Source organism: Chryseobacterium sp. B21-037 (assembly GCF_028570785.1).
In the GTDB taxonomy this organism is placed as follows: Bacteria; Bacteroidota; Bacteroidia; order Flavobacteriales; family Weeksellaceae; genus Chryseobacterium; species Chryseobacterium proteolyticum.
Genome location: NZ_JALGCB010000001.1, coordinates 288,358 through 346,028 on the forward strand (window position 1 = coordinate 288,358; position 57,671 = coordinate 346,028).

Below are 57,671 nucleotides of genomic sequence, written 5' to 3' on the forward strand. Positions count from 1 at the left end.
CGCTGATTGTATTTTATATACGGAATTGAAGTTATGAAAAAATTGTTATGTTTACAGAATTCCTGACTATTATATCTTAAAAAAGAAGAATTACATGATTTGCAATACAATTTAATACGAAAGGCTGCTCAAATTCTGAAACAGCCTTTTTATTTTGTATCTAGATGTTATAAATTGAGTTTTTTCAACTATTCATAATTGATTATTTACCGTCCTGAGCTCCAAAAACTTTTTGTAAAATACTGGTAGTTCTCATGGCTGGAGTATTTCTGATCCCGTTTTCTTTATCTGCAACCATTTTGAAAACGCCATTAATTGTTTCTGTAGTCACATATTCATTCAAATCAGTAGTTACAGATTGTCCTGTAAAAGTATTGTACTTTGAAATAAGGCTTTTCCAAAGGGTGTCAGCTCCCACTTTTCCCAATGAAGCCTGTACCTTTGGCTGGAACGCTGTAAAGAGCTGGTTCTGGGTTTTAGTTTGAAGATAATTAGTCGCAGCATGATTTGAGCCCAATAAAATATTTTTGGCATCAGTAATTGTCATTGATGTAATGGCATTGGTGAAAATAGGAGCAGCTTCTGTTACGGCATCTTCAGCAGCTCTGTTTAATAATTTCACTCCCTCATCAGCGAGTTTTCCCATTCCCAAAGAACGCAAGGTCGTGTCTACCTTTCTTAGTTTTTCGGGCATTAAAATTTTTACGGCTTCATTTTTGAAAAAACCATCAGTTAAAGCAAGCTTCTTCACACCATCATTCACTCCCATACTTAAGGCTTCCTTTAATCCGGACGAAATTTGGGTAGAAGTAAGATTATTCAGATTAACTGAAGAGGCTCTGTTGGGTGATGGAGTTGTGGTTACAGTTGTTCCTGTAGAAGTGTTCTTTATTTTTCCTGTATTGTTAAGGTCAACCCCTGTTTTTTCCTTAACTGTAGATTTTATAATATCTAAAAGTTGTGCTTTTGCTGAAACTGAAAACACCAGACTTGCCGCTAAAAAAATTGTTTTTCTCATTGTATATTTTTGCAAAATTAGATCTTTTATATCATAATAGGTTAAATAATTCACTGACTTTTTTCAGAAATTAATTATATTCGCTTAAATCTAAATTACACAAAATAATGCGTTTATTATTGGTCTTTTCCCTTATGATTTCCAATCTGTTTTTTTCGCAAACTAAACCAAGTTTAATTCCTTACCCGCAAAGTTTAACGATTCAGGAAGGTAAATTTGTGATCCCTAAAACATTGATACTGAATGATAAACTTCCAAAAGAGGAAACGCAATATTTCAAAAAGCATCTTGGTGCTCGCGTTACATTTCAATCCTCAGGAAGTACGGAAAATGTTCATATAATGCATATGCTGATTCCACAACCCAAAATGCCGATCGATCCGCAGGGTGATAAAGAAAGATATTCTATTGATATTTCTCCCAAAAGGATTTTTATAAGTTCTTACACTAAACAAGGTTATTTTCTTGCTATTCAAACCTTGATCCAGTTGTTTGATGAGTATCAGGAAAAAGGAGAGATTCCCGCTATGGAAATTAAAGATAATCCAAAATTTGCATGGAGAGGAATGCATCTGGATGTTTGCCGTCATTTCTTTACGGTAGATGAAGTAAAGCAGTATATTGATTATCTGGCCATGTATAAGCTAAATACCTTTCACTGGCATTTAACCGATGATCAGGGATGGAGAATTGAAATCAAGAAATATCCGAAGCTGACTGAAATTGGCTCCAGGAGAAAAGAATCAATGATTGGAGCCTATGTAGATAATACCTTTGACGGAAAACCATATGGCCCTTATTTTTATACTCAGGAACAGATTAAGGATGTGGTTAAGTATGCAGAGCAACGTCATATTACAATTGTACCTGAAATTGAAATGCCTGGGCATGCTTTAGCAGCACTTTCAGCCTATCCTGAGCTGGCGTGTACGAAAGGACCTTTTGAACCTGCCACAAAGTGGGGCGTCTTTGATGATGTTTTTTGTCCTAAAAAAGAAACATTTACATTTTTAGAAAATGTCCTGGATGAGGTGATAAAGTTATTTCCTTCTCAGTATATCCATATTGGTGGTGATGAATGTCCTAAGACACGATGGAAAGAGTGCCCGCATTGTCAGGAGTTGATCAAAAAGAACAATCTGAAAGATGAGCATGGATTACAAAGCTATTTTATCCAGACTATAGAAAAATATGTAAATAGCAAAGGGCGGAAAATAATCGGATGGGATGAGATTCTGGAAGGAGGTCTGGCACCAAACGCTGCGGTAATGAGCTGGACAGGTGTCAATGGAGGAATTGAAGCTGCAAAATCAAAACATTTTGCTGTAATGACTCCCGGAGCTTTCTGTTATTTTGACCATTATCAGGGGGATCCCCAGTCCGAACCTAATGCTTTTGGAGGATTTACTCCTTTAGATAAAGTATATTCTTACGATCCGGTTCCTTCAGAGCTTACTGCTGAGGAAGCTAAATACATTTTAGGTGTTCAGGCTAACTTATGGACCGAATATATATTGGATTTTAAGCATGTCCAGTATATGATTTTTCCAAGAATAATGGCACTTTCAGAAGTAGCATGGGGAACTTCTGATCCTAAGAATTATAAAGAATTTGAAAACAGGGTTATCCGGCAGTTTAAGGTTTTAGATAAAATGAAGATCAACTATGCGAAAAGCATTTATAATATTTCAGGAAAAGTAACACCTTCTGCCAAAGGTGTTGCATATGAATTATCAACTTCTCAAAATTCCCAGGGAATAAAATATACAACCGATGGTACAGATCCAACGGTAAATTCACCATCTTATAAGGAGCCTGTCCCTGTTTCAAGAGCCATGACCATAAAGTCTGCCTATTTCGAAGATGGACAGATAAAAAGTGCGGTTTCTTCCCAATCATTTATTCCTTCCAAAACAACGGGAAAGAAGATCACTCTGGAACAACAGCCCAGCGAAAATTATTCTTTTGGCGGAGCGTTTACTTTGGTGGACGGAATTTTGGGTAATCAAAAACAGCTGGGAAAAACATGGTTAGGCTTTCAGGGAAAAGATGTTGTAGCAGTTATTGACTTAGGAGTAAAAACTCAGTTTTCAGAAGTTTATTTTAATACCCTTGAAAATAAAGGAAGCTGGATTCATTTAGCCAAAGGAGCACAGATCTTTATTTCTGATGATAATGTAAATTTTAAAATGATCAAAGAAATTGGAAAAGATGAAATTCAGAATGTAAAAGGAAAAGTAAAACTCAATGTTGGTAATCAGAACGCGGCATATATTAAAGTTAAAATTGAAAATGCAGGAATTATTCCTGCCGGAAATCCGGGAGCTGATTCTAAAGCCTGGCTTTTTGTAGATGAGATTGGGATGAATTAATCAATATCAGAAAGCATTAGGAGACCAGGGAGTAAGATCTATTGAAATTATATCATATTGGATTATAATAGTGAATGGATTACTTACTTTCGTTTCTGTATCGACTTTTTCTCAGTTTCCAGAAATTGATACACCGGAAAGGCATCTCCCTGATTCGTCAAAGCAATAATACAGGTATTGTTGCTCAGGTCTCTCCAGATAATACTTCTGAATCCATTGATTCCACCGGTATGCATAGCGGTATCGTCAGAAATGTACCATCCGAATGCATAATCACTCGTTTTTCCATTTTTTAAAACGGGCAGTTCATATATAATTTTTGTGTTTTCCTTATTCAGTAACTGATGCTTTCTTAAAGCCTGGTCGAATTTATATAGATCCCATGTCGTAGAATAGATCCCTCCATCCCCCAATGTTAAAAGAAAATAATCATCCGGTTTTTTATCTATATCATACGCTTTGGCAATATCGGAAGTCGGTACCGTTTGAGCATCAAAAACAAATGAATGCTGCATATTCAAAGGAGCAAAAATTCTATTTTGAATAAAATCTTTATATGACTCTCCGGATACAGCCTCTATAATTTGTCCAAGTATGATATATCCACTATTACAATATTCGAATTGACTGCCGGAAGGAAATGTTAATCCGGGTTGCTTTTTTAGAAAGGCCAGGACATCTTCATTGGTGATCCTGTTATCTGAGATCAAAACATTCTCATAATCCTTTAACCCTGAAGTGTGGTTAAGCAATTGTCTGATACTGATATTTTGTGCATATTCCGGAAGGTCCATTAGATATTGGCTTGCTTTATCATCAAACGACAACTTGTGCTCCTGCTGTAAAAGCATAATCGCTGTTGCAGTAAAAGGTTTGGTTACAGACGCAATACAGAACGGCGTATCCTTGGTCATAAGTTTTTTGTCTTCAAAATTTTTATATCCCAATGCTGTATCACATATTATTTTTCCTTTTTCAACTATGAGAACGGTACCATTAAATTTTCCTTTCTTGTAAAAATTTATAAGAATATCTTTTTCTGATTTTTTGTTGCAGGAAAATAAAATGAATAAAACACAACTTAAAATAACTGAAATTCTGATCATGGTTGAAAAAGTTTAACATACAATAAGTCAGTAATGTAAATGAAAAGTTACAGGGGTGAATTTTCCATCTTGCTGATATGAATTCCGAAATATTCCGATCAATGATATGAAGATTGTTTTTAAGACTTTTTGTAATGAGGATTGCTAAACGTGATGAAATAGGATCTGTTGTTTTTTTACTTTTGTACCAGCAGGAAAATTGCTAATTTGTAAGCCTAATAAACCTGATATGCAAAGCAGACGAAACTTTATCAAAAAGACAGCAGTTGCTTCTTTGGCTCTTGCCGTAAATCCGCTAGATCTAATGGCTGGTCCATTACCTGAAAGTCATAAAACCATAAACAAACCGATCGTCCTGTCAACCTGGAATTTTGGTTTAAAGGCCAATGAGGAAGCATGGACGATTCTTGGCAAAAACGGAAGAGCGCTAGATGCTGTTGAAAAAGGAGTACGTTTGGTGGAGTTGGATCCCACGGAAAGAAGCGTGGGATATGGCGGACGCCCGGATAGAGATGGAAGAGTAACACTTGATGCCTGTATCATGGATGAAAACTACAACATCGGATCGGTTGCCTGCATTGAAAATATTAAAAATCCAATTTCTGTAGCCAGAGCAGTGATGGAAAAGACTCCGCACGTTATGCTGGTAGGAGATGGTGCTTTTCAGTTTGCCCTTTCTCAGGGATTTAAAAAGGAAAACCTATTAACGCCCGAATCTGAAAAAGAATGGAAGGAATGGCTTAAAAACAGCAAGTACCAACCTATCGTAAATATTGAAAACCATGATACCATCGGAATGATTGCATTGGACGCCCAGGGAAATCTTTCCGGAGCTTGTACTACCAGCGGTATGGCCTTTAAAATGCACGGAAGGGTAGGAGATTCTCCTATTATCGGAGCCGGATTATTCGTAGATAACGAAGTGGGTGCCGCTACAGCAACGGGACATGGTGAAGAAGTAATAAGAACTGTTGGAACTCACCTCGTTGTGGAACTGATGAGACAAGGAAGAAATCCGCAGCAAGCCTGCAAAGAAGCGGTTGAAAGAATCGTAAAGATTACACAGAGAAGAAATAAAAATCTGAAAGATATTCAGGTAGGTTTTATTGCATTAAATAAAAACGGGGAATATGGATCTTATTGCATACAGGACGGGTTTAATTTTGCGGTACATGATCAAAAAGGAAACAGGCTGGAAACTCCTGAGTTTGCCTTGAAATAATAATCAGAAATCAGAAATTATTTTTACTAATTCCTAAAAAAATTAAAAATGTCAAAGATAGAAATAGCATGTTTTAATCCTCATTCTGCCATCGTTGCTTTTGAAAATGGGGCAGACAGAATAGAATTATGTGATGGTTTAAGTGAGGGAGGAACTACACCAGATTTTGAAACAACTAAAAAACTGAGAGAAAAGATAAACATTCCTGTTTTTGTTATGATCCGTCCCCGTGGAGGAAATTTCACTTATACAAATGAAGAATTTGAACAGATGAAAAATGAGCTTACCCAGCTTAAATCTCTTAATGTCGACGGCTTTGTTTTCGGAATTTTAGATGAAAACGATGAAGTTAATATGGAACAAAATAAAACCCTGGTTGAAATGGCACATCCGTTACCTTGTACTTTTCACCGTGCTTTTGACAGGGCAAAAGGTTTAGAAAGCTCATTGGAAAAAGTGATCAGCTGTGGTTTTAAAACGATTCTTACTTCCGGACAGAAACCTAATGTTTCCGAGGGTAAAGAAAATCTGAAAAAATTGGTAGAGCTTTCAAATGGGAGAATAGAAATTCTTGTGGGTGGCGGACTAAGATCAACCAATATACAGGATATCCGTGAATTTACAAACGCAGCTTATTTTCATTCTTCAGCTATTACGGATGGTGGGCAGTTTGCCGACGCAGATGAGGTAATTGCTTTGAAGAATAAATAACAGAATCTGATACTGTCAATCACGGTTCCTGATAATGATCATTAAATTTTTAATATAAAGATTTAAAAATAATTAACAATCTGCCATTTAACGAGGCCTGCCCATTCATTCTGATGAACTCCTTATAAAAGATGGAATTCTTAGAATTGTAAATAAACTCATCAATGAATAAAACCATACTTATTACCTTTTTTCTTATTCACAATTTTCTTAGTGCACAATTTTCTGAGCGCAGTTTATCATCCGAAAAATGGCAGTTTAAAAACTCAAAAGAAACTCAGTGGCTTTCTGCAAAAGTACCGGGAACCGTGCATCAGGATTTGATGGATAATAAATTGATCCCCGATCCATTTAAAGATGAAAATGAGAAAAAAGTCCAATGGGTAGAAAATGAAAACTGGGATTATCAGACCCGTTTTAAAATTTCATCACACGAGTTGAAAAATCAAAATATAGATCTTGTATTTGAAGGCCTGGATACCTTTTCTGAAATCTACCTTAATGGAAAACTTCTTCAGAAGACGGATAACATGTTTAGAAAATGGAGTATTCCTGTTAAAAATTATCTGAAACAGGGCGACAATATTCTAAAGATTTCATTCAGATCTGCTGTAGAAGAAGGTAAAAAGCTGGCTCAAAAAGTTCCTTTCACGATGCCTGAAAGCCCTAGAAGCTTTGTTAGAAAGGCACAGTATCAGTTTGGTTGGGACTGGGGGCCGAGATTGGTTACGGCAGGAATATGGAAAGAGGTAAAACTTGACTTCTGGAATGATGCTAAGATTAAAAGCATAAAGGATTTGCAAAATGTATCAGCGGAACCTAAAGGTAATTTTAGCTTTGAAGTTGATATCGAAGTACAGACACCAGGTAATTATGCCTTAAAAATCAATAATTCCCAAAAGACCTTTTCTCTTGGAAAAGGTGAAAATAAAATAAGATTTCCCTATCAAATCGATGGATTGAAAATCTGGCAGCCAAATGGTTGGGGAGATGCCAATCTTTATGATTTTAAAATTAATCTTTTAAAAGGAGAAAAAGAGATTCATGCAAAAAGCCTTAGAACGGGATTCAGAACTATAGAACTGGTTCAGGAAAAGGATGAAAAAGGGAAGTCTTTCTATTTTAAGGTGAATAATCAACCGTTATACATTAAAGGGACGAACTGGATTCCGGCAGATAGCTTTTCACCAAGGATTACGAAAGAAAAATATCAGAAACTGATAAAAGATTGCAAAGAGGCAAATATCAACATGATCCGCGTTTGGGGTGGTGGGATTTATGAAGATGATGAGTTTTATAAGGCATGTGATGAGAATGGAATTCTCGTGTGGCAGGATTTTATGTTTGCGGGAAGTTTTTATCCCTCTGATGCGGATTTTCTGAACAATGTAAAAGAGGAGGTAAAAGATCAGGTCACCCGTTTGCAGAATCATCCTTCCATAGCTTTATGGTGTGGAAACAATGAAGTAGACGAAGCTATTGTCAACTGGGGATACCAGAAACAATTTAAATATTCGAAAGAAGATTCTTTGCAGGTTTGGAAAGATTACAGAAAGGTCTTTCATGAATTAATTCCCAACACATTAAAAGAAAAACTGGCCTCTGATAAGAATATGTATTGGCCAAGCTCGCCATCGATCGGCTGGGGCCATAAGGAAAGCCTTACAGAAGGTGACTCTCATTACTGGGGCGTGTGGTGGGGTGAACAGCCCTTTGAAGTGTATAATGAAAAAGTAGGGCGTTTCATGTCTGAATATGGATTTCAGGGAATGCCAAGTCTTGGAACCACGAAAACTATGTTTTCAGGGACTCCTCAACTCGATCTGAATAATGGTACTATAAAAGCACATGAAAAGCATGCAAGAGGTTGGGAAATCATCAATACATATATGGAACGGGATTATCCTGTACCTGCTGATTTTATAAAATACAATTACATCTCACAACTGCTGCAGGCACGTGGAATGCAAATCGCTATTGAAGCACATCGAAGAGCAAAACCTTATAATATGGGAACGTTATATTGGCAGCTTAACGATTGTTGGCCTGTGGTCTCCTGGTCTTCTATCGATTATTCCGGAAATTGGAAAGCTTTGCACTACCAGGTCAAAAGGAGTTTTGAGCAGCAGGTTATTCTGGCAGAAGAAAAGGACAATAAACTGAATTTATTTGCTGTTAACGATCTTACACAGGACTTGAACGGTGTAAGTGCAACCATAGAAGTAACCACATTTAAAGGGGAGATTATTAACAGGATTCATTCCGGGAACAGGAATTTAAAGGATATTATATCCTTTGATCCGATAGAAATTGAAAAGATACTTGGCCGGTTTTCCAGGAACGAAGTATTTCTAAATGTGGTTTTAAATGATAAAAGCAACAAAGAAATAGCAAAAAATACTTATTTCCTTGTAAAGCCTAAAGATCTGAAGCTCTCAAAACCTGCGGTACATATTAAAAAAATATCTTCTTCAGAGATCGAAATATCTACGGATGTTTTAACTAAAAATATTTATCTGATGGGAGATACTCATTTCAGTGATAACTTCTTTGATTTGCTTCCTAAAAAACCAAGACGTATTAAACTTTCAAAGCCATTGGATAAAATAGAAGTGATGAGTTTATGGGACGCCATTAATCCCTGATTATAGTAAAATCCAGAGAAAAAGATAGTCCATGCATAGTTTTCGGTTAAAAATCGATTCAATTTCTATGTCCGGCTGAAAAATCAATCTTACATTTGCAACATATTTAGACACAATTATGGTGAATTTTGTTTTGATAGCGGTATGTATTTTGGCTGGAATGGTATTCAGATCAACCAAGTCAATTCATCCGGATGCCCATAAAGGAATTAATACCTGGATTCTTTACCTGGCCCTGCCTGCCGTTTCATTTAAATATTTACCTAAAGTTCACTGGACACTGGAAATGCTTTTTCCTATTGTGGCGACATTCCTTATTGCGGTATTCAGTTTTGTGTTTATGTCGGTTTATAGTAAGAAAAAAGGTTATTCAAGGCGTTCACAAAGTACAATGGAGCTTATTAGCGGATACAGCAATACTTCCTTTATCGGTTTTCCCTTAATAAGTGCTTTTTATGGAGAAAGCCTTTTAAGCATTGCTATTATTTGTGATCAGACTATGTTTTTCAGTCTTTCTACCTTGGGAATTATTGCCGCAGTAAAAGGAGGTAGCAGGTCGGGGAAAGTAAGTGCGGTATTCATTTTGAAAAGACTGATCACATTTCCTCCGTTAATTGGCTGTATCAGTGCGCTGATCCTCTCTCAGTTTATTGATTTTACAGCTGCTGAGCCCTTCTTTGATAAATTAGCTGCGACAGTAAGTCCATTAGCTTTGTTTTCCGTGGGGTTACAGTTGAAATTTAATGGCTGGAAAAAACTCATTCCCCAAATGTCTGTATCTATGCTGTATAAGCTGATTCTGGCACCGGCGATTGTTTTGGGACTGGCTTTGCTTTCAGGCATTAAAGGAGATATTGCTAGAATTACCATCTTCGAAGCTGCAATGCCTACTCTTGTAACTTCAAGTATTATTGCCGAACAGTTCAGGCTGAATACCAAACTCACGAATTTAACCATTGGATTCAGTATTATCGTCGGATTCTTAACAACCGCTATCTGGTATAGAATAATTGAAATATTTTTTAATTAAAAATAAGTTTTGACGAAAAAAACCGCAGTAATAAGGAAATTGAAGATAACTATTCCTGTACGCAGTTTTACAGGATCCAGCTTTTTTGTAAAATGAGCTCCAAAATAACCTCCTGAAATTGTGGCAACCATCATGGTGCAGGTTTCCGGCCAGTAAACCTTCCCTGCAAAAATAAAAAGTACAACAGCTACCGCATTGGCAATTCCTGTAAACAGGGTTTTATTGGCATTGATTACTTTAATATCCGATAAACCGAATAACGCCCAAACGGCCATCATCATTATTCCTACGGCTCCGCCAAAGTAACCGCCATATATTCCTAAAAGAAACTGAGCACCCAGTACTAATCCCGCTCCGATATGCATTTTCTTTCTCAACCAGTTACCGGCCTGTCTCCCAAATGCAAAAGCCATGGAACCTAACAGAAGCAACCATGGAACCACCAGATTGAATCCACTGGATGGTGTATATAGCAATAACAGACCTCCGGTACAACCTCCCAGCAGAGTCAGTATAATCATCGCTACGATTGAAATAGCAGGGAAAGGTTTAATATATTCTCTGAATTTCCATGCACTGGCTAAGCTTCCCGGAAACAGGGCAACGGTACTTGAAGCATTGGCCTGAATCGGGGGAACACCGGCATATATAAGTGCGGGAAATGTAATAAATGATCCACCGCCAGCTGCTGCATTAATCGCTCCGGCCAGGAGTCCAATAAAAAAAAGCAGGATATAATTTTCCATGAATCAAAATTGAATAACAAATATAGGTTACAAAATGGGGAACAACTCATAAAAAATTGCAGTTCTGTGAAGAATGATTTAATTTTACACTTTAATCATTTCTCTTGCGATACGCCCAAATTGTTTTACCATTAAATTTAAAAGGTTCTTTTACTTACAAAGTGCCTGAAGAGCTAATGCCGTTACTACAAACCGGAATGAGGGTTTTAGTTCCGTTTCGTGGAAAAAAAATCTACACAGGAATTGTTTTTGAAATTCATGATACAGAACCGGAAGGGTTTATTCCAAGGGAAATCATCAGTATTCTGGACGAATCTCCTATTTTGCCCCAGGAGCAGATCGGTTTCTGGAACTGGCTTTCTGCCTATTACCTTTGTAATTTGGGTGAAATCTATCGTTTTGCATTTCCTTCCTCATTAAAGCTTGAAAGTGAAACATATCTGAAATTAAAGCCGAACGTAACAGTTGATTTTGAAAACCTGGATGTTAATGAAATGTATCTCATTCAAGCACTTGAAGTCCGGCAACTTATCAATCTTACAGATCTTGAAGCTTTTATTCCTAAAAAAGATATTATAAAAACAATCAATTCGCTGATTGATCTTCAATACATTGAAATTGATGAAAAGATTGGCGAAAAATACAAAGCGAAAGAAGTTGCTTATGTCAGGATCAACGAAGAACTTTTAAACAATGAAAGTCTTACTGTAATTCTCGGAAAACTGAACAAAGCACCTAAGCAAAAGGATCTTTTTCTTCTCATTTTATCACATCAGACTGAGAATCCGGATACTTTTATTAAAAAGTCAGATCTTTTTGAAGATGGAGTGTTTGGGCATTACCATTTAAAGCCTCTGGTAGATAAAAACTTCATCGAAGAATATTATCTGCAAAAAGACAGGCTGGAAAGTTATGATGGGGAAATAGAAGAAATAGAAGCGCTTTCCGAGGTTCAGAAAGAAGCAAAAGAGGCAGTTGATGAAGCTTTTGAAGAAAGAAGAAATGTACTGCTTCATGGGGTGACTTCATCGGGAAAAACCCATATTTATTTAGAGAAGATAGAGGAGTGTGTTCAGCAGGGCAAAAATGTTTTGTTTTTGCTTCCTGAAATTTCTCTTACCAAACAAATTACGCAGAGGCTTGAAAAAAAATACGGTCGGAAATTGGGCTTCTATCACCAGAAGCTAACGGATTTTGAAAAAGTAGAGGTCTGGAGAAGAATCAAAAATAATGATATCCAAATCCTTATAGGAACAAGAAATGCACTGTTTCTGCCCTACCAGAATCTTGGGTTGGTCATTGTAGATGAAGAGCATGATTCTGCTTATAAAGCCCGGGAGGTTTCCCCTTATTTTAATGCAAAAGATTCTGCCCTGGTATTTGGTAATTTTTATGATGCCCGTGTGATCTTAGGTTCTGCCACTCCTTCCGTGGAAAGCTATTATCTAGCCCGTAAGGAGAAAATGAAATATGTTTTCCTTAATGAAAGATTCGGAAATGTTCAGTTGCCGGAATTTGAACTTATAAATTTTAAAGAAGCTCAGGATTCTAAAAAAGTTTCAGGAAATTTCTCGTTACAACTGATCGATGAAATAAAAAAAGTACTGGAAGAGCGGAATCAGGCTATTATACTTCATAACCGCCGTGGTTATGCCAATGTTCTGGAATGTGAATCCTGTGGATATGTTAATTATTGTTCCAATTGTGATGTGGTAATGACATATCATAAGGCTGCGAATGAAATGAAATGCCATTATTGCGGACAACGGGCTTCCAGGCCTAAAGTATGTCCGAAATGCCATTCAGAGAATCTGAATGAAAGAGGAGTTGGTGTTGAACAGATCCATGAAGAAGTTTCCAAATTATTTCCTGAAAACGAGGTAGATCGTATGGATGTCGATTCCATGCGGAAAAAATTTGCCTATGAAAAACTTTATGAAAAGATTGAAGACAGGGAAACTGATATTGTAGTGGGCACACAGATGATTTCAAAAGGATTGGATTTCGATCATATTGAACTGGTCGCTATTCCTAAAGCGGATTCTTTATTATATGTACAGGACTTCAGAGCTGAAGAAAGGGCCTTCCAGCTGATTACCCAGGTTGCGGGAAGGGCAGGACGGGTGTCTGGAAAAGGGAAAATCTATATTCAAACATTTAATCCTGAGCATTCAGTCTTTCAGCTGATCAAAATGAATAAGGTTTCCAAGATCTACTACTATTTTTTAAAAGAGCGCCAGAAATTCCATTATCCGCCTTTCACAAAGCTTATTATGATTGAGCTGAAACACAGGAGAGAAGATAAAGTAAACAGGGCTTCCCAGTTTCTGGGTTCTGTTCTAAGAAAATACCTTCCGGAAGAATGTGTTTTAGGTCCGGAAAGGTCTCAGATTGCAAGGATTAATAATCTGTATCAGTTCCAGATATTACTCAAACTTCCCCGTGGAAAAAACTATGAAAAATACAAAGAACAGGTTTTGCTAAGTTTAAAAGATTTTGATGAAATAACTGCTTACCAGAGTATCAAAAAAGACGTTTTCGTGGATTTTTAACAATTTTTAACAAATTTTATAGCCTTTTATCAGACTATAATGGTCTGATTTCTAACAATATTTTCTACTTTTGGTCGTTGATTAATTGTTTGGTGCCTTTATTGGATGATTATTATGAATCGTTTTTTATGGTTTCCAGACATAGAAACAAAACTAAGATAGATGGTAAATTTCAGAAAATATATTTCAAGCGTAGCGGTACTGGCTTCTGGGTTTTTCCTTGCTCAATCTACCGTTTCTACCGTTCTTTACTCTCAAGCTTATGACAATCAGAAAACGAATTTAAACTTACCTTCTCCTATAACTTCTGTTGTGGAGAAAACAATTCTGTCGGCTAAAGAACTCGTAGATATTAATGTAAACACTCTGGTTTCCGATCCTGTGCTGAAAAATGCATCGTGGGGATTTGTAGTGTACGACCCGAAAACAAAGAAAGTAATTTCTTCATACAATGAAAACACTCCTTTGGTTCCTGCTTCTACAACAAAACTTTTGACCACAGAAACAGCTTTGAATCTGTTGGGAGAAAACTATCGTTGGATGACTCAGCTGGAATACTCAGGAAGTATAGATGAAAACGGGGTTTTAAATGGTAATCTTTATGTCGTAGGAAGCGGGGATCCATCGCTTGGAACAAACAAAGGCGGAGCGTTATCCTATAGAGAGATTGTTTCAGATTTTCTTAGTGGAATCTCTCACGAAGGAATCAAAAGGGTAAATGGCGATATTATCATCCAGACAGCGCTTTTCAAAGGTAATATTTCAAGACTTCCGGAAAATGTTGTTTGGTTGGAAAATAACAACTATTATTTACCGGTTGGAACCACCCGTGAGATTAATCCGGCTAATGAAAAACTGATTGTAAAGAAATCAGGTAATTTCTCTACTGAGAAAAAGTATTTTTATGTATCTCCTTATGCCAATCAGATGGTATATGCGGATAAATATGAAGGAGATGGTGTTCTTACCACTAAGCTACCTGATGCCCCGGCATATCTTGCCAATACTTTAAGGGCGACCATGGTGAAAAGTGGAATTGCAGTTAGTGGAAAAGTTACTCCGAAAATGACAGATCCTATGCCGGAGAGCAGAAAGCTGATTTCAGCATACAAATCTCCGACTTTGAGCGATATTATTTATTACACCAACCAGCATAGCGATAATTCTTTAGCAGAAGCACTGTTAAAAACAGTAGGATTCCAGAAACTGGGAGATCAGACTTCAGAATCAGGAAGAATTGTTGTAACAACTCACTTGAAAGAAAATGCTTTTGATATCAATGGTTTAAACTATATGGACGGAAGTGGGCTTTCAAGAAGCAATACCGTTACTCCTATTTCACAGGCGAAGTTTTTAACTTCATTAATGGATGAAAAGTATTATAAAGCTTACCTGACTTCACTTCCTGTAGGAGGACAATCGGGAACATTAAAGAGAATGTTTATCGGAACAGGAAACGGACAGATATTTGCTAAGACAGGAACTTTAAATAAAGTAAAAACTCTGGCAGGGTATATGAAAACCAATTCCGGGAAGACCCTTGTGTTCTCACTGATGGTTAACAACTATGCAGGATCCGTAGATATGGTGAAGAAAAGAATGGAAAGGCTGCTGGAACCGGCATTAGACCTTTAAAAATATTTATTTAATATCATAAGAACCTTTTAATCAATGATTAGAAGGTTTTTTTTATCTTTGGTCATTATTATAAAAATAAAAATGAAAAAACTTTATCTTGTAGTTTTATGCATTATTTCATTTGGATTATTGCATAGTCAGAATCAAAATATTGAAATGAAGGGATTAATAGCAAAAGAGATGAAAACTTTTGCCCAAAAGATGACGGCACCCAATATTAATCCCCACACATTAAACTATGATCTGCAGTACCAGAGGATGGATGTAAGCCTGGATCCTGCAGTTTACAATATCTCTGGTTCGGTAACATCACATTTTAAGCCCAATCAAAGCATGAGCAGTATCTATTTTGATTTGGCAAATACCTTAACGGTTTCCCAAGTGAAATACCATGGAAATAATTTGACCTTTCAGCAATTATCCACGAAAGAGGTAAAAATTGACTTCCCTTCCTCCCTTCCTGCGAATGTGCTTGATTCATTAACAATACAGTATGCAGGCCCACCGGATACGGCAAATAATGCTTTTTCCACCGGTTCCCAAAACGGGGAGCTTATTCTCTCAACCCTTAGTGAACCTTATGGCGCGCAGGATTGGTTTCCGACAAAACAAAGTTTAAATGATAAAATTGACCGTTTTGATTTTAAAATTACAACACCAAATCAGTATAACGTAGCTGCCAATGGAAAGCTAATGTCTGAGACAGCACTTCCGAATAATAAAAAGCTGACATTCTGGAGAACAATGTACCCAACCAGTGCATATTTAGTAGCCCTTGCTATCACTAATTTTGTTAAGCTTAATGATACTATGGGAAATCCACCTTTCCCTTTTGTAAATTATGTATATCCTACAACTGTAAATAATACGGCAGTAATGTCCAATATAGAATGGACCAAACAGATCATGAACACTTTTGAAACTTATTTCGGACTTTATCCTTTCCGTAATGAGAAGTATGGACATATGGAGTTTCAGTACGGAGGTGTGTGTATGGAGCATCAGACGATGTCTTCAATGAGTTCCTGGGGAAAAAGTGTAATAGCTCATGAGCTGGCTCACCAATGGTTTGGGGATAAAGTAACCTGTGGTTCGTGGAATGATATCTGGCTGAATGAAGGATTTGCCACATTCGGGGAGCATCTTGCCAATGAAAAGTTACTGATGACCCAACCTGAATTTATGAATTACTTATCAGGTCAGAAAGATTATATTACCAGTTCGCCAGGAGGAAGTACTTATGTTGCTGATGCTAACCTAGGGAATCAGGGGGCTATTTTCAGTGGAAGATTATCTTATGCGAAAGGAGGCTATATTCTGAGAATGCTAAAATGGATCTTAGGAGACGCTGCTTTTTATCAGGCAATTCAGGAATATCATTCCAGACCCAACTTAGCCTACAGCTACGCTAAAACAGCAGATCTTACGGCTTCTTTACTACAATCTACCGGTAAGGATTTTTCGGGATTTTTCAGTGATTGGGTGTATGGTGAAGGGTATCCTACCTATGATATCAGATGGAGGGAATCTTCTAATCAAACCATTACGATTAAAGTTAGCCAGACTCAAAGTAATTCTTCCGTAAGCTTTTATGAAATGCCTCTTCCGATAAAGGTAAACGGAACAGCAGGACAGGTCGCTTATCTTACTTTAAACAATACCTCAAATAATCAATATTTTGTAGAACCGGTACCGTTCCCGATTGCCAATGTTCAGTTCAATTATGAATACCAGATTTTAGAAAGAAATTCTACTGTAGCAAAAGATAATAGCCTGAGCGTTGAAAATATTGAAAAAGATCAGTTTGCACTATATCCAAATCCGGCTAAAAATGAACTTTATCTCAAAGGAATGGAAAAATCAGCAGAATTTGTCATCTATTCCATAGACGGTAAGTTGGTAAGATCCGGAAAATATCAACCCGGAAAGTCTATCCATATTGCTGAGCTTATTCCCGGAGTATATATCTTTAAAATCGATGATAGAAATGTGAAATTTGTGAAAGAGTAATTTTTTATATCAGCATTATCAAGAAACCGGTTTATTCTAAAATACATGGAATAAACCGGTTTTTATGTGGAATCAGATTATAAACTTTTTTAAGCGACGAGTTTTGTCGCAATTCAAAGCTAACTTTGTACAAATGAAAAAGATGAAGTCAAAAATTTTCGATAAGTCTTTTCGTTGTGAGATAAAAAAGATTACTTTTACGGCAATTATAAAAATGAATTTAACAATTAAACACAAGGCATGAAAAAACTCTACTTCAGTGTACTTTCTACGTGCATTATTTCCGGGCTATCGGCCCAGGAAGTGGTTTGGCAAAAAGATATTAAATCTTCCACACAGGATTTCCTGAGCCAGGTAACCACAACAATTGACCAGCAGTATCTGATAACAGGAAGTGTCATACAGGCAGCAAATCAAAAGAAGGATGCAGGAAGCACCCAGCAAAATAATGGTTACGACTTTCATCTGGTGAAACTCAACCAACAGGGAGACCAGGTTTGGGAAAAATATTTCTCAGGAAACAATCATGACTATTTGTCTTCTACCGTAGCTACCCAGGAAGGAGGATTTTTAATTTCAGGAACCTCATATTCCGGAAAGGGAATAGATAAAAAAGATGATTCGAAAGGAGGATCAGATATCTGGCTCATTAGAATTAATGAATTTGGAGATGAATTGTGGCAGAAGACCTTGGGAACAAGTGCTGATGAAGAAGCCAGGGCAGTTATCCAAACCACAGATTTAGGATTTGTTGTAGCAGGAAATGTTCAGAATGCTTCCAAAGGTTATGGTTCAAAAGATATCCTGGTTATCAGACTCGATAAAAACGGAAAAGAACTCTCACAACTTATTTTAGGGGGAAGAGGATTAGACGAAGTGGAAAAGATGATCCCCACAAGAGACGGAGGAGCACTTCTGGGAATCTATTCAAGAAGCTCCGAGTTTCGTGTTTCCGATTCCGGAAATCAAAACTCAGCTACAGGAACCTCGAATTCCGTATCCCGCTATGCAAAAACCACTGAAAACTTTGGTGAAGGAGATTACTGGATCATAAAACTAAACAAAGAAGGAAAGGTAGAATGGGAAAAGAACTTAGGAGGAAAAGGAGATGATCATCTAAGAACACTGGCTTTAACTTCAAACGGTTATCTCATCGGAGGAGAATCCAGAAGTGAGAGATCCGGAAACAAGACAGTAGGAATAGAAGAAGGAACAGATTTGTGGTTGGTTTCTTTAAATGAAAGAGGAGATGAACAGTGGCAGAAATCCTACAACTTCAAAAATAGGGATGTTTTGATGGGTATGAGTGTGATACAGAGCCAGGAATCAAGAGCCAGGAATCAAGAGGTTACCAAAGGAATTTTATTGGGTGGATATACTCAGGCAGAAGGAAGAATAGAAACAGATGATGAAACATTCTGGATGTTGTATCTGGACCATAATGGAAATGAACAGTGGAGAAAGCATGTAAAGGGAGAAACCAGAAAGAGAGAGGAGAGATTATCGGATATTAAGCTGAACAGGGATGGTTCTATCATTTTAGCAGGAACCAGTGCAGAGGAATTCGGGAAGGAGAACTGGAAGATTGTGAAGCTGGGAGACAAGCAACTGGATCAGTTAATTGAAAAACAAGATATCAAGATCTATCCGAATCCGGTATCAGATTATGCTTATGTAGAAATAGGCTTTGATTTCAGGGAAGCGGATATTACTATGTATGATATGGGAGGAAGACAGCTTCAGAATCTAAAAACCAAGAATAAGGTGACAAAGATTAATACACAGCCGTTGATACAAGGTGCTTACCTGGTGGTGATCAAGACGGATACGAATAAAACGGCTAATGCTAAATTGATTAAGAAATAAAAGAACAATTGTAATGAAAAAAACTTTAACATTAGCTGGAATTGTTCTTTCAGCTCTATTGTATAGTCAGAGTGGTAATCAGGATTATACAACCAATACAAATAATGCGGGTAAACACATTCCCAAAATATCGCCTACCAGTCCTGAATCATTCAAGTTTAGCCAATATGGTAACATCCCTATCGGCATGTTTACAGGTGCCCCCAACGTTAATATTCCCATTACGGAGCTTTCAGTTGATGGGACAAGCATACCCATTTCTTTAAGTTATTCCTCTAATGGAATCAATATCGATGAAATGAACGGATCTGTAGGATTAGGCTGGACATTTATTTCTGGTGGAGTGATCACCAGAACCATAAGAGATAAGGCAGATGAGGATAGTAGTTTTGGTAATAAGGACGTTCCGCTAACAGAAAATTTTGCGACTGAGCTAAACGATTTTCTGACTTTATGTGATAACGATGATTTTGATTCTGAGCCGGATCTATACACCGCCAATTTTGCAGGCAATAATGTGAAATTTTTGATCAGCAAAACGGGTAAAATAGTCATGATAGATCAGAAAGATTATAAGATTACCAGAAATAATAATGGAAGCTCATTTTCAATTACGCTGGATAATGGAGTTAAATATAATTTCGAAGCTATCGAACGTGTACAAAACAGAACACTTAACATTGGAAACAATAATCCACCGCAACAGTATATACAATCCTGGTACTTAACCTCAGTCGTTACGACCAGTGGTCAGACTCTCACTTTGGAATATCAGGATGTAAGTTATACCACGATTCTTTCGCAATCCCAAACAATGACCTATACTAAAGAACCGCAATATAAGTATGGAGATTTGACTTACGATGCAAATGGCTTCGCCTATTGTCCTCTTAAACCATATACTATATTCCCAGATCTGGGTCTCATTGCAGATTCAGAACAGTATGTAATGGGTAAACAGCTTAAAAAAATATATGATTCCAATAATAACTCGATTGTATTTACTTATTCAGCACAAAGCGGAGATTATTCGAAACTCAATAATATTAAAAAGTATCATAATGCCATAGTTATAGATGATTATACTTTTAATTATACGACAACCGGTGCGTCAAGGCTTTTCTTAACGGAGGTGTGGGATAATAAAAATAATTCATCACACAAATTCACCTATTATAGTCCCGAGATATTGCCATCGCGATTAAGTTTTTCCAGAGATATGTGGGGCTATTATAATGGTATGAACAACAATAGTCTTGTTCCGCAGCTATTTGTAAGTACTGATCCTACTGCGCCCCAATATAATGGAGCCAATCAAGCTGTCAATAAATTGGTAGGATATTATGGACTTTTAAAAACGGTGATTTATCCGACAGGAGGTAATACTTTGTTTAATTATGAAAACCATATACGAAAAGAGAATGTCTTGATTCCGGCAGTGAAAACCAATGTTCAAATCAATACGTTTACCCCCCAAAATGACTTTTCTACTTCTAAAGAACTTATTATAACGCCCAAGAAAACAGGGCCTGTTGAGATTAATCTTTCCAATTATTTGTATCCCTATGGAAATTGTCAGGGAAGCCCCGATTTAGAAACCGGAAAGCAGGAAGGGCATCTTGAAGTACGGGATCAGGCAGGTAATTTGATAGCAAACCTGGATTCAAGTTTAAATAACAGTAGTCAGATTATTGTGAATGGTGTAAAGAATCAGCCTTTGAAATTTAAACTAACAGCAATGGGTTTTTGTTGTAATGCTTATGCTCAGATTTATTATTATAACGAGGATGATCGATATGAACTGCAAGATGTATTAAAAGGTGGTTATAGAATTGCATCAACCGTTGATACTCCTAATGATGGGCTTCCTATAACCCGAAAGTATAATTATATAAGAGCTAATGGGGATTACTCCACAAATATTACAAGAGAACCTGTATTTATTGAAGAGAGGGGAGCAGGATCGCTGTGTATAGGATCTTTAAATTCGCTGCCTACAATGTCCACGTATATTGCTATCACTTCATCCAATATAGGCAGATTATTTTCTTTCAATCCCAATATCTTTTATGATACGGTGGAAGAGCAAATTGAAGGAAACGGAAAAATCATCCATCAATTTAGTGCTGAAATTGACTATCCGGGCAATCCTATTAAAGGAGGCCCGATTATCTCGGCACCCTGGACTAACTCAGGGTGGAAGAATGGGAAAGAGTTATTAACAGTTTATAAAGACAATGGTGGAACCACCCTGAAAACTGTCGAAAATACTTATACAGAGGATCCGACCAGAACTTCTTACTTAGGGGGTATCAACCGACGTAAAATTTATCAACCACTTGCCACAAATGGTAATAATAATGCTACCTGGGATCCTGATTATCCACATATGGATGTTGTATACTATAAAAACATCAGCCGATTTACCTATTTACAAACACAAAAAACAACAGAATATTTTAACGGTACTCCCACCGAAACAAAGACGGAATACTTTTATACTAATCCATCACATTATCAGCTGAATAAACAAAAAACAACTTTTACTGATGCATCAATTAATGAAACAAATTATAGTTATGCCCACGAAAAAGGAAATCAGTTACTGATTGATAAAAATATGGTGAGTATTCCATTAGAAACTGAAACAAAGGAAACTTTTGGTACTGTTACAAAAATGTCTTCCAAAGAGGAAACCATTTACCCTACTTCACTTCCCACCACAGAATCTGGTAGTTTAGTATTGCCTTTGTCTGTAAAATCCTATGATGTAGTAAATAATACCCCATCCGTAGAGATTACTTATAACAAATATGACTCAAAGGGAAATATTCAGCAATACACAACAAAAGAAGGTGTGCCAACGACAATTATCTGGGGATATAACCAAACACAGCCAATAGCTAAAATAGAGGGTGCAAAACTATCCGATATATCACAATCATTAATTGACTCTATTGTAAATCCTTCCAATACAGACGCAGCAGCAACAATAACAAATAATGATGAAACATCATTTTTACTCGCTTTAGATAATTTTAGAAAAAATTCTGCTTTAACGAATTATCAGGTTACTACATATACTTATGATCCACTAGTTGGAGTACGAAGTATTACTCAACCATCAGGAATAAGAGAGGTTTATGTATACGATACTGCAAACCGGTTAAAGGAAGTAAGAATAAGAGAAAAAGACAGTACAGGAACTTATGTTTTAAAAACAGTAAAAGAGTTTAAATACAACTACAAACCATAAAAACACAACATATGAATAAATATTTAATAACAAAAAAGTGGTTATTGCTGGGGTTAGTGTTTGTAACTGGAGCGCTTTATGCACAGAGTAATTCAGAAAACTATGTGTATTCTAAAACTTATTTAGCAGATCCCGCAACTACAAATGCAAAAACATCAGAAACAGTTACTTACTTTGATGGATTAGGAAGAGCCAAACAAATAGTTAACATTAAAGCAACTCCTTCTGGCAAGGATATGGTTACTCCAGTCACCTATGATGAATTTGGAAGACAGACAAAAAATATTCTACCTACTCCAATTAACACATTGAATGGGAATATTCATTCTGGAGTTACCAATGAAAATACCGCTAACTCTTATTACGGAGCATCCAATGCATACAGTGAGAAAGAGCTTGAAAAATCCCCTTTAGATCGGGTTTTACAACAGGCAAATCCTGGTGATGCCTGGAAACTTGGAGCAGGACATACGCAAACATTCAGCTATGGCACTAATGCTGCAAATGAGGTTATAAAGTTTGTCACTACTACTTCAACAAGCACAGTTAGTAATGTTACAACTATTTCAACTGCATTACCTGTAGGTAGCCTTGGATTCTATGGGCAGGGTAGTTTTTATAAAAATACAATAACGGATGAAGATGGAAATCCTGTAACTCAATTTACCAATGGTCGCGGACAAACGATTCTTATCCGAAGAACAGATGGAACACAAAATATTGATACCTATTATGTGTATAATGACTATGGGCAAAAAGCGTTTGTCATCCCTCCAAAAGCAGTACAACAAATTGTGCAAAATGCAAATAAAGTTACTGCTGATATTTTAAATACACTGTGCTACCAATACCGCTATGACGGGCAAGGAAGGGAAGTTGAAAAAAAGCTTCCTGGGAAAGGCTGGGAATTGACCATTTATGACAAACAAGACAGAGTAGTACTTTACCAGGATGCTGTTTTAGGGACTGTAAACAATAACTTTGGCAGTAAAGGCTGGATATTTACTAAGTATGATGAGTTTAATAGGGTTGTTTATACTGGATTCTTTTCCAGCACTGCAACAAGGCAGTCTTTACAGAATACGCTAAATACTTTAACCACAAATACTTCCAATAATGAAAAAAGGACTTCAACCTTTTTTAATCAACAGGGAATTGATATTTACTATGATAAGCTGGCCTATCCAACATCGAATTTTGTTGTTTTATCAGTAAACTATTATGATTCTTATCCGCGTGATGCTCCTTCCGTTATTCCTGAAAAAATTCTTGACCAGTATGTTTTATTAGCAACATTTGGAACCGGTAATACAACTTCTACCAAAAGTTTGAAAACAGCTTCTTATCTAAAAAATATAGAAGATGATAAATGGACCAAAACATATCATTATTATGATTTCAAAGGAAGGCAGATTGCTACAAAAACTACTAATCATTTAGAAGGTTACACCAATAAGGAGTCTAAACTTGATTTTTCAGGATTAGCAACAGAAAGTTATACTTATCATAAAAGAACTCCAACTGAAACAGAAGTCAAAATAAAAGAACGTTTTGTTTATGATAATGGAAACAGGCTAAAACAACATTTCCATCAGGTAGATAGCAACCCCGAAGAATTATTAACGGACAATACCTATAATGAACTTTCGCAGTTAAGCAATAAAAAAGTAGGAAACAATCTCCAAAGCATTGATTACAATTACAATATCAGAGGTTGGCTGACAGATATCAATAAAAACCAGATGTCTGTAGCTGATTTAGGAGGGAAACTTTTTGCTTATAGAATCAAATACAATCAGAAAGAAGGAATCACTAATCCGGACCCAATCTTATTCTCCGGAAAGAATGTTGAGGCAAAATACAATGGGAATATTGCAGAAGTAGATTGGAGGGCAGTGGAAACAATCGGAGCCAATCCTTCTCTTACTCCTAAGAGATACGGATATGTTTATGATAAGCTGAACAGATTAACAGCAGGATATTATCAAAATCCAAATAACCCCAACAGCAAAGAAAATACAGAATCTTTAACGTATGATTTGAATGGAAATATCACCAATCTTTATAGAACCTCAGTTCTGCAAGGGACAATTGCTACAAAAATTGATGATTTAGAATATACTTATTCAGGAAACCGGGCTACTACCATAAAAGATAACAGTGGTAACAAGACTGGTTATGAAGGGACAACAGGACTTCCTATAGGATATGATGTTAATGGGAATATGATCAATATGGCAGATAAACAAATCAATGGAATAATGTATAATTATTTAAATCTGCCCAATGCAATATCTATTGGTTCAAGTCAGGCATATACTGATATTACAACCAAGTACGGATCAGATGGGACAAAGTTGAGAAAACAAGTCGTAAAAACACTTGTTGGAATAACAGGCACGACTTCTTCTACGGAAACTACAGATTATCTTGATGGATTTCAATATATAAATATAACAGGATCCGGAAATAATGGAGGAGGTACGGAAATGTTTGCTGCTAGTCTGGAAACGAGCAAGGCTTTGGAAATGGAGGCTTATTCTGCAGAGACTTTAAATGTTGTTCCCGGTTTAGGGGCAAAGAATCCTGAGCTTCAGTTTTTCCCAACCGCAGAAGGATTTTATGATTATGGAAAAGATCAGTATATTTACCAGTATAAAGATCATTTAGGAAATGTAAGGATAAGTTTTGTAAGAAACAGCACAGGCGCTCTTGAGATTACAGATGCTAATGATTATTATCCATTTGGGATGAACCATTTAAAAACGGGATTCTCTTTTTTTAGTCCAAGTGCTTATAAGAATTACAAGTACAATGGCAAGGAGCTTCAGGAAACGGGTATGTATGATTACGGAGCGAGAATGTATATGCCAGATATCGGGAGATGGGGTGTGGTTGACCCGCTGGCTGAAACTTCAAGAAGATGGAATCCTTATACATATGCCTACGATAATCCTATCATGTTTATTGACCCTGATGGAAGAGAAACTCAGGGATGTTGTGGTAATTTGTGGAATCTTGCTAAAACTTATTATTCTGGAATGTATCAAGGTGCAAAAAGTGTTGCAGCAGGAACTTATCAAGGTGTTAAGCAAGTGGTAACTCACCCTATAGAATCTGCTAAATCTTTAGCAAGTAATCCAGGTGGGGCTCTAAAAGCAGGTATTTCAAAGTCAACCAATCTAATGGCATCAGTAGCCGCATTGCCGGCAATTGCTGGAGCAAGTGTAAAAAAAGGAGATGCAACAGTTGCAGGTAAGATTGCAGGAAAGGCACTTGGAACAGCGGTGATAGAAGGAGGAATGGCTGTAGCAACAGAAGGAGCAACAAGCCTCGTGAGAAATATAGCATCAAAAGCAGGAGGAACAGCAGCTAAAGCTGTAGCAGGAGCTTCTGAAGGTGTAGACTATGGTAAAATGTTAACCTCTACTAGTGAATTTGATCCTTCAAAAACTTTATTTAGAGGAACAACTGGTTCTGAAGCTGGAAGCAGTGCTTTATTTCTTACCGATGATGCAGCAGTAGCAGGGACTTATATTAAAAATGGCGGACAGGTTATGCAGTATGATTTGAGTAATTGAGGGCTATATATGTTGGAAAAGACTGGTGAGTTGGAATATAAAACGGGTATACACACAGGCTCTAATACAATATCTACTGAATATTTATTTAAAGGAAAAGATCTGGTAAAAGCAGTTAATGAAAAAGCTGTACCACATAATCCTTAAAACTTAAAATTATGAATAATAAAAAATTTTGTTGTGAAAAGTTTGAATTTCGCTATAATGGTGAAAAAACAATGGGATTAAACTTTAGAATAGTAAAATATAGTGAAAAATTTCTTGAAAAAGAAGCTGAATTATATAATAAAAAAATAGAAGATATTTTTGATAAGGCTTACTTTGTCACTGATGGTTATAGTGGACTGATCACTGATTTTAGTATTAAAAAAATGGTTATAAATCATTGTCCATTTTGTGGTCAAAAGCTAAGAGACTTTTATAAATCTGATGATTATGTTCAGGAAACTATTGGATAGTTTTCTAACAAGAAAGCCACTCGATTGAGTGGCTTTCTTGTTTTATAAAATACTTTGCAGCTTAGTTTGTTTTAGAAAAGCATCAAGAAGAGCGAAGACATGTTGTCTATCGTTCTCTTTTAGCTTTTGTATATCTAAAATTTTAGCGACAATATTTTTATCCAGTAGAATATCCGTAGACCCTACAAGATAATCCATAGACACTTCCAGGGCTTGTGCCAGCTGAGTGGCCATCTCAATAGATGGTTTTACTTCCTCACGCTCATATCTACCAATGACAGCACCGTTAACACCTCCCAGCTTAGCCATGCCTTCCTGCGACATCTTTTTATTCTACCTGTTTAAGATGCTTAGCAAAATCTATGTTACTTAAAAAACTAATTTTATTACGTTTTAAAAATGACAACTCTCTTACTTCAGAAAAACACTAAATTTGTAATACATTGAATAACAACTTACACTAACACAATCACCAAAAACAATTACTATGAGAAAATTAAAATTACAGATGCAGATGACTATCGATGGTTTTGTAGCCGGACCGGAGGGCGAGCAGGATTGGGTATGGCTAAGCCCGCCGGATGAGGTGGGATTTCAGAAAATCGTTGATCTTGCTGAGAGCAGTGACACACTTTTACTGGGAAGGAAAATGACACGACCATTCATTGATCACTGGGAAAATGTGGCAGATAATATGCCTGATCATCCTACCAACCATTTAGCAAAACTGATCGTTGATATGCGTAAAATTGCTTTTAGCCGGACAGAAAATAATATAGCCGGCAGAAATCTGGAAGTAGATAATAATGATCTTATAACTTCAGTAGAAGCTCTTAAAAAGGAGGAGGGAAAAGATATTCTTGTGTATGGTGGTGCTGATTTTGTAAGCTCGCTGATCGATCAGGATCTTGTTGATGAATATTATATTGTTGTGAATCCGGTGGCAATTGGAAAAGGTCTTCCTATTTTTAATGGCCGGAAAGTTTTACAACTGGAAAGTTCTCTTGCCCTTAAAAGTGGAAAAATATTTAATAAATATCTTCCGGTTAGGGAAAATGAATAATTTATATACAAATAGAAAAGTTGGATACGGAAATAATGAAACTGTCTCAAAATTCAGATAATTATCTTTTCTCAATTTAAGCGTGACGGAAAATATCATAAGAACAAATATTTTATATCCTTCATCATATATTCGCTCAAAATGATATTTTGAGACAGTCTTTTTTGTTATTTCAGAATCCTTGCAACTGCTCTTTTTGCTTTTCTGTGGGCTTTTCTTACCTTAAAGTCGAACCATTTTTCTTTAAATAAATTTCGCATAGCATTATCAAAATGCCTGATCATGACCAGATTTTTAAATCCTCTCCATTTTTCGAGCCAGCTGGAAGGAAGAGCTCTGACAGAGACGGAATATCCTTCTGTTTCATATTGGATATAGTGCCACCACCCGGAAGGGATATAAAGTGTTTCTCCGGGATGGATAACGGCTTCGTAACCGTTTAGATACTTTAAAGCAGGAAATTCTTGATAGTCGGGTTCCTTAATATTAGCTAAACTGTGAAAATTATAAGGTAATTTGTACATCAGACTGGATTGTTCCCAGGGAAATAGCCATATCTTTTTAATGCCTTGAAACTGGGTGATGAAAACATGGGACATATCAATATCAACGTGGCTTCTGGTAATGGAGCCTTTACCACCAAAAAACATAAAGGGAAGCCACTTTAGAATTTTTCCATTGGTAACATCATTATAGTGGATATCACTTTTCATTTCAGGTTTTATAGTGAGCAGGTTAAAAAGAAAAAGCCTGTGTTCTGTTGGTTTTGTGCTGATCAGGTCCAGATATTCAGAAAAATGGCTCTGAGCGATAGGTTTACTCGCAACCCTATCCAAAGATTCAAGGTCACTGCCATAAATATTGACCTTATGATTACCTGCTATTTCTTTAAAATAATCATAGCTCCACTTTTTAAAAGCCGGGCTTTCTGGATCTGCAAAATCTTCGATTATAACCGGAAGGCGAGGTTTCATGTAGAGATTCAGAAAATTTATTGATGGTATATTCCTAACTTTTTGTACAGATGATAACTTCATTTTTAGAATTTAAAGGACAAATATAAAATTATTATCCTACTAAATTAGTAGACTAATTGTTAAAATGAATGTTTCTGCTCAATTTTTTAGAATAAGAATCATAAAAGAGGATAGTTTACCGCCTTTTTACTAAATTAGCGCATCTAAAAAATTACTAAAAATGATCTCTGAAAAATATCTTCAAAATTTACAGAACGAGCTTAAAAATATTGAAAACGACGGGCTTTATAAGAGAGAAAGAATCATTACTTCCCAACAGAGTGCGGAAATAGAAGCTAACGGTAAAAAGTTGCTGAACTTCTGTGCTAATAATTATCTGGGACTTTCTAATAATCCTGAAGTGATGAAAGCATCCCAGGATATGATCGCTTCTCACGGATATGGAATGTCATCCGTTCGTTTTATCTGTGGAACCCAGGATATTCATAAGCAGCTGGAAGAGAAGATCGCTCAGTTTTTAGGATTGGAAGATACGATCTTGTATGCAGCATGTTTTGATGCTAACGGTGGTGTTTTTGAACCGCTATTCACCGAGGAGGATGCTATTATTTCAGATGAACTGAACCACGCATCGATTATTGACGGGGTTCGTCTTTGTAAAGCGGCAAGATACCGTTATAAAAACAATAATATGGAGGATCTGGAAGCTCAGCTGAAAGCGGCTTCTGAAAAAAATCACCGCTTTACGATCATTGTTACCGATGGGGTTTTCTCTATGGATGGAATTGTAGCTAACCTGAAAGGGGTATGTGATCTTGCGGATAAATATGGCGCCTTGGTAATGGTAGATGACTCTCACGCAACTGGTTTTATTGGAAAAACAGGTCGTGGAACACATGAAGCGAATGAAGTAATGGGTCGGGTAGATATTATCACCTCAACCTTAGGAAAGGCACTGGGTGGAGCTTTAGGAGGATTCACTTCGGGTAAAAAAGAGATTATCGATATGCTGAGACAACGTTCCCGCCCTTATCTGTTTTCCAATTCATTAGCTCCGGGTATTGTAGGTGCAGCATTGAAGGTGTTGGATATGATCTCTGCTGACACATCACTTCGTGATCAGGTGATGGAAAATGCAGAATACTTCAGAAGAGAAATGAAAGCTAAAGGTTTCGATATTCCTGACGGAGATGCTGCGATCGTTCCGGTAATGCTTTATGATGCGCCATTGGCTCAGAAAATGGCAGAGAAACTTATGGACGAGGGAATTTACGTAATTGGTTTCTTCTATCCTGTAGTTCCTAAAGGAAAGGCAAGAATCAGGGTTCAGCTTTCTGCTGCTCACACCAGAGAACATCTGGATAAAGCTATTGCTGCTTTTGAAAAAGTGGGGAAAGAGCTTAGTGTGATCTCTTAAAAATATTAAAAAATAAGAATTGAAAACTTGGGATTGTTCGGCTGTTTTTGTGGCTGATGATCCCAAAGTTATTTCAAAGGTTGAAGTGAGAGACGGAAGTATGGTATCGTATTGTTTTATAAAAAATAGAAAGTTTTTAAAATGCTTTACACAATAATCAAAGCGCTGCACATTATTTTTATGGTCAGTTATTTTGCAGGGATTTTTTACCTTGTCAGGATATTTGTTTACTATAAAGATACCGATGAATTCTCTGAAGAAAAGAAAAGTATCCTAAGAGAACAGTATACCTTCATGGCAAGAAGGCTTTGGAATATCATTACAGTTCCTGCAGGAGTGATCATGGCGGTTTGCGGACTGGTGATGATCTTTCTCAATACAGGATTGATGAAAATGCCTTGGTTTCATTTAAAACTAACATTTCTTGTCGGTCTGGCGATCTACCATTACTGGTGCTGGAAAAAAGTTCTTCAATTAAAAGCACTTCACGGAAATACATTACAGACAGCTAACATAAAACTGAGACAGGCGAATGAGATTGCCACATTCATTTTATTCCTCGTCGTTTTTACCGTTATTCTGAAATCTTCAGTAATTGAGTACTGGTGGCAATTAATTGCCGGATTTTTCGTTCTTGTATTTTTAATCATGATGACCGTGAAACTGGTCAATAAAAACAAAAAAAAGAAACAATAGAAAAAGGGTATCGTGTGTACATCAATACAATCCCTTTTACATTTTACTAAAAAACTATGATTGCAATTTTAAAAAAGAACTTTGGAGTTACTTCGGGAACTGGAGTGCGTGGATCATTATCGCAGCTTTCAGTCTGATAGCGACTCTTTTTTTGTTTTTTTTCGACAACGACTCTAATATCTTTGAGATCGGAATGGCCTCATTACAAAGCTATTTTGTTTTGGTCCCATGGCTACTGATGTTCATTATTCCGGCGCTTTCCATGAAAACTTTTGCAGAGGAGCAGCAAACGGGAACTTTGTACTGGTTGTTTTCCCAGCCTTTAAAAATATCGGACCTAGTATTAGGAAAGTTTCTTTCCGTTTGGGTAGTCGGCATCTTATGCCTCATTCCTTCGTTGATCTATCTGTATACCGTTTATGTTTTAGGAGTTCCTGCAGGGAATATTGACCTGGGAATGACCTTTGGGAGTTATATCGGATTGATCATGCTTATCGCTGCTTTTTCGGGTGTAGGGATTTTAGCGTCATCGTTGTCTCAGAATCAGATCATGGCTTATCTGTTAGGTGTTTTCATGTGTTTTATCATGTATTTCGGAATCGAGCAGTTAGCAAGCTATAAATTGTTGGGTGGAGCAGATTTTATCTTACAGAATATAGGTTTTTATCAGCATTTCCTTGGATTTACAAGAGGGTTGATCGATTTCAAAGATGTAGCCTATTTTGTTCTGATCATCGGTGTTTCATTAGTGTTGTCCAATCATTTTATCAATAAAAAGAAGTAGAATTATGAAGAAGATACCTTTTAAATCTCCATTAGGGATTTTATTGTTTGTGATCCTGCCTTTAGTGATTATTCTTGCCGTTTCTGGGATCAGATTGGATTTAACGAAAGAAAAAAGATATACCCTTTCCGATAATACCATCAAAGTATTGGAATCGGTTAAAAAGCCTCTGACTGTGGAGGTATATCTGGAAGGAGATTTCCCGGCCAGCTTCAAACAATTGCAAAGTGAAACGAAGTTTATGCTGGAGGAATTCAGAAAGATCAATCCGAAAATTGATTTTAAATTTATTGATCCCATCAAAACCAAAATGTCCCAGGATACTTTGATGGCGATGGGAATGCAGCCTTCCGTTCTTCCGGATGTAAAAGACGGTAAAGTCTCCCAGATCGTATTATTTCCGTATGCGGTTCTTAAATACAACAAGGGCGGCGTTTCTATCCCGCTGGTGGTACAGCAGGCCAATATCAATGCCGATGAACAGCTGACGAAATCCATTGAAAATTTAGAATATAATCTTGTATCGAACATCAAGAATATTGCCACTGATAAAAGAAAGAAAATAGGAGTTTTGGTTAACCAGGATGAATTAAGTCCGGGAGAATTCCAGGGTTTTATGCATTTGGCATTAGAAAACTACGATGCCGGTCCTGTGATTCCTAAAAACCAGGTTGAGCTAACGGCTGCGGATGTTCCGTTGCTGAAACAAATGAGCGCTCTGGTCATTGCAAAGCCGAGAAAAGCATTTACAGATGGTGAAAAAGTGATCCTGGACCAGTATATTATGAACGGAGGAAAAACATTATGGATGATTGATGCCGTAAATGCTGAAATGGATACCTTAACCCGATCTAAAAAGGTAATGCCATTCCCGGTGGATATCAACATGACTGATTTCTTCTTCAACTATGGAATCAGGATCAATCCTGCTTTGGTTAAAGATGTAAAGAAATTTGCTTTGTTAAGGCTGGTAACGGGAGAGGTGAGTGGTAACCCGCAGTATACAAGTCTTCCATGGCCCTATTTCCCTTTGGGAATTGCTGAAAAGAACGAACCGATCACCAAGAATATCAATCCGGTAAAATTTGAATTTCCCACATCAATTGATACTTTAGGCAGAAAGAATATTAAAACCAAAGTTCTTTTTGAATCGAGTGAAAGGACTTTATTGAAACAGGTTCCGAATTATGTGGATCTGAAAGAAATTTCCAGCGTAGATAGTCTTGGGCAAATGGAAAAGCCAAGTACTCCGAAAATCTTTGCTGTAGCATTGGAAGGGAAATTTACCTCCGCTTATGCTTCGAGAATTGAAAGAAAATCCTATCCTGGTTTTAAAGGTCAGAGCCCGGAAAATAAAATGATCGTGATTGCAGATGGTGACGTAGGAAGAAATAAAGTGATCAAGGGAGAACCTTTGCCGTTAGGAGTAGATTTATTAACCAATGAACAATTTGGAAATGAACAGTTCCTGCGAAACGCTTTGGATTTCCTTTTAGATGACAGCAACCTGATGGAACTAAGAAACAGGAATATCGAAGAAAGGCTACTGGATAGACAGAGAATTACAGAAGAAAAGACCAACTGGCAATGGTTTAATTTGCTGCTTCCGCTAGTCATTATTGGGTTACTCGGAGGATTGTTCTTCTGGTTGAGAAAAAGAAAATTCAATTAAACGATAATGAATTGAAAAAGAGAAACTTTACGGTTTCTCTTTTTTATTGATCAGAATATATTTTACTGTATCAGGTTCTTACTAATACCGTCTCGTATCGCTTCTCCAAGCACTTCAATATCGATATCTTTCAATGCTTTGAACTTAATACAATAACCGGTCACACTGGCTTTTCCTATTTTTTCACCATAGGCTTGGGGTAAATAGTTTTTATCATCAATACCAAGAATGTAAATTGAAATACCTGTTGTATTAGCGCTGAGGCCAATCTGGTAAAAATCCCGGGTACTTCCATCAGCATATTTCATGACCCGGAAACCATATCCGATATTAGGATTGGAAACCGTTTTTCCTTCTTCATTTTTACCATTCATAAACCATAATTTACATTCTGGCATCACTTGCAGAATGTACTGATGCAGGGTTTCCATATCTCGGCGTTTCGTGTCTGATTGAGTGGAAATGTAATGGTTGATTTGTTTTTGTATGGTCATCGTGGTAAAGTACATATTTTCTTCGTACAGAGATGGTTATAAGCTTGAAGAGTAAACTTTATATTATAATTCTAAGTTTTGCTGAGTCTCATCTTATAACTTAAATAAAATAAAGATAGACTTATTACCAAAAATAAGCAACCACTAAAATAGACATAGATTTCAAATTGATTAAACCAATGTTCCAGATACAAAGGTTTAAAGGGAAATGATGCCTGTTTTAAAAATATAAGTAAAAAGCTGATCACAATAACAATTAAAGAATTGATCCAGCTTAATTTTCGTTTTGAGGTGATCCATATACAGATCAGACAGCCAATAATAAACCCTACAGTCTGGTAATTTCTGATCGTACTGATAAGGTCATTGAATCGAATGGAATCAATATTGTTTTTCTCAAACAGTTCAATTAAACTACCAGAGTTTTTAGCCGAATTTAAAAACAACTGCGAAAGGTGTATATCCGTTAAATAGGAAAATAACCTTGGCGGAATAAGAATAAAGTTAAAAGCAATAATCTGGATGACGATGTATTTGATTTCTGTTTTATTAAAAATATTCATGCTAGTATGTATGTAACAAAAATAGGAAAACAAAAAAGAGAAACCTTAAGGTCTCTCTAAAATCATTGATACATTTTTTACTTTTTACATTGTACAAAAAATCAAATTGTACAAATCTACCAAGGACTAATTCCAATCTCATCTTCAATATCATTACTGAAATACTGACCTGTTGGTCCGTTTTCATCAGTCAGAGTGTGCTTAATGATAAAAGAAGCAGCGCTTTCTACGGATCCCGGACCGCTGTGGGCATTGAAGTCTGTTGCCGTATAGCCGGGATCTATTACATTGACCTTAAAGGGAAGTTCCCTTAATTCATACGCCAAAACAATCGTGTATGCATTCAACGCTGATTTTGATGGCCCGTAAGCGGCTCCCTTTACATGATAATACTTCCAGCTGGGATCGCTATGTAAAGTCAGAGAACCGAGCCCGGATGTGATATTGCTGATTCTCGGGCTGTCTGACTTTTTAAGAAGATCTAAGAAAGCCTGTGTAACGCTGATGACTCCGAAGAAGTTGGTGTCGAAGACTTGCTGGATGTCCTTAATAGAAGTTTCTGAAGCCGTTTGCGGATTGATACCCAGAATTCCTGCGTTATTGATGAGAACATCCAGTTTTCCCTGTTCCCTTTCAATAGTATTCCTCGCTTCCGAAATAGAATCGGGGTTGGTAACGTCTATCTCAATTGCTTTGATATTCTGATATCCTTTTTCCTGAAGTTCTTTTACTACAGCTTCTCCTTTTTCAAGACTGCGGCTTCCAAGGTAGACCAATAGTCCTTTTGAAGAGAGTTGTTTTGCAGTTTCCAGGCCAATACTTCTGTTGGCACCTGTGATTAATACTGATTTCATTTTCTTGTTTTATTTAGTGATGTAAAGGTGAGGTATTAAAAAATGAGATCTTTTGTCATTTGGCAAAAAGTGATTTTAGCGTATATTTTTTCTTATCCTGCTCAGGGAAGACTGTGTGATACCAAGATATGAGGCGATATAGGAAAGAGGAATCCGGTTGACCACAGTAGGGTAGATTTCAAGAAATTTGAGATAACGGGTGGTCGCATCTTCTGAAACCAGAGGGCTTCTTCTTTCTACCTTCTGGATCAGTGCTCTTGAAATAATTTTATGAACAATAGCTTCCCATCCGACAATGGTCTGCAACAGTTCGAGCCAGTCTTTCCGTGAAAAAACGATCATCGTACAATCCGTAACTGCCTGAACGTATGTGCTGGAATGAATTTCGTTATCAAAACTTTCCAGATCCACGACCAGATTATTTTCCTCGATAAAGTATTTGGTAATTTCTTCTCCTTTATTATCATAATAGCAGACCCGTAGAATACCATCAACGATAAATCCTACCTGTCTGGCAATTTTTCCGGCTTCGGAAAAATATTCATCTCTGGAAAGATGAAGTTCGGTGGATTTACTTTTTATAAATTCGATCTGCTGTTCATTGAGATTCCCAAACCTTAAAACGAAATTGAATAATTCTTTCATGTCCGAAATTTAGCTAAAGAAAATGATACCGTATTTGCCTTTTGGCAAAAAATACTTTTAAAGCTATTATGGTTTGCTGTACAATTATTTATAAAGGAATTTCCTGAACAATAAACAATTTGTGGATAATATTCAGAGAAAAGTAAACGATATTATGTTTAAAATAGCTAAAATTGCCTCGCGAATTTTGTTTATACTAAAGAAGAAAAATACATGAAAAGGCTGGGGAAGATGTTTTTTGTACTATTGATAGGGACTTCAGGGTTAGTTTTGGCGCAAATCAAAGCAAAAGTAATCGGTATTAAGGACGGTGATACGATCCTGGTTCTTGATAAAAATAATAACCAGACCACATTACGTCTTGCTGAGGTAGATTGCCCTGAGAAAGGTCAGCCATTTGGAAAAAACGCCAAACAACTGACAAGTGATCTGGTATTTGGAAAAGAGATCCTATACTATAAAACCACTTCTGACCGGTACGGACGCATCATTGCCAAAGTATATTTCGATAAAGATCAGTACCTGTCCGAAGAGATTATAAAAAAAGGATTGGGATGGTGGTATTACCAATACTCCAATAATGAAAACCTTGGAGTACTTGAATCAAAAGCCAGAAGTCTTAAATTAGGATTATGGTCCGGAAGTGAAACAATTTCTCCATGGGAATGGAGGAAAAAAAAAAGAGAAGCTTCCCAACTTAGAGCAAAAGCTAAATTATCAGGAAATTCTCTAAGAGAAATAGCAAGGTAAATAATTTATCAGCTGTCAGGGTTGCTCATCAGAATAGTTTAAGAATATTCTTAATCTTTCGATATAGATATTTTATAACGCCATAAATTATTTGTTGAAAGAATATCTCCACAAGAATATGGAGTATTCCAAGAAATAACCGGATTAATAACTCAAGAATGATGGTCATTATTTACACGTCTTTGATAAAATCTTCATATTCATAGTAGAACCTTTCAAAGCCATCCATTTTTTCGACAAAAAATTCAAATATTTCGCTCCACGTATTTTTATTGAAAATTGAAACATGATGCTTTTCAATCCAGATCTTACTGATAACTTTTCCGTTTTCCAGTGTAAAAAACTCATCTTTATTAAAATCTCCCACATAATCTTTTAGAATGTCCTCCAAAGACCATATCTTTTCATAATACGCATTTCTGAAAATCTCATCCTTCATTTCAATATCCAGGGATACTTCGGCTTTTTTATTATCCGCATGGAATTTGAAAGAAAAATCTTTGATCTTGGTATCGTACAACATCCATTTTCTTGGAAAAGATTTCCCAAAGGCGGTCCAAAATTCTTTCTTTAGTTGCTGTGCTTCTTGTTTACTGAACATACCGCAAATTTAATGAATTATGAGGAAAAGGGAGGGGGAAGAGAGGAAAAGGCGAAAAAGCGGAGTTACTTATTGGTAAAATTGTGAATTCACTTAATCGATAAAAACGCCTTAAGGATGGAGAAAGATATAGTAAAGATTGAAATCTTAGAGTTTGATAAAAGAAAAAAAGAGCTATTTAAAAGCAATCTTGCACCTCAGTGATTTTGCTATTTTCTATTCCAACAGCTTCACAATTAGATGATTTCACCATTCGGTAAATTAGCAATTTCACGACTTCCCACATATGAAACTATTTTCTTAAATTTGCTGTAATGCTGTCAAAAAAATCTCAATATGCTTTTAAGGCACTTTCATATCTTGTAGAAAAAAGAAATGAAGGGCCAACCCTTATTTCTGAAATTGCGGAACATAAGAAGATTCCGCTTAAATTTCTGGAAAATATTCTGCTTGAACTCAAGAAATCTGATATCCTTGATAGCAAGAAAGGCAAGGGTGGTGGATACTTCTTTAAAGAAAATCCTGCCGATGTAAAACTGGCGAAGATCATTCGCCTGGTTAATGGTCCTATTGCAATGCTTCCTTGTGTAAGTCTTAATTTTTATGAAAAATGTGACGATTGCAACGAAGATCATTGTGGTTTGCACGATGTCCTCATTGAGGTTCGGGATGCTTCGCTTAAAATTTTAGAAGAAAAAACATTAATGGATCTGATCGACTGATCGGGTCCTTTTTTTTGAATTGTTAGTCTACTTTTTTGGTAGGATAATTATTTTGTTTGATATTTGCAGGATGCCAAATGAACAAACTATGATTTCAAAAAATGTTGCAGATACACTAATGTGGCTTTTGCAGAAGGAATGCAGAGGCCAGCTTACCAAAAATATGTTCTTACCTGAAAGTGTTGTTAAACTAATACTTGTATAGAATGGTCATCTCAAGAAAAATGCAGGTAAGGTTGAATGTATTACTGGTAACGGTTGCTATATTGGTTATTGTTGTTTTTTCCATGTACAGCATGGGGTATCTTGATGAACTGACCCATATCCTCGCAAAAGACAATTATATATTTTACTGGATGTTGTTGGTGGGGGTTTTTGCAGAAATTGTTGCCGGATCAATGGGAATGGGTTATGGTGTGATTTGTACAACAACACTTCTCTTTCTTAATATTCCGCCCCATATCGTAAGTGCAAGTATTCATTCTGCTGAAAGCTTTACAACTGCTGCGGGAAGCATCAGTCATATCAAATTGAAGAATGTAAGCAAGACATTGGTTAGAAAACTATCTATTCCGGCGGTTATAGGAGCCATCATCGGTGCATTATCTCTTACATATCTCGGAGAATACTATTCTAAAATTACCAAAACTATTATTGCATTTTATACTTTATATCTTGGTTTTCAAATCTTATCCAACGCCTTTAAGCCTAAACAAAATAAAGCTCTGAAAAGAAAAACGAATCTCACAAGCCTGGGGCTGATCGGAGGGTTCATAGATTCTTTTGCAGGGGGAGGATGGGGCCCCTTGGTTACAGGGACTTTAATTAAGAATGCTTTTACTCCCAGATTTGCAGTAGGAAGTTCTACTGTAGCCAAGTTTATTTTAACCATAACTGCTGCAATAACCTTCTTTTTTACCCTGGGAATTCAGCATTGGAATATTATTCTGGGTCTTTTGATCGGAGGAATTATAACAGCACCTTTTTCAGCAATGCTCACTGCCAGATTACCGGTGAAAAAGATGTTTTTATTCATAGGAAGTCTGGTTATTGTAATGAGTCTGATAACCATATACAAATCCATTTTCAAATAGTACGATTATTGTGGAAAAATAAAAGGCTCAAAACGATTTTCAGTTTTGAAAATATTTTACTTTTACAGCATAATAAATAGCATATGAATTTACATATTGTTGCGCTTTTTAAGTTTAATGAAAATTACTTGATGGAAGCGGTAGAATTGTTTCAGACCCTGGTAAGAGAAACAAGAAAAGAAGATGGCTGCCTGCAGTACGACCTTATTGAAGATAAGGATAATAAAGGAACTTTTTTTCTGATAGAATTATGGGAAACATCAGAACACCATAATAATCATCTGGGGCAGGATCATCTTCTCAATTTCCGTACGGATTCTTCGAGAATGATGGAAAGCTCAACGGAAGTATACAAAGGATTTAAAATCTATTAACAAACCCAATGTTAAAAGGCTGTTTACCATTGTAGACAGCCTTTTATTAGAAAAAATAGAAAGTATTAAAATTTAAGATTTTTATTTTACGATTAACTTTTTGGTTTCACTATTTCCACCATAAGTTATTTTAACAAGATAGGTTCCTGAAGTAAGCATAGATAAATTAAGGTCTTGCTTATAGAAACCGGTTTGATTGGTAAGCTCTGATTTATAGACTTGTTTTCCTGAAAGATCATATACTTCTACACTTCCTTTATTGTTTGCCTTTTCTTTTACATCAAAAAGTACGGTCACTTTTTTATCAGCTGTTGTAGGATTAGGATACAATCCAAAGGAAGCTTTGGTGCCAACCTCTTTGATTCCTAAAGTTGAGCTGATATTTTTATATTTAAAATACATATTTCCTGTAGACGCTCCACCGTTAGAAGTAAAATACATTCTGTAATATTCCGAACCTTGTTTTACATAGTAAACAACATCATTATAAATCCCGGATGTTGGCTTCCATGAATGGCCGATTGATGTAATATTCGAGGAAAAAGCGGTGGATACTGGAATGTTTGAAGTTGCAACTTCCTGTGTTTCCGGTTGAACTTTTGCAACCTTAGTAGTAGGACTCTGAATAACTCCAGACATTCTGTACATCATAATATTCATATAGAATGTCCAATATCTTGTAAACATCAAATCCCAGTTTGCCTTTGGTGGTTCAAGATTAGCTACTTTGTCTCCCGTAGTAAATGAGAAATAATTAAAGTAGGCATCATCTGTTCCGTTCGCAATTGTTTTGGTTTGCGTTGCTTCCCACGATGATCCGTTCCATTTAGAATACTTAAAAGTATAACCACCGAAGTAATCGGTAATCATAAATTTTACATAAGTATTGCTAGAAAGGTATTTTAAAACAAAAATTACTTTTCCATCGATATGATGGGTCCCTCCGTTATAGTCTCCCCATCCGTACGTAGCTGAACCTTGCTCAAATGCTCCTTCCTGAAGAGAAGTCGTCTGGTCCGGATTATATAATGGAGATCCCCATGATGCTATATTGGCGATGTTAATATTATCCCAATCCGCTGGTACTGCAGAGGCCTGGTAAACCTCTATATTTTGGGCGTCATTGATTCTTGTTCCAAAACTCATACTTGAATTTCTAAAAAATGCAATATCCCATGAATCTGCAGGTTGCGAAATAATATTATTTGTACTGAAGTCAAAGAATACCCGGTTTTGATAGTTGGGACCAGTGGTTAAATTGACCGTTGTATACCCATTAACATCTGTTTGGGCTAATACTGTTTGATGTACAGCCAGTGCAAGCATTGAAGTCAAAAGTAGTTTTGTTCTCATCTCTTATTGTTAGTTATTTAGAATTATTCTACAAAATTATATATTTATTTTTAATGATTCTAAATAAAAACATGACTTTTGTCGTGTTTTAAGATTAATTTTTTTTAAACTTTAGCGTGACAGTAGACCCTTTCATGGATTTTGAACATAAAAGGCTGACTTCAAAAAGCCAGCCTTAACAAAACATAAGTTAATATCTAATAGATCTTATTTTTTGATGAATTTTGATTTTGTGACTGAGCCGTCTTTTGTTTCAATAACAATGTAATAGATACCTGTTTGTAATGTGCTGATATCGAATCTTTGATTATTTAACTTTCCTTCAGCTACTTTTTGACCCGCTGAAGAATAAACCCCAATATTTTTAAGATCTTTTTTTGTTACAAATTGCAATGCTGTGTTTTCTGGGTTAACAGCAAATTGGATAGCATCTTTTGATTTGATAGGGTCAGATACAGCCAGACTTGATGTAGTATTATAGACCACATTATCAATTTGGATCGCCACGTGGCTTGCTGTTGGTGTAAATTTGAAAACAATGTAGGTAGAAGTGGATGCAGGAATATTTACATTCACATCCACATTAGTACCTACGGTTGATAACGTTACAGGATTTCCAACAGGTGTAAATGTAGACATATCTGTTGGATTGGAAGCCAGCCCAATTTGAATACTGCCCGGACCAGGCGAAGGAGATACTAAGCTGGTAGTAAATGATAACGATTTATCTCCTGCAGGAGCAACAATCTGAGGGGTAATTAAATACGAAGGCTCGCTTGTATTGTTTCCCGAGTAAGCCTGAACAGCCTTGTTTGCATCAGTTGTAACGATCATTAACGGCGCTGGGGGAAAGGGCATCGGATTGGGCGCTAGTTTAGCAGTCCATCCGTTTTGGGGGAAAGTTGTGCTGCCTGAAGTGAAATTATCAAAATTCTCATTTATTGTTGGTAACTGAGCATTAATTGCAATCGCAGAAAACATTAAAACTCCAGAAAGTAATTTTAGATTCATAATATTATTTTTATTTAGAATTATTCGACAAAAGTAATAAATTATTTTTATCTGTTCTAAATAAAGCATTATATTTGTCGAAAATTTGTGTCTATGAAGAAGAAGGTGCTTTCTATACTCTCATTATCCATAGTCTTTTGGATGAATGCACAGGAAAAAGATTCTCTTAATCAGAAAAAAATTGAAGAAGTTGTTATCACAGGACAGTATATGCAACAATCGATCAATAAATCGATTTATAAAGTTGAAGTTATTGATGCTGAACAAATAAAAAATATGGCGGCGACCAACGCTGCTGACGTTCTTAACCAAACACTTAACATACAAATCACTCCAGATACCAATTCCGGAAATTCAACTGCTAATATCATGGGATTAGGCGGGAGCTATGTCAAAATTTTGATAGATAATATTCCGGTTGTAGGAGATACGGGTTTAGGAAGTAATATAGACCTTACGAAGATCAGTTTAAGTAATATTGAGAGGATTGAAGTTGTAAAAGGAAGCATGGGCGTGGAATATGGTAATGGTGCACTGGCAGGCGTTATTAATATCATCACTAAAAAAAGCAGTCATAAAAAATTAAGTATAAGAGCGGCACTACAGGAGGAAACGGTGAGGGATGGCTATGATTTAAGGAAAAGAGGGAAAGGCAGACATATTCAGAATGTGAATGTAGGTTACAACTTTAACGATCACTGGTTTACCAATATAAGTTTTAACCATAATCAATTTATGGGATATCAGGGAAATAGTGAAGGATATAAGTATTTCGGACAAGATAATAAACGGGGTTATGAATGGAATCCAAAAGATCAGTATGAAGCAACAGGATTGATCAAGTACACCAAGAATAAAACTTCAGTTTTCTATAAAATATCTTACTTAAGCGAAAAATTTAATTTTTATAATCCTAAAGTTGACAGAATTTCACTTAATGACGGACAAGGTGGTGTAACCTATACAAGTACAGACAGGGAATATAATACGGAGCGTTGGCTTCATCAGTTGAATATTCAGACCAACCTGGGCCAGATCCGCTACACGGGAGATTTCTCTTATCAGAATCAGGATCGGAAGTACTTTGATTATGTATATGATATACCCAACAGAGCTAAAGATACCCATTATGATGAAAGATCTTATTACAAGACCGATGTATTTTATTCAAGAGGAATGTTCAGTAATTTTCTCGATAACAAGAAATTTGACTTCCAGTTAGGCTACGAATTAGACCATACCAACGGGTATGCTGCATTAATTGCAGGGGATTTTGACGGGCAAAATATCAGAAGAAAAATTTTTACCTATGGCAACTTTATTTCTGCAGAGTGGAATGTTTCGGATAAATTCTCAGTAAGACCCGGAGCAAGATTATCGCTCAGCAACAAATTTGATAATCAATTCAACTATTCGGTGTCTGCAAGGCTGAAAACATCTGAAAATTCCAATCTAAGAGGTATTTTCGGAACAGCCAATCGCTATCCTACCTATGATGAAATGTTCACTTATTTCGTTAACGTAAATCACGACATTCAGGGAAATCCTGATCTTACTCCTGAAAAAGGATATTCTGTCGGTGCATTCTGGGATCAGGGCTTCACCATAGGAAATGGATGGAAATTCAATTATAACCTGGAAGCTCTGTACGTTGATCTGAAAGATAAAATTGAAATGGTTATGATTAAAAGACCTTCCACTTATAAGTACATGAACATAGATACGTACAGAAGTCTTTTGTTTGGTGCCAATGCCAATATTGTCAAAGACCAGTTTACTTTAGGAGTAAGGACTTCCCTAAATGGTATTTCTGTGTCAAAACAAGATATGGATATTGCCTCACCAACGGACTTTCAGTATAATTTTCAGACAGGAGCTAATGTTTCCTATAAACTAAAAAATGCAGGAACTGCTTTTAATCTTTATTATAAGTATACGGGGCCGTCAAGGCTGTATGTATTAGAAGGTAATGCATTCCGCTTAGGGAAAAATGATGGATTCCACATGATGGATTTTATTGTAAGCCAGCCATTCTGGAAAAATCAGCTTGAACTTTCTGCAGGAGTTAAAAACATTTTTGATGTTACTACCATTAATTCCACTGCAAACGGAGGAAATGCACATACTGCAGGATCTGACCGTCTGAATTTGTACTATGGAAGAAGCTATTTCGCAAGATTAATGTATCAATTCTAAAAAAAATATATCATGAAGTATTTAAAGATATTTTCATTTCTATTCATTATTGCTGCTGTACAGTCTTGTCTTTCAGCTGATGAAGATCCTGTTCAGGTTCCCAAGATGACAGGTTCTGAAGTAAGCGCCGATGTAGGCGGACCCACAGAAGCCAATCAGGTTTGGATCGACTTAAGTGATGCAAAAAATCATACGATCAATAAAAGGACAGACTGGGATCTTGGATTTTATACAGGAGATGAATATAGGGTAATTTTAAACGGGTCTATTGCAATGGCTGTTGCGAAAATTCCTAATGCTACGAACATCAATACTGTAAAAGAATCTGATGTAGCCGATCTGAAAGAAAAAGTTCAGGTAGGTACATTTGATGCTGCTAATATGAAGTATGTGGATAATCCTGATGGTAATTTTTTAAACCAGTCTTCAGCGATAGAGCCTATCAAAGAGAACGATTCTGACAATCCTGTTTATTTGGTTAACCTGGGACGAAATTTAGCAGATCCAAACTCTAATATTGCTGCAGGATCTGTTTCACTATCATCCGATCCCAGAGGATGGAAAAAAATTCAGATTTTAAGAGCTCCTAACGGATATAAATTAAGATATGCCGACATCAATGCAACTACCTACCAGGAGTATATGATAACAAAAGATACAGAATACAATTTTAATTTCTTCAATCTTAAAACGGGTGCTCCGGCTACAATCCAGCCAAAGAAAAAGAATTGGGATTTAGCCTTTACCACATTTACCAATGAAGTTTTTATGGGTCCGGGAAATAGCGCAGGAAGCTATTTTTATGCTGATTTCATAATCACCAATACGGCCAGTGGAGTGAGTGCGTATCAGGTAACGGCTTCCGGAAACCTGGATCAGGCCTATAACTCATTTAAGTTAAGCAATGTAGATCAGGCGAAGCTTGTATCTACTGATCAAAGAGCAATTGGGGATAAATGGAGAACGACTACCGGAACAAGCGAAGTGCCGGGAGCATTCGTGTACGCTGACCGTTTCTTTGTATTAAAAGATGCTGAGGGCTTTTACTTCAAGCTTAGATTTAATAAAATGAAAGATCCTCAGGGAAATCGGGGGCATGCCAGTTTTGAATTTGAACCTTTATAATAAATCAATAAATAATATATCATGAAAAAGATAATTTTAGTAGCATCAATCCTTCTAGCAGTAGCTTCCTGCAAAAAAGCCGAAAGCGCAAAACAGGAAAATACAGCAGAAACAAATACCTCACAAACGCCGAAAACGAATAATAAAATTGTGACCTTAAATGGTGGCATCACAGAAATAGTGAGTGCTTTAGGTCATGAAAAAGAAATTGTAGGAACTGATGTTACCAGTACCTATCCTGAAACTTTAAAAGCAACAGCTAAAGATCTGGGACATGTAAGATCAATGACCATTGAGCCGATTATGGCCGTAAATCCTACATTAATTTTAGCGTCTGATAAAGATATAAACCCTGAGCTATTAGGAAAAATAAAGTCTTCAGGGATAAAAACTGAAATCTTCAAACAGGAATATTCAGTGGAAGGAACTAAAAAATTAATTGAGCAGGTAGCAAAAGCTATTGGCAACACAGATTATCAGAAACTGAATGATAAAATCGATGCGGATCTGAAACAGGTTCAGCCGATTGCTAAAAAACCTAAAGTACTGTTTATTTATGCAAGAGGAAATATGCTGATGGTTTCCGGTACGAAGACACCAATGGATGCTTTGATCGGTCTTGCAGGCGGACAAAATGCAGTTACGGAATTTGAAGATTTCAAACCGCTGACCCCTGAGGCTGTAGTAAAAGCGAATCCGGATGTATTATTCTTTTTCTCATCAGGCTTACAGGGTGCAGGAGGAAACGAAGGAGCGCTTAAAATGCCAGGTGTTTCTCAAACAAATGCCGGCAAGAATAAAAAGATCATTGCTATGGACGGAGGACTTGTTTCAGGATTCGGACCAAGATTAGGAGAGGCTGCAGTAGGATTAAATAAGTTATTAATTGAAAACACAAAGTAAACTATACTTTTATCTATCTATAAGTACCATACTGCTTGCTATCATAGCGGTATGGTCGCTTAGTACAGGAGTTTATAATTTTAACGGAGCTTCTCCGTATAAAGTTTTGTGGGAGGTTGTAAAAGGAAATGGAAATATATCGCCTAGCGATACATACGTGATATGGGATGTCCGTGCTGCGAGAATCGTTATGGCAATCTTAATTGGAAGCATGCTGGCGGTGTCCGGAACAGGATTGCAGGGACTTTTTAAGAATCCTTTGGCGACGGGGGATCTAATAGGACTTACTTCGGGAGCAACATTACTTGCAGCCATTGCTATTGTTTTAGGAGGACATTTCAAACAGTATCTTCCTGAGGTAGTACAATTTTCACTGGTGGGTATTTCTGCTTTTATCGGGGCTTTTCTATCTATGATGCTGGTATACAGGATTTCTACCAGCGGAGGTAAAACAAACGTGGTAATGATGTTGCTAACCGGTGTAGCTATTACGGCAATTGGCTTTTCAATTACCGGGTTTCTGATCTACATTTCAAAAGATGAACAATTGAGAGATCTTACTTTCTGGAATCTTGGGAGCTTGGCTGCAGCCACCTGGACAAAAAATATTGTTTTAGTCATTGTTTTGATTATCTCATATATCGTTTTAATCCCAAAAGGAAAAGCATTGAATGCCATGATGTTGGGTGAAAAAGACGCACAGCACTTAGGGATCAATGTAGAAAAACTTAAAAAAGAAATCATTATTGTCGTAGCATTAATGGTGGGAACTTCGGTGGCATTTTCGGGAACGATTGGTTTTGTAGGTCTTATTGTACCTTATATTTTAAGGCTTTTGTTCAAATCGGATTATACCTTTATATTACCATTGTCTGCTGTTTGCGGAAGTATTTTGCTGTTGACCGGCGATACATTCAGCAGAAGTATTGTGGAGCCTTCGGAATTGCCAATAGGTATCCTCACGGCATTAATGGGAGGGCCGATTTTTATAGCCATTTTAATTAAATTTAAAAAATCACTCTAATGATAAAGGCGCATCAGATCAGCTATAAACACAAAGAATTTCATATTCTGGATGGAGTGGACGTATCATTGGAATATGGTGAGTTTTTAGCTATTGTAGGACCCAATGGAGCTGGAAAATCAAGTTTATTAAGTGTTCTGGCCAACGAGGTGAAATCCAGAAAGCAAAAAGTTTTGTTTAAAAACAAACCTGTTAACGAGTGGAATGTGGTTGAGCTTTCCAGGCATAAGGCTAAATTCTCCCAGCACAACAGCAATGATATTCCTTTGGAAGTAAAAGATGTTGTCATGATGGGGCGTTATCCCTATTTTGATGCGCAGCCGAGAAAAGAGGATCTGGAAGCCATGAACAATATGATGTATGAAACAGATGTTTTTCATCTGAAAGACCGTGAATACAATACCCTGTCCGGAGGGGAAAAGCAGAGAGTACATCTTTCACGGGTACTGGCACAGCTACAGAATGATATTGCCCACAAACTACTGTTCCTTGATGAACCACTCAATAACCTTGATGTTAAACATCAATACAAGGCATTGGAGATCATGAAGAGTTTTACAAAACAAGCAAACAGTGCTGTTGTGGTTTTACATGATTTAAATCTGGCCGCTCAGTACGCCGATAAGATATTACTCATGAAATCGGGAAGGGTTTCAGCTTATGGAACACCACAGGAAGTTTTTACTGCCGAAAATATAACTAAGGCATACAACTTTCCCTGTACCATCTGCGAGCATCCTATTACTAATAACCCAATGATCATTTTTGGATAACCATGGAAAGAGATGAACTTAAAATACTCGCTCAAAACTTAGCCAATCCACAGGGAGAAAAAGGCATTGAGATAGGCGAGATGATGAATGCAACCAATATCAGCATGACTTTGGAAAGCATCAAAACACTTTTGATAGAAGATAATGAATCTATCCTTGAAATAGGACACGGAAATGCGGGGCATCTGAAAAATATCCTGAGTAGAGCTCAAAATCTGAAATATACAGGGGTTGACATTTCCGAAACAATGTATAATGAGGCCCGGAAAATAAATAAAGACTTTGAAGGTCAGGCGGATTTTATATTGTACGAGGGACAAAAGCTCCCTTTTGAAGATAGGGTTTTTGATAAGGTTTTCACTGTTAATACGGTTTATTTCTGGGAAGAGCCGGTGGCATTCCTGAATGAAATTTACAGGGTTTTGAAGGATGACGGGACTTTCGTACTCACCTTCGGGCAGCGAAGATTCATGGAAACCTTACCGTTTACAGAATACAACTTTACCATGTACAGCAATAATGAAATGGAAGAACTTATCTCAAGGAGCCATTTCAAAAGAATGAAAATTTCGGAGAAAGAGGAGGATATCCCAAGTAAGTCCGGAGCTGAAACCATACATAGAATTTATACAGTTTTAACCATAAAAAAATAAATAAAATGAGCACATTAGTTAACGAATTAAGAGAAAAGTGGGACGCTCTAAAAGAAGAAAATCCACATTTAAGAATAAGAAATGCAGCTTTACAGTTAGGTGTAAGCGAAGCTGATTTATTAGTAACTAATATCGGTGAAGGGGTAACCGTTCTGAAACCGGAATTTCAAAATATTTTAACTGATGTTGAGCAATTGGGTAAGGTGATGGCTCTTACCCGTAATGACGAATGTGTACACGAGAGAAAAGGAATTTACCAGAACGGTGACTTCAGCAGCCCTCATGCACAGCTTTTCGTGGGAGAAGATATTGATCTCAGGATCTTCCTGAACTCCTGGAAGTTTGCTTTTGCAGTTGTGGAAGGAGATAAAAAAAGCCTTCAGTTTTTCGGAAAAGATGGCTTAGCTCTTCACAAGATCTACCTGACAAAAGATAGCAACGAAAAGGCTTTTGATGCAATCGTTGAAAAATATAAGGCCGAAGATCAGAACGGAGTGTTCTCTTTCGAAGCTATTGCTCCGAAGCCGGCAGAAAAACCGGATTCTGAAATTGATGCCGAAGCTTTCAAAAAAGCATGGGTTGAATTGAAAGATACCCATGATTTTTTTATGATGACAAGAAAATTCGGAGTGAGCAGAACTCAGGCTCTAAGACTGGCTCCGGAAGGTTATGCGAAGAAAATAGATAATGCTAAAGTGGTAAACGTCCTGGAGGATGCTTCCGAGAAGAATGTTCCGATTATGGTTTTCGTTGGAAACAGAGGAATTATTCAGATCCATACCGGTCATGTGAAAAAGACGCTTTGGCACCAGCAGTGGTTCAACGTAATGGATCCTGATTTTAACCTGCATCTGGATGTTACCAAGATTGAAGAAGCATGGATCGTAAAAAAGCCAACTGAAGACGGTGAAGTAACGGCTATTGAAATTTTCAATAAGGAAGGTGATTTTATCGTTCAGTTTTTTGGAAAAAGAAAACCTGGAATTCCTGAACTGCAAGAGTGGAAAGACCTTGTAGCAGAATTAGAAAAGTAATAGTTAGATGATTTGATTTGGACCGTTTTGTTTTTAAGATCAGAGCGGTCTTTTTTTAGATGTTACATCGCAAAAAGACTAAATTGCAAAAGGATTGAAAGGCAAAAAGATGACAGTAAAAAGGCTCATTTGCTATTAAATAGTTCAGCGATCCAGCCTTTAAGTCCTTTCACCCTTAACCAAAAATAATTACAATGAAAAATATTTTCGTATCAATATTACTGATTATGTTTTGTGCATTAAATGCCCAAAATTTCAGAGCTTATCGGTTTTATGATAAAGAAGGAAAAGAAATAGAAACAGAGCGTTTGGTGAAAGAACTTGCCAGTTATGATGTTATTTTTTTTGGTGAAAATCACAACAGCTCCATCAATCATTGGCTTCAGCTGAAAGTGACCGAAGCATTATACCAGAAGAAAAACGGACAGATTATTTTAGGAGCGGAAATGTTCGAGAGAGATAATCAAGCTCAGTTAAATGATTATTTAAATGGGAAATTCGATGCCAAAACACTAAAGGACTCTGCACGCTTGTGGAATAATTATGCAACGGACTATAAGCCACTGGTTGACTTTGCTAAAGAAAAAAAGCTAGGTTTCATTGCAACAAATATTCCCAGAAGGTACGCTTCCCAGACGGCAAAAGAAGGTCTGGAATCTTTGAATAGATTGTCTGCCAAAGAAAAAACATACATTGCCCAGTTGCCTATCAAAGTGAGCTTGGATACACCTGGATATCCTGAAATGAAAAAAATGATGGGAGACCATGCAGAAGGAACAAAAGTGATGAACTTCATTTCAGCTCAGGCAACCAAAGATGCTACGATGGCAGAATCCATCCTCAAAAATATTCAGCCCGGTAAAACTTTTATCCATTACAATGGTAATTATCATAGCAAGGAATTCGGTGGAACCTATTGGTATGTTAAACAAAAGAACCCCAATCTTAAAATGGCGGTGATCTCAGTTTTTGAATCGGACGATCCTGAATTGAAAGTTCCCGGGAAAGAATATATCCCAACAGATTTTAATTTGATTATTCCAGCCGATATGACGAAAACTTTTTAATTTTGAATGTTAAAAAAGTTGTACAATGTAAAAAGTATTCATGTATAATGATTTTGGAGGTCAGCTGAGAAATTGTATTCTTTTAATAAATGCAGGAGGAATATGTAATTTAATATACATTAATATAATTATTTAAAAAGATTTCTCATTACACTTTGTTTCATTCGAAATGACAACAATAAAAAAGGCAGCTTAGATAATCATGAATACATTTTACATCAATACATGAATACATTAATAATTAAAAAATGAAAAAATTATCTTTCCTGCTGCTTTGCTTCCTTAGCCTGGCTAATGCGCAAAAGCTGACCTCAAATGAAATTACAATAATTAATCAGGGAGATATTGGTTCTCCGCTTCCGATTTATCAGACAACAAATGCTGATCAGCATAAAACATTACTGAGCATTTCCAGTGAGGCTGATCCTGTTGATCCTAATACGGCGACACTGGTTAAAAGGATGAAGGAATCTCTTCTTTCTACCGATGGAGGAGTAGGAATAGCAGCTCCGCAGGTGGGTATTAACAGGAAAATAATCTGGGTTCAGCGTTTTGATAAAAAAGATAATCCTTTGGAGTATTTTATAAATCCTGTGATCATCTGGAGATCCGAGCTTCAAAACCTGGGACCCGAAGGAGATCTGTCCATTCCTGAATTCAGGGATCAGTTTTACAGGAGTAAAGTTATACAACTCGAATATGTTGATTTGAAAGGTCAGAAATACTCTGAGATTGTAGAAGGTTTTACAGCCGTTATTTTTCAGCATGAGATAGACCACCTTTTTGGAATTTTGATTTCTGATAAAAAAGAAAAAGAAAAAAATGATGCTTATCTGAAAGTAGATGCTTTTCAGAAAGTTAAATAAAAAACAGGCAGCCAAAATGGCTACCTGTTTTTTTATTTTTCAATTTTACTTAAAATAATATTGATGGAATTTTTAAGTTGCAACAGATCTTCAGGTTGAACATTGATCTTTTTCATAATCTTTTCAGGGACACCACACGCATTTTCCTTTAAATTTTTCCCCTGTTCAGTCAGAAATACCTGTACCACTCTTTCATCTTCTTTTTTACGGTTTCTCGAAATAAAGCCTTTGCCTTCTAATCTTTTGAGTAAAGGCGTTAATGTACCACTATCCAGCAGGAGTTTGTCACCGATCTGAGTAACTGGCAGCCCATCCTGTTCCCACAATACCATCATCACGAGATATTGAGGATAGGTAATATCCAGTTCATCAAGAAAAGGACGGTACAAACCTGTGATCTCCTTTGCGATTGCATATAAAGGAAAGCAGATCTGATTTTCCAGTTTTAGGTTTTCCGAATTTTCCATAACAATAGAATATGAATTGGGAATTGATATTATTTTCTAATGATAAATTCATCCATAGGAATACGTACTTTTTTCATAGAAGCCAGCCAGTCTTTTTCTTCATCGCGGTATCCTAAATATAGCAAACTTACACTTTTTAATCCTAATTCTTTCAAACCAAGAATTTCATCTACCACCTCATTACTGAATCCTTCTGCCGGTGTACTGTCGATTTTTAATTCTGCTGCCTGAGCCAAAGCTAAGCCTAAGGAGATGTAAGTCTGACGGGCGGTATGTAAAAAATGCTGTTCAGGAGTCTGCGCACCGTAAATTTCTTTCAATTTATCTGTATAGCTGTTGAAACGGCCTTTCGGAAGATCTCTTACATCAGTATGGTAGTCATACACTTTATCAATTTTCTCATTGGAATAATTATCCCACGCTGCAAATACAAGCACATGAGAAGAATCTCTCATCACTTCAGGGTTTAAAGCACCCTGAACCATTTTTTCCTTTAATTCCTGATTCTCTACTACAATGATACGGAAAGGCTGTAAGCCGGATGAAGTAGGAGCCAACCTTGCAGCTTCTAAAATCGTATTTAAATCTTTTTCCGATACTTTTTTTGTTGGATCATATGCTTTCACAGCATGTCTCCAGTTTAAATTTTCTATTAATGACATTGTTTTATTTTTTGTGAAATAATTTTATGGGACAAAGTTATGACAAAATTAAATTGCTTGCAATTTAATTTTAAATAATGTATTTTAGATAAAATCGATAATAGAAATATCACAAGTTTCGGATTTCGTAAAATAGACCATATTCCAATCTTTGCTGTACAATTTTAAAACAAAATACAATGCAAAGATTTATCAATCAGTATGCGCTGATAACGGGAGGAACGAATGGAATGGGGTATGCAGTTGCTGAGCAGTTTATCGGAGAAGGCGGAACTGCTATAATTACCGGAAGATCCGAAGAAACCGTGCTTAAAGCAACTGAAAAGTTAGGAAGAAAAGCAGTAGGGATAGTGTCCGATGCAGGTAATATGAAAGACCTGATGCATTTACAAAACGAAATAAAACAATACACTGAAAATATTGATCTCGTTTTTGCCAATGCAGGGTACGGGAAATTTAAGCCGATTGAAAATGTGAACCCTGAGGATTTCGATGAACTGTTTAATATTCTGGTAAAAGGACCTTTCTTTACCGTTCAGCAAATGTTACCATTAATGAAAAAGGGAAGTTCGGTTATTTTTAATACTTCAGTAGCTACAGAGATTTCAATGCCTAATTTCTCTGTCTACTCGGCTGCAAAATCAGCTGTGCAATCTTTTGTAAAGACTTTTGCCACTGAGCTGTTGGAAAGGGGAATCCGGGTAAACGCTATTAGTCCCGGACATATTAAAACCAATATCTTCAATAATACCGGATTGAATAAAGAGCAGATTGAGGATGCCGTTCAGCATATTATTCCTACAATCCCGTTTAAACGGCAGGGAGATCCATCGGAAATAGCAAATACAGTGCTTTTCCTTGCTTCAAGGGAAGCGTCTTATATCCATGGAGCCGAAATAAAAGTAGATGCCGGAATTTCTGTGATAAGATCCTAGGGAAAAAATTATTGGATGTCATTAACCTGTTTAATAATATTGGTTTTGTTCTCAATACCGATATTATAGGCCTTACCTTTTTTCAGGCTTTGGTTTAACTTTTCCAGAAGAGTTTTGTAGGAAGAATCTTTTTTTGACACATAAAAAACCTGCGCGCTAATTCCAATAGAGATGCGCATAAAATCCCCGGGATGATCGGGGTCTTCCGTAATCTGACTGATTGTTGCATTTTTGTACCAGGTTAAATTCTGTGAACCCGAACTACCGGAGCAGGATGTTATCATACAAAAAAATAATAGTAATGTCCATACTTTCATAAAAATAGTATTATTATATAACAGCACCTGCCCATTTACAGAATCAGCAGGTGCTGTAAAATTATCAATTAATTAAAATCCACAGCTGGATACATCCGGTGCAGGTGAAGGAGAACATCCGGAAAGCAGTGAAAATTTAGTCAGTACACAATTGGTATTGATCAGATTGTTGTCATACAGGTAAGAATTACTCGGACTTCTGTAATAAACATTTCCTGCAGTATTAGCATAAGAGGAAACGGATGCAGATCCGCAAGAGGTGTTAACGCAAGCGTTTCTCCATGCTGTATCTGTTACAGGACCGCTTGAAAATAGTGAAGGATCAATAATTCTTTTTTCCGTTACTCCGGAAGCATTTTTATAGCTTACCAATATTGCAACGTGGTAGCTCCACGCCACACAGCAAGTTCCTGTTGATGCCTTTAGGTTTCCGTATACAAATTGTTTTTCACAGTCATAGCCGTTGTTCATTAAGATTTGTCTCATCTTATGGGCTCTTGCATAACATCCGTCTACAGGATATCTGAATGTGATGCATGGTGAGGACGCCGTAGAGGTACCGCAAGACTGATTCTTTATTTGATTGAATAAAGAATTTAATGTAGCTACATCAGGAATTACACTCGCCAATTTATTGGTTTGCCCTTTTACTTCTTTTGTTAGGATCGTTTTAAAATATCTTACGTCTTCCGGGCTTGCAGACTCCACTTTTCCTATTTCATTGCTATTAGGCTTTAAGAAAATGTGTACAGGAGATTCATTCTTAACAGCCTGTCTAAGCATTCCGATATACTGCTCATTTTCTTTGGTCGGCTTAATTTCATAGAATTGCGCAGTTAACATAAATGACACCTTTATCATTCCGTTTTCTTCGTCTATCCCTACCGGTACAGTCTTTCCGAAATCTTTCAGCTTAGAATCATTTACACTTAGTTTTTCCTTTCCGTTGATTTCCTGATTCCCGTTGGAATCGGCACAGGAATTAAAAGTTAAGACGGTCACAAAGGCCATCATTGATAAAAAAAGATTTTTCATAATAATTGTAATTTGTAGTTTAATGGTGAGTTTTTGTTAAGTTGGTTGGTTATTTTAACTCTTATTTACTTCACTTTTTGGTGAAAATAAAATTAATAAAAAAAATAACATAAGCAAGTTATTTTTATAAAAACCAAAATTTTTAGTAATAATTAAAGTGTTTTGTTCATTAAAAACTATCGTTTTAATAAGTGTTAATAATGGCTCTGTGAATTTTACGATGAAAAAAATCCGGTTTACCTATTTTATTCGTGCAGGTTGCCAGCAGATTGGTTATTTCTTAATTAAGCTGCTTTGCAATACAATATCTCTGATTAATTTTTCAAAATAATAGTACAGCGTATTTATCTCGCTCATCTGATTTTCCAGGATAACAATACTCACATCAGAAGAGGGCACACAAACATTCAATGAAGTAAAGCCATCTCCTAGACCGGTATGACCAAAATAGCTCACTCCGCGGTCCTTTACAATACGAATAGCATATCCGTAACCCATCTTACCGATTCCGAATACATCATGTTCGGACAATACCGATGGGCTTATTAATAATTGATAGGTGTCTGCGTTTAGGATTTTGCCTTTATGAAGAAGATCATTCCAGAGAGATAAATCCTTTGCTGTGCTTATTACTCCATCTGCTGGCATATTTTCATCATTGATAAAAGAGTCATTGGAAACAGTTAATCCTTTTTCATTACTCATATGCCCCGAAACCAGCTTCTTCAGATCCGATTTCGCATAGCAGAAAGTATCTTTCATTTTAAGCTGCTTGAACAGTTCATTAGCCAATTGCGTGTAAGATTGATGGCTGACATTTTCGATGATTTTCCCTAACAAGATATAGGAAAGGTTACCGTATTTGAAATCAGAGCCCGGTCTAAATGCCAAAGGTTTCTCGAGATCAACAATCCCATGGGTATGGTTAAGCAACTGATGAACCGTTACTGAATCAGCCCAGGGCTGAGATAGTGATGGAAGGTACTTTTTTATAGGAGAATGTAAATCAACTTTTCCTTTTTCAACCTCTTTTAATAATAAAACGGCGGTGATCTGTTTGGTGTTGGACATGATTTCAAACTGATCATTTGGTTTTAAAGGAATTCGTGTCTTAGCATTTTTTATACCGTAAGCCCTGGAGTATTCAACCTTTCCGTTTCTGGTAACGAGAACAACCCCATTGAAAGTTCTAGGGCTCTTAACCTGAATTAGGCTATCGATCTTTTGTTTGTATTTATCCTTTTGTGCAAAACATATAGAAGAAATGGATAATAACAGATAGCAAAAGAACCGGGTTAATAGTTTCATTGGACTTTCAGATTTTATTAATTGCGCTAAAAATACAATGCAAAATACTAAATATGTAGGAGATTTTTCGATTTTTTATCCATATGATTCAGCCAAAAGTATATTTAAATACTATTTTTTAATAAGGCAAATCATATATGATCAAAGACTCTGTGGAATAGCCGAATGATAAATAGTTTTTAATTTTTCCCACCATTTCTCCTATATTCATCAAATAAATTGTTTTCAATTATTTTTCCATTTCTGAAAATATACTCAATGGAATCTCCTTTATTTTTTGATATGGAATCACCAATTTTATAGTTAAACTCTAAAATATTTTTTCTGCCATTAGAATACTTTACAAATAAGAAATTATGTTCTTTTTGGTTATTGTAAATATCAATAACCCTAGAATGATTCTCTATGTGTAAAAGTTGCTTTTTTACATTTTCTTCCCCGTAAAAATATTGATATATAATGATGACACGTATAATAAATCCAAAGAAAACAGCAAAGGAAATTTTAATCTTCCTTTCCATTCCAGGCTCTAATTCAATATTATTACTTTTCAAAGGTCTGCGGAAAAGTATTATCTATTGGTAAGCTGAGCTCCAAAAACATCTGCAAAATGTTTTGTAATTTTAGATTTGATATCTTCCATTTCCTGAGGGGAAAGTTCTCTTTCAAGTTCTCTTTTCAGAGAGGTCACCTGTTTATCTTTGATACCACAAGGAATGATATATTCAAAATAGCGCATATCGGTGTTTACATTAAGGGCAAAACCATGTAAAGTTACCCAACGGGAAGCTTTCACACCCATTGCACAAATTTTTCGGGCATACGGTTTTCCCACATCCAGCCAGACCCCGGTCTCTCCCTGGGAACGCTCGCCCTTAAGGCCATATTCGCCAATGGTTCTGATGATCACTTCTTCCAGGTTTCTCATGTATAAATGAATATCTGTAAAGAAATTTTCAAGATCTAAGATCGGATAACCTACAACCTGCCCGTATCCATGATAGGTAATATCTCCGCCACGGTTTACTTTTACAAAAGTAGCATCAATCTCTTTGAGTTTATCAATTCCCGCCAGCATATTTTCTTCATGTCCGCTTTTTCCTAAAGTATAAACATGGGGATGCTCCACCAAAAGCAAATGATTGGGTGTGGTAATATGTTCTTCAGCAGGTAAATCGCGGTTTTTTATTTTGGTATCAATGATATCTTTCATCAGTTTTTCCTGATAGTCCCATGAGGACTGATAATCTCTTGTACCCAGATCTTCGAATTCTACTACTTTATTTTGATGTGTATTCATAATGAGCGTCTGTCTTTTTTTATGGTCCTGTGGAAAGACTTGTACCATTTTTTAGACATACAAATTTAGTGATTTTTAATTCTTTATTGAATTTATAAAATCTATGGCATTATTCTTCCAATCTTTATCCTGTAATAGAACATTAACGAATGCTGTTCCTATGATTCCGCCGTCTGCCTTTTCCGTTACACTTTCAAAATCTTTTTTCGATTTTATACCAAAACCGATCATTACTGGATTTTTTAACTGAAGAAGAGATATCCTGGAAAGATAATCTTCATTTTTTAATACGGCATTTTCATTTCCTGTTGTGGATGAAGAACTTACCGCATACAGGAACCCTGAGCTTAAAGAATCAAGATATAAGATTCTTTCATCTGAGGTTTCAGGTGTGATCAGAAATGTGAAGTTGAGATGATATTTCTTCAGGATTTGCTGATAATTCTTTTCAAATTCAATAGGAGGGAGATCAGGGATAATGAGTCCGGTAACGCCACTTTCCGAGCATTCTTTGCAGAAATTTTCAAAACCAAAACTTAAAACCGGATTGATATATCCCATTAAAATAATAGGAATTTTAATTTCAGTTTTAATGGATTTCAGTTGTGATAGTAATTTCTCAATGGTCATTCCATTTTTCAATGCAAGTTCATGTGCTTTCTGTATAACGGGACCGTCGGCAACCGGATCCGAATAAGGCATTCCGATTTCCATCATGTCCGCAC

General features: G+C 36.5%; 51 protein-coding genes (1 of these 51 running past the window's edge). 31 read left to right on the forward strand and 20 right to left on the reverse strand.

Annotated features, from left to right (window positions below):
* Positions 1-202: 202 nt before the first annotated feature.
* Complete coding sequence (locus tag MTQ00_RS01285; RefSeq protein WP_273647416.1) at positions 203-1,018, reverse strand: DUF4197 domain-containing protein; 816 nt, start codon at positions 1,016-1,018, stop codon at positions 203-205.
* Positions 1,019-1,125: 107 nt separating this feature from the next.
* On the opposite strand from MTQ00_RS01285, the gene MTQ00_RS01290 reads away from it, so the two are divergent.
* Entirely contained in the window at positions 1,126-3,390 is a 2,265-nt protein-coding gene (locus MTQ00_RS01290) for a family 20 glycosylhydrolase (protein WP_273647417.1), read from the forward strand.
* 83 nt (positions 3,391-3,473) lie between these two features.
* On the opposite strand, the gene MTQ00_RS01295 is transcribed toward MTQ00_RS01290, so the two are convergent.
* On the reverse strand, positions 3,474-4,496 hold the full coding sequence (locus MTQ00_RS01295) for a serine hydrolase domain-containing protein (protein WP_273647418.1): 1,023 nt from the start codon (positions 4,494-4,496) through the stop codon (positions 3,474-3,476).
* 229 nt (positions 4,497-4,725) lie between these two features.
* On the opposite strand from MTQ00_RS01295, the gene MTQ00_RS01300 reads away from it, so the two are divergent.
* The 4 genes from MTQ00_RS01300 to MTQ00_RS01315 all read left to right on the forward strand — a co-directional run bounded on the left by MTQ00_RS01300 (position 4,726) and on the right by MTQ00_RS01315 (position 10,104).
* Positions 4,726-5,718, forward strand: coding sequence for an isoaspartyl peptidase/L-asparaginase family protein (locus MTQ00_RS01300; RefSeq protein WP_273647419.1), 993 nt, complete (start codon positions 4,726-4,728; stop codon positions 5,716-5,718).
* A gap of 48 nt (positions 5,719-5,766) precedes the next feature.
* Positions 5,767-6,429 (forward strand): copper homeostasis protein CutC, encoded by a 663-nt coding sequence (locus tag MTQ00_RS01305; protein ID WP_273647420.1) that lies wholly within the window; start codon positions 5,767-5,769, stop codon positions 6,427-6,429.
* Positions 6,430-6,593: 164 nt separating this feature from the next.
* Positions 6,594-9,074 carry a beta-mannosidase gene (locus tag MTQ00_RS01310; RefSeq protein WP_273647421.1) on the forward strand — a complete coding sequence of 827 codons (2,481 nt, stop codon included), beginning with the start codon at positions 6,594-6,596 and terminating at the stop codon, positions 9,072-9,074.
* Between the two features lie 118 nt (positions 9,075-9,192).
* Positions 9,193-10,104 (forward strand): AEC family transporter, encoded by a 912-nt coding sequence (locus tag MTQ00_RS01315; protein ID WP_273647422.1) that lies wholly within the window; start codon positions 9,193-9,195, stop codon positions 10,102-10,104.
* Here MTQ00_RS01315 and MTQ00_RS01320 read toward each other — a convergent pair.
* Positions 10,101-10,850, reverse strand: coding sequence for a sulfite exporter TauE/SafE family protein (locus MTQ00_RS01320; protein WP_273647423.1), 750 nt, complete (start codon positions 10,848-10,850; stop codon positions 10,101-10,103). The genes MTQ00_RS01315 and MTQ00_RS01320 overlap by 4 nt on opposite strands.
* Positions 10,851-10,954: 104 nt before the next feature.
* Here MTQ00_RS01320 and priA point away from each other — a divergent pair, with 104 nt between their 5' ends.
* From priA to MTQ00_RS01355, 7 genes are all read left to right on the forward strand, one after another.
* The gene (priA, locus tag MTQ00_RS01325) at positions 10,955-13,402 is read left to right on the forward strand and encodes a replication restart helicase PriA (protein ID WP_273647424.1); all 2,448 of its coding nucleotides are present in this window, start codon (positions 10,955-10,957) and stop codon (positions 13,400-13,402) included.
* A 162-nt stretch (positions 13,403-13,564) separates the two neighbouring features.
* The gene (gene dacB, locus MTQ00_RS01330) at positions 13,565-15,037 is read left to right on the forward strand and encodes a D-alanyl-D-alanine carboxypeptidase/D-alanyl-D-alanine endopeptidase (RefSeq protein ID WP_273647425.1); all 1,473 of its coding nucleotides are present in this window, start codon (positions 13,565-13,567) and stop codon (positions 15,035-15,037) included.
* An 84-nt stretch (positions 15,038-15,121) separates the two neighbouring features.
* Positions 15,122-17,050, forward strand: a complete 1,929-nt coding sequence (locus MTQ00_RS01335; protein ID WP_273647426.1) for a M1 family aminopeptidase — start codon at positions 15,122-15,124, stop codon at positions 17,048-17,050.
* A 240-nt stretch (positions 17,051-17,290) separates the two neighbouring features.
* Complete coding sequence (locus tag MTQ00_RS01340) at positions 17,291-18,916, forward strand: T9SS type A sorting domain-containing protein (protein WP_273647427.1); 1,626 nt, start codon at positions 17,291-17,293, stop codon at positions 18,914-18,916.
* A 13-nt stretch (positions 18,917-18,929) separates the two neighbouring features.
* Positions 18,930-22,172 carry a hypothetical protein gene (locus MTQ00_RS01345; protein ID WP_273647428.1) on the forward strand — a complete coding sequence of 1,081 codons (3,243 nt, stop codon included), beginning with the start codon at positions 18,930-18,932 and terminating at the stop codon, positions 22,170-22,172.
* Positions 22,173-22,183: 11 nt separating this feature from the next.
* Positions 22,184-25,753 (forward strand): DUF6443 domain-containing protein, encoded by a 3,570-nt coding sequence (locus tag MTQ00_RS01350; protein WP_273647429.1) that lies wholly within the window; start codon positions 22,184-22,186, stop codon positions 25,751-25,753.
* Between the two features lie 158 nt (positions 25,754-25,911).
* Positions 25,912-26,211 carry a hypothetical protein gene (locus MTQ00_RS01355; protein WP_123275965.1) on the forward strand — a complete coding sequence of 100 codons (300 nt, stop codon included), beginning with the start codon at positions 25,912-25,914 and terminating at the stop codon, positions 26,209-26,211.
* 42 nt (positions 26,212-26,253) lie between these two features.
* Here the strand turns inward: MTQ00_RS01355 and MTQ00_RS01360 are convergent, their stop codons facing one another.
* Positions 26,254-26,535 (reverse strand): helix-turn-helix domain-containing protein, encoded by a 282-nt coding sequence (locus MTQ00_RS01360; protein WP_273647430.1) that lies wholly within the window; start codon positions 26,533-26,535, stop codon positions 26,254-26,256.
* Positions 26,536-26,698: 163 nt separating this feature from the next.
* On the opposite strand from MTQ00_RS01360, the gene MTQ00_RS01365 reads away from it, so the two are divergent.
* Entirely contained in the window at positions 26,699-27,274 is a 576-nt protein-coding gene (locus tag MTQ00_RS01365; protein ID WP_273647431.1) for a dihydrofolate reductase family protein, read from the forward strand.
* Positions 27,275-27,441: 167 nt separating this feature from the next.
* Here MTQ00_RS01365 and MTQ00_RS01370 read toward each other — a convergent pair whose 3' ends face one another.
* Complete coding sequence (locus tag MTQ00_RS01370) at positions 27,442-28,311, reverse strand: cupin-like domain-containing protein (protein WP_273647432.1); 870 nt, start codon at positions 28,309-28,311, stop codon at positions 27,442-27,444.
* A gap of 160 nt (positions 28,312-28,471) precedes the next feature.
* Here MTQ00_RS01370 and kbl point away from each other — a divergent pair, with 160 nt between their 5' ends.
* From kbl to gldG, 4 genes are all read left to right on the forward strand, one after another.
* Positions 28,472-29,668: a glycine C-acetyltransferase gene (gene kbl, locus MTQ00_RS01375; RefSeq protein ID WP_172277525.1), complete on the forward strand. Its 1,197-nt coding sequence runs from the start codon at positions 28,472-28,474 to the stop codon at positions 29,666-29,668.
* Positions 29,669-29,809: 141 nt separating this feature from the next.
* Positions 29,810-30,364 (forward strand): CopD family protein, encoded by a 555-nt coding sequence (locus tag MTQ00_RS01380; RefSeq protein WP_172277528.1) that lies wholly within the window; start codon positions 29,810-29,812, stop codon positions 30,362-30,364.
* A 193-nt stretch (positions 30,365-30,557) separates the two neighbouring features.
* Positions 30,558-31,148: an ABC transporter permease subunit gene (locus MTQ00_RS01385; protein ID WP_273647433.1), complete on the forward strand. Its 591-nt coding sequence runs from the start codon at positions 30,558-30,560 to the stop codon at positions 31,146-31,148.
* Between the two features lie 4 nt (positions 31,149-31,152).
* Entirely contained in the window at positions 31,153-32,820 is a 1,668-nt protein-coding gene (gldG, locus tag MTQ00_RS01390; RefSeq protein ID WP_273647434.1) for a gliding motility-associated ABC transporter substrate-binding protein GldG, read from the forward strand.
* Between the two features lie 62 nt (positions 32,821-32,882).
* Here the strand turns inward: gldG and MTQ00_RS01395 are convergent, their stop codons facing one another.
* The 4 genes from MTQ00_RS01395 to MTQ00_RS01410 form a co-directional block, all read right to left on the reverse strand.
* Entirely contained in the window at positions 32,883-33,329 is a 447-nt protein-coding gene (locus MTQ00_RS01395; RefSeq protein WP_273647435.1) for a DUF1801 domain-containing protein, read from the reverse strand.
* A 56-nt stretch (positions 33,330-33,385) separates the two neighbouring features.
* Positions 33,386-33,877 (reverse strand): hypothetical protein, encoded by a 492-nt coding sequence (locus tag MTQ00_RS01400; RefSeq protein ID WP_273647436.1) that lies wholly within the window; start codon positions 33,875-33,877, stop codon positions 33,386-33,388.
* 116 nt (positions 33,878-33,993) lie between these two features.
* On the reverse strand, positions 33,994-34,731 hold the full coding sequence (locus MTQ00_RS01405) for an SDR family oxidoreductase (protein WP_273647437.1): 738 nt from the start codon (positions 34,729-34,731) through the stop codon (positions 33,994-33,996).
* 75 nt (positions 34,732-34,806) lie between these two features.
* The gene (locus tag MTQ00_RS01410) at positions 34,807-35,376 is read right to left on the reverse strand and encodes a Crp/Fnr family transcriptional regulator (protein WP_172277549.1); all 570 of its coding nucleotides are present in this window, start codon (positions 35,374-35,376) and stop codon (positions 34,807-34,809) included.
* Between the two features lie 231 nt (positions 35,377-35,607).
* Here MTQ00_RS01410 and MTQ00_RS01415 point away from each other — a divergent pair, with 231 nt between their 5' ends.
* A complete protein-coding gene (locus MTQ00_RS01415; RefSeq protein ID WP_273647438.1) occupies positions 35,608-36,126 on the forward strand; it encodes a thermonuclease family protein in 519 nt (172 codons plus the stop codon).
* A 172-nt stretch (positions 36,127-36,298) separates the two neighbouring features.
* Here the strand turns inward: MTQ00_RS01415 and MTQ00_RS01420 are convergent, their stop codons facing one another.
* The gene (locus MTQ00_RS01420) at positions 36,299-36,727 is read right to left on the reverse strand and encodes a DUF4268 domain-containing protein (RefSeq protein ID WP_273647439.1); all 429 of its coding nucleotides are present in this window, start codon (positions 36,725-36,727) and stop codon (positions 36,299-36,301) included.
* 314 nt (positions 36,728-37,041) lie between these two features.
* Between MTQ00_RS01420 and MTQ00_RS01425 the strand changes: the two genes are divergently transcribed.
* From MTQ00_RS01425 to MTQ00_RS01435, 3 genes are all read left to right on the forward strand, one after another.
* On the forward strand, positions 37,042-37,449 hold the full coding sequence (locus MTQ00_RS01425; RefSeq protein ID WP_172277557.1) for an RrF2 family transcriptional regulator: 408 nt from the start codon (positions 37,042-37,044) through the stop codon (positions 37,447-37,449).
* Positions 37,450-37,655: 206 nt separating this feature from the next.
* Positions 37,656-38,543 (forward strand): sulfite exporter TauE/SafE family protein, encoded by an 888-nt coding sequence (locus MTQ00_RS01430; RefSeq protein ID WP_273647440.1) that lies wholly within the window; start codon positions 37,656-37,658, stop codon positions 38,541-38,543.
* An 83-nt stretch (positions 38,544-38,626) separates the two neighbouring features.
* Positions 38,627-38,917: a putative quinol monooxygenase gene (locus MTQ00_RS01435; protein WP_273647441.1), complete on the forward strand. Its 291-nt coding sequence runs from the start codon at positions 38,627-38,629 to the stop codon at positions 38,915-38,917.
* 81 nt (positions 38,918-38,998) lie between these two features.
* On the opposite strand, the gene MTQ00_RS01440 is transcribed toward MTQ00_RS01435, so the two are convergent.
* Both MTQ00_RS01440 and MTQ00_RS01445 read right to left on the reverse strand, forming a co-directional pair.
* The gene (locus MTQ00_RS01440) at positions 38,999-40,270 is read right to left on the reverse strand and encodes a T9SS type A sorting domain-containing protein (RefSeq protein ID WP_273647442.1); all 1,272 of its coding nucleotides are present in this window, start codon (positions 40,268-40,270) and stop codon (positions 38,999-39,001) included.
* Between the two features lie 207 nt (positions 40,271-40,477).
* A complete protein-coding gene (locus MTQ00_RS01445) occupies positions 40,478-41,281 on the reverse strand; it encodes a T9SS-dependent choice-of-anchor J family protein (RefSeq protein WP_273647443.1) in 804 nt (267 codons plus the stop codon).
* 93 nt (positions 41,282-41,374) lie between these two features.
* Here MTQ00_RS01445 and MTQ00_RS01450 point away from each other — a divergent pair, with 93 nt between their 5' ends.
* From MTQ00_RS01450 to def, 9 genes are all read left to right on the forward strand, one after another.
* On the forward strand, positions 41,375-43,477 hold the full coding sequence (locus MTQ00_RS01450; RefSeq protein WP_273647444.1) for a TonB-dependent receptor plug domain-containing protein: 2,103 nt from the start codon (positions 41,375-41,377) through the stop codon (positions 43,475-43,477).
* Between the two features lie 12 nt (positions 43,478-43,489).
* Entirely contained in the window at positions 43,490-44,602 is a 1,113-nt protein-coding gene (locus tag MTQ00_RS01455; RefSeq protein ID WP_273647445.1) for an HmuY family protein, read from the forward strand.
* Between the two features lie 21 nt (positions 44,603-44,623).
* A complete protein-coding gene (locus MTQ00_RS01460) occupies positions 44,624-45,505 on the forward strand; it encodes a heme/hemin ABC transporter substrate-binding protein (protein WP_273647446.1) in 882 nt (293 codons plus the stop codon).
* A complete protein-coding gene (locus tag MTQ00_RS01465; RefSeq protein WP_172277579.1) occupies positions 45,489-46,529 on the forward strand; it encodes a FecCD family ABC transporter permease in 1,041 nt (346 codons plus the stop codon). Before MTQ00_RS01460 ends, MTQ00_RS01465 begins: the two co-directional genes overlap by 17 nt.
* Positions 46,529-47,302: a heme ABC transporter ATP-binding protein gene (locus tag MTQ00_RS01470; protein WP_273647447.1), complete on the forward strand. Its 774-nt coding sequence runs from the start codon at positions 46,529-46,531 to the stop codon at positions 47,300-47,302. The genes MTQ00_RS01465 and MTQ00_RS01470 overlap by 1 nt, the downstream gene beginning before the upstream one ends.
* Before the next feature lie 2 nt (positions 47,303-47,304).
* On the forward strand, positions 47,305-47,955 hold the full coding sequence (locus MTQ00_RS01475; RefSeq protein ID WP_273647448.1) for a class I SAM-dependent methyltransferase: 651 nt from the start codon (positions 47,305-47,307) through the stop codon (positions 47,953-47,955).
* Between the two features lie 5 nt (positions 47,956-47,960).
* A complete protein-coding gene (locus MTQ00_RS01480; RefSeq protein WP_273647449.1) occupies positions 47,961-48,989 on the forward strand; it encodes a hemin-degrading factor in 1,029 nt (342 codons plus the stop codon).
* A 194-nt stretch (positions 48,990-49,183) separates the two neighbouring features.
* Complete coding sequence (locus tag MTQ00_RS01485) at positions 49,184-50,056, forward strand: ChaN family lipoprotein (RefSeq protein WP_273647450.1); 873 nt, start codon at positions 49,184-49,186, stop codon at positions 50,054-50,056.
* 248 nt (positions 50,057-50,304) lie between these two features.
* Positions 50,305-50,922 (forward strand): peptide deformylase, encoded by a 618-nt coding sequence (gene def, locus MTQ00_RS01490; protein WP_273647451.1) that lies wholly within the window; start codon positions 50,305-50,307, stop codon positions 50,920-50,922.
* Between the two features lie 32 nt (positions 50,923-50,954).
* Here def and MTQ00_RS01495 read toward each other — a convergent pair whose 3' ends face one another.
* On the reverse strand, positions 50,955-51,389 hold the full coding sequence (locus MTQ00_RS01495; RefSeq protein WP_172277597.1) for a MarR family winged helix-turn-helix transcriptional regulator: 435 nt from the start codon (positions 51,387-51,389) through the stop codon (positions 50,955-50,957).
* A gap of 29 nt (positions 51,390-51,418) precedes the next feature.
* Positions 51,419-52,051, reverse strand: coding sequence for an NAD(P)H-dependent oxidoreductase (locus MTQ00_RS01500; protein WP_273647452.1), 633 nt, complete (start codon positions 52,049-52,051; stop codon positions 51,419-51,421).
* A 179-nt stretch (positions 52,052-52,230) separates the two neighbouring features.
* Here MTQ00_RS01500 and MTQ00_RS01505 point away from each other — a divergent pair, with 179 nt between their 5' ends.
* Positions 52,231-52,986, forward strand: a complete 756-nt coding sequence (locus MTQ00_RS01505) for an SDR family oxidoreductase (RefSeq protein ID WP_273647453.1) — start codon at positions 52,231-52,233, stop codon at positions 52,984-52,986.
* An 8-nt stretch (positions 52,987-52,994) separates the two neighbouring features.
* Here the strand turns inward: MTQ00_RS01505 and MTQ00_RS01510 are convergent, their stop codons facing one another.
* The 6 genes from MTQ00_RS01510 to trpA form a co-directional block, all read right to left on the reverse strand.
* Entirely contained in the window at positions 52,995-53,270 is a 276-nt protein-coding gene (locus MTQ00_RS01510) for a hypothetical protein (protein WP_273647454.1), read from the reverse strand.
* Between the two features lie 105 nt (positions 53,271-53,375).
* Positions 53,376-54,338, reverse strand: a complete 963-nt coding sequence (locus MTQ00_RS01515) for a protein-glutamine glutaminase (protein WP_273647455.1) — start codon at positions 54,336-54,338, stop codon at positions 53,376-53,378.
* Positions 54,339-54,611: 273 nt separating this feature from the next.
* Positions 54,612-55,646: a serine hydrolase domain-containing protein gene (locus MTQ00_RS01520; protein ID WP_273647456.1), complete on the reverse strand. Its 1,035-nt coding sequence runs from the start codon at positions 55,644-55,646 to the stop codon at positions 54,612-54,614.
* Between the two features lie 179 nt (positions 55,647-55,825).
* The gene (locus MTQ00_RS01525; protein WP_273647457.1) at positions 55,826-56,200 is read right to left on the reverse strand and encodes a hypothetical protein; all 375 of its coding nucleotides are present in this window, start codon (positions 56,198-56,200) and stop codon (positions 55,826-55,828) included.
* A 17-nt stretch (positions 56,201-56,217) separates the two neighbouring features.
* Entirely contained in the window at positions 56,218-56,946 is a 729-nt protein-coding gene (gene lipB, locus MTQ00_RS01530) for a lipoyl(octanoyl) transferase LipB (RefSeq protein ID WP_273651040.1), read from the reverse strand.
* 75 nt (positions 56,947-57,021) lie between these two features.
* A protein-coding gene (trpA, locus tag MTQ00_RS01535; protein ID WP_273647458.1) for a tryptophan synthase subunit alpha crosses the window boundary here: on the reverse strand, positions 57,022-57,671 show its 3' portion. 85 nt of this gene lie beyond the right edge of the window; only the last 650 of its 735 coding nucleotides appear in the window; its start codon lies off the right edge, out of view — the gene reads right to left on this strand; its stop codon occupies positions 57,022-57,024.

Bases quoted from the DNA above. Each gene is read 5' to 3' on its own strand.
- MTQ00_RS01285 (WP_273647416.1), bottom strand. From the start codon at position 1,018: ATGAGAAAAACAATTTTTTTAGCGGCAAGTCTGGTGTTTTCAGTTTCA.
- MTQ00_RS01290 (WP_273647417.1), top strand. From the start codon at position 1,126: ATGCGTTTATTATTGGTCTTTTCCCTTATGATTTCCAATCTGTTTTTT.
- MTQ00_RS01295 (WP_273647418.1), bottom strand. From the start codon at position 4,496: ATGATCAGAATTTCAGTTATTTTAAGTTGTGTTTTATTCATTTTATTT.
- MTQ00_RS01300 (WP_273647419.1), top strand. From the start codon at position 4,726: ATGCAAAGCAGACGAAACTTTATCAAAAAGACAGCAGTTGCTTCTTTG.
- MTQ00_RS01305 (WP_273647420.1), top strand. From the start codon at position 5,767: ATGTCAAAGATAGAAATAGCATGTTTTAATCCTCATTCTGCCATCGTT.
- MTQ00_RS01310 (WP_273647421.1), top strand. From the start codon at position 6,594: ATGAATAAAACCATACTTATTACCTTTTTTCTTATTCACAATTTTCTT.
- MTQ00_RS01315 (WP_273647422.1), top strand. From the start codon at position 9,193: ATGGTGAATTTTGTTTTGATAGCGGTATGTATTTTGGCTGGAATGGTA.
- MTQ00_RS01320 (WP_273647423.1), bottom strand. From the start codon at position 10,850: ATGGAAAATTATATCCTGCTTTTTTTTATTGGACTCCTGGCCGGAGCG.
- dacB (WP_273647425.1), top strand. From the start codon at position 13,565: ATGGTAAATTTCAGAAAATATATTTCAAGCGTAGCGGTACTGGCTTCT.
- MTQ00_RS01335 (WP_273647426.1), top strand. From the start codon at position 15,122: ATGAAAAAACTTTATCTTGTAGTTTTATGCATTATTTCATTTGGATTA.
- MTQ00_RS01340 (WP_273647427.1), top strand. From the start codon at position 17,291: ATGAAAAAACTCTACTTCAGTGTACTTTCTACGTGCATTATTTCCGGG.
- MTQ00_RS01345 (WP_273647428.1), top strand. From the start codon at position 18,930: ATGAAAAAAACTTTAACATTAGCTGGAATTGTTCTTTCAGCTCTATTG.
- MTQ00_RS01350 (WP_273647429.1), top strand. From the start codon at position 22,184: ATGAATAAATATTTAATAACAAAAAAGTGGTTATTGCTGGGGTTAGTG.
- MTQ00_RS01355 (WP_123275965.1), top strand. From the start codon at position 25,912: ATGAATAATAAAAAATTTTGTTGTGAAAAGTTTGAATTTCGCTATAAT.
- MTQ00_RS01360 (WP_273647430.1), bottom strand. From the start codon at position 26,535: ATGTCGCAGGAAGGCATGGCTAAGCTGGGAGGTGTTAACGGTGCTGTC.
- MTQ00_RS01365 (WP_273647431.1), top strand. From the start codon at position 26,699: ATGAGAAAATTAAAATTACAGATGCAGATGACTATCGATGGTTTTGTA.
- MTQ00_RS01370 (WP_273647432.1), bottom strand. From the start codon at position 28,311: ATGAAGTTATCATCTGTACAAAAAGTTAGGAATATACCATCAATAAAT.
- kbl (WP_172277525.1), top strand. From the start codon at position 28,472: ATGATCTCTGAAAAATATCTTCAAAATTTACAGAACGAGCTTAAAAAT.
- MTQ00_RS01380 (WP_172277528.1), top strand. From the start codon at position 29,810: ATGCTTTACACAATAATCAAAGCGCTGCACATTATTTTTATGGTCAGT.
- MTQ00_RS01385 (WP_273647433.1), top strand. From the start codon at position 30,558: ATGGCCTCATTACAAAGCTATTTTGTTTTGGTCCCATGGCTACTGATG.
- gldG (WP_273647434.1), top strand. From the start codon at position 31,153: ATGAAGAAGATACCTTTTAAATCTCCATTAGGGATTTTATTGTTTGTG.
- MTQ00_RS01395 (WP_273647435.1), bottom strand. From the start codon at position 33,329: ATGTACTTTACCACGATGACCATACAAAAACAAATCAACCATTACATT.
- MTQ00_RS01400 (WP_273647436.1), bottom strand. From the start codon at position 33,877: ATGAATATTTTTAATAAAACAGAAATCAAATACATCGTCATCCAGATT.
- MTQ00_RS01405 (WP_273647437.1), bottom strand. From the start codon at position 34,731: ATGAAATCAGTATTAATCACAGGTGCCAACAGAAGTATTGGCCTGGAA.
- MTQ00_RS01410 (WP_172277549.1), bottom strand. From the start codon at position 35,376: ATGAAAGAATTATTCAATTTCGTTTTAAGGTTTGGGAATCTCAATGAA.
- MTQ00_RS01415 (WP_273647438.1), top strand. From the start codon at position 35,608: ATGTTTTTTGTACTATTGATAGGGACTTCAGGGTTAGTTTTGGCGCAA.
- MTQ00_RS01420 (WP_273647439.1), bottom strand. From the start codon at position 36,727: ATGTTCAGTAAACAAGAAGCACAGCAACTAAAGAAAGAATTTTGGACC.
- MTQ00_RS01425 (WP_172277557.1), top strand. From the start codon at position 37,042: ATGCTGTCAAAAAAATCTCAATATGCTTTTAAGGCACTTTCATATCTT.
- MTQ00_RS01430 (WP_273647440.1), top strand. From the start codon at position 37,656: ATGGTCATCTCAAGAAAAATGCAGGTAAGGTTGAATGTATTACTGGTA.
- MTQ00_RS01435 (WP_273647441.1), top strand. From the start codon at position 38,627: ATGAATTTACATATTGTTGCGCTTTTTAAGTTTAATGAAAATTACTTG.
- MTQ00_RS01440 (WP_273647442.1), bottom strand. From the start codon at position 40,270: ATGAGAACAAAACTACTTTTGACTTCAATGCTTGCACTGGCTGTACAT.
- MTQ00_RS01445 (WP_273647443.1), bottom strand. From the start codon at position 41,281: ATGAATCTAAAATTACTTTCTGGAGTTTTAATGTTTTCTGCGATTGCA.
- MTQ00_RS01450 (WP_273647444.1), top strand. From the start codon at position 41,375: ATGAAGAAGAAGGTGCTTTCTATACTCTCATTATCCATAGTCTTTTGG.
- MTQ00_RS01455 (WP_273647445.1), top strand. From the start codon at position 43,490: ATGAAGTATTTAAAGATATTTTCATTTCTATTCATTATTGCTGCTGTA.
- MTQ00_RS01460 (WP_273647446.1), top strand. From the start codon at position 44,624: ATGAAAAAGATAATTTTAGTAGCATCAATCCTTCTAGCAGTAGCTTCC.
- MTQ00_RS01470 (WP_273647447.1), top strand. From the start codon at position 46,529: ATGATAAAGGCGCATCAGATCAGCTATAAACACAAAGAATTTCATATT.
- MTQ00_RS01475 (WP_273647448.1), top strand. From the start codon at position 47,305: ATGGAAAGAGATGAACTTAAAATACTCGCTCAAAACTTAGCCAATCCA.
- MTQ00_RS01480 (WP_273647449.1), top strand. From the start codon at position 47,961: ATGAGCACATTAGTTAACGAATTAAGAGAAAAGTGGGACGCTCTAAAA.
- MTQ00_RS01485 (WP_273647450.1), top strand. From the start codon at position 49,184: ATGAAAAATATTTTCGTATCAATATTACTGATTATGTTTTGTGCATTA.
- def (WP_273647451.1), top strand. From the start codon at position 50,305: ATGAAAAAATTATCTTTCCTGCTGCTTTGCTTCCTTAGCCTGGCTAAT.
- MTQ00_RS01495 (WP_172277597.1), bottom strand. From the start codon at position 51,389: ATGGAAAATTCGGAAAACCTAAAACTGGAAAATCAGATCTGCTTTCCT.
- MTQ00_RS01500 (WP_273647452.1), bottom strand. From the start codon at position 52,051: ATGTCATTAATAGAAAATTTAAACTGGAGACATGCTGTGAAAGCATAT.
- MTQ00_RS01505 (WP_273647453.1), top strand. From the start codon at position 52,231: ATGCAAAGATTTATCAATCAGTATGCGCTGATAACGGGAGGAACGAAT.
- MTQ00_RS01510 (WP_273647454.1), bottom strand. From the start codon at position 53,270: ATGATAACATCCTGCTCCGGTAGTTCGGGTTCACAGAATTTAACCTGG.
- MTQ00_RS01515 (WP_273647455.1), bottom strand. From the start codon at position 54,338: ATGAAAAATCTTTTTTTATCAATGATGGCCTTTGTGACCGTCTTAACT.
- MTQ00_RS01520 (WP_273647456.1), bottom strand. From the start codon at position 55,646: ATGAAACTATTAACCCGGTTCTTTTGCTATCTGTTATTATCCATTTCT.
- lipB (WP_273651040.1), bottom strand. From the start codon at position 56,946: ATGAATACACATCAAAATAAAGTAGTAGAATTCGAAGATCTGGGTACA.